Source organism: Glacieibacterium arshaanense (assembly GCF_004681125.1).
In the GTDB taxonomy this organism is placed as follows: domain Bacteria; phylum Pseudomonadota; class Alphaproteobacteria; order Sphingomonadales; family Sphingomonadaceae; genus Polymorphobacter_A; species Polymorphobacter_A arshaanense.
In genome coordinates, this window is the sequence record NZ_SIHO01000001.1 from 792,654 (window position 1) to 849,285 (window position 56,632).

A 56,632-nucleotide genomic window follows, 5' to 3' on the forward strand; every position below is an offset into this window, starting at 1 on the left:
CCGCCGCTGGTCAGCCACTTGTTCGGCGCATCGAAACCGAAATGCTGCGCCGCCCACATCTGGTGCTGGCCGACTTCGGTCGTGATGATTGGCTGCGCCTTGCGCGTCAATTCGTATAGCCGCTTGATCGCCTGCTGCGGCATGATCTCGCTGCCGGCTTGCGTGAAGCCGAAACTGTCGCGGGCGCGCCAGCCGGCGATTTTCGCCCACCATTGCGCCAGATCGGGGGTGCGCAGCCGGCGCGACTTCCACACCTTGAGCATGTCTTCGAGCACATGACCGACGTCGCCGACGATGCCGAGGTCGACGCGCACCACCTTGTTGATCGACGAACGGTCGATATCGACGTGGATCTTCTTCGAGTTCGGCGAGAACGCATCGAGGCGCCCGGTGACGCGGTCATCGAAGCGCGCGCCAAGGCAAACCATCAGGTCGCACTGGTTCATCGCCATATTGGCTTCGTACGACCCGTGCATCCCCAGCATGCCGAGGAACTGCTTGTCGTCCTGCGGGATGGTGCCGAGACCCATCAGCGTCGTGGTCACCGGCGCACCGGTCAGCTTCGCCAGCTCGCGCAGCATCTGCGCGGCGCCGGGGCCGGAATTGATGATGCCGCCGCCGGTGTAGAGGATCGGGCGCTCGGCGGCAGCGATCATTTCGCATGCGGCTTCGATCGCCTTCAGATCGCCCTTGATCTGCGGCTTGTACGTCTTGTGCTCAATCTTGCCGGGGCGGACGTAGCGGGCGCGCGCCACCTGGATATCCTTGGGCAGATCGACGACGACCGGGCCGGGGCGGCCGGCGGTCGCGATGTGGAATGCCTCATGGATGATGTCGCCGAGCCGCGTCACGTCCTTGACGAGGTAGTTGTGCTTTGAACAGTGGCGCGTGATGCCGACGGTGTCGCATTCCTGAAACGCATCGGTGCCGATCAGATGCGTCGGCACCTGGCCGGTCAGCACGACGATCGGGATAGAATCGCACATCGCATCGGTGATGCCGGTGACGGCATTGGTCGCGCCGGGGCCGCTGGTGACCAGCGCCACGCCGGGCTTGCCGGTGCTGCGGGCATAGCCTTCGGCCGCGTGGATCGCTGCCTGTTCGTGACGCACGAGGATGTGGCGGATGCGCGTCTGATGGAACAGCGCGTCATAAATCGGCAGCACCGCGCCGCCGGGATAGCCGAAGATCACCTCGACACCGAGGTCGGTCAGCGCCTGGACGATGATCTCGGCGCCGGTGAGGTCGCGCGGGGCAGATGCAGAAAGGCTGGCCATGGCCGGCTCCGGGGTTGGGTTTACACAACGAAGCGTCGCCAATACGGACGCAAAATTGCCGTGTCAACCCCGGTTGTCGTAATTATATTGCTACAGAATGGCTCATATCAGCAATAAACAGCGCCGTTCGTGCGCTTGCGCGACACGAACGGCGTGTTTCAGTCCTTCAGGCGGTTGGCGCAGTACGGCGACGTCGCGCCGCCCGCCGCTGGGCACTACCGATCAGGCCAAAGCCGGTGATCATCATCGCCCAGCTTGCCGGTTCGGGTACGGCACTGACGCCGCCGCCATTGTCCCCACCACCAGTGTCACCACCGCCATCATAACCCCCGCCATCATGACCACCGCCGTTCCAGCCGCCGCTATCGCCGCTCCCGAGTTCATAAATGGTCTGGTCGTTGGTGTTCTGGAAATAGACGGTGTCGCTGTTGGCATCGTAGCTGGTCATGCTCAGATACACCCTGGCTTGCTTTTCGCCTTCCTTGGCAAAGCCAATCAGGTCGTAACTGACCTTTTCCAATGCGCCACTGACAAAGTCGAGAACCTGGCCAATATGGTTTGAATCGTAGCTGTCGCTCATGAAGACCTGGCCCTTTTTCATGAAGGCCCAACCCATCGAACCGGCTTCGAACTTGCGCCCATCCAGAACATTCAGGTCTTCGTCGACCTTCAACACGACCCAGGTGCCGCCGCCTTCGGTGCCCATCACATAGCGGCCGGTCTGGTCCTGCATGGTGTTCAGCGCCGAAAAGCCGCCCCAGTTGAACGTATCGCTGCCGTTGCGGCCGCCCATGTTCGACATTTCGGCCTTGGCGTTCAATTGACCTGTGGCAAGGTCCCAGCGGCCAAGAATATTGGCGTCCGGCCAGCCCCATTCGCCCTGCGCATCGAAGATGCGGCCGTAAAGCTGCCCGCCGGTTGCGGTCATGTAGGTGCCGGCCATCATGGCGCCATCGAGTTTCAAAATCTCGCTGACCTCGCCGGCTTCAAACGCCGCAGCATTCTTGTACATCTGCACTTCTGGGCCTTCATAGCCATAGCCCATGCGCGTGTAATAGGCGCCGGTCTTGGAATCGATGGCCAGCGCCAGAAAGTCGGTCTTGGCCTCACGCACCTTTGACACCTTCAACTCGATGGTCTTTGGCGCATCCGACTTTTCGTCGGCCATGGCGGCGTTTAACATGAAGGGAGACAACAGTGCTGTCATGCCCGCCAGAATAATGATCTTCATTGGTCATCCCTTTAGCGCCGCCGGGGCTGATCCCCGCCGGATGTGCAGACCGCCGGCTCAGGCGACGCAATTTGGAATCTGCACAAATCGTGCCAATTCAAGCATTGGCTTTTATCAAGCCGGTCTCGCTGCAACTGCACCCGGCGAATGGCATTATGCGGCTATTTGCTTTGCAAAGAGCAATGGAACTGCAGCAATTTGCAAATGCCAATCGTTCCGTCGACGATGCGACCTATAGCCGTGCCGAAGCCGTCAGCCCTGCACCGCTGCTATCAACCCGCAATTCGAGGCCACCCCGGAGACTGGTTGTTGAACCATGTCGTCTGGCGCTTGGCGAAATTGCGCGTTTCGCGCTGCGCGTCGGCGAGGGCGGACGCGGCGTCGCTGCGCCCCGCCAGTTGCGCGGCGAACGCCCGCACGCCGAGCGCCTTCATCACCGGCAGGTCGGGCGCGAGGTGGCGCGCCAGCAGCGCCGCGACTTCATCGAGCGCGCCTTCGTTCACCATCGCCACCAGCCGCGCATCGCAGCGCTTGTAGAGCTGGTCGCGCGGCAGCGTGACGACACGCGCGTCGAGCTCGACATCGGCACCGATGCCGCCCTCCAGTTGCTGCTGCCAGTCGGCCAGCGAACGTCGTGTGGCGCGCATCACTTCAAGCGCGCGCGCCACGCGCTGGCGGTCGGCACGGTTGAGGCGTTTGGCCATTGCCGGATCTTCACGTTCGAGCGCCGCCCATGCCGCCTCCGCACCCAGCGCGCGCACTTCGCCGCGCACACCGGGGTCGATTTCGGGCACCGGCGCGATGCCGTCGAGCAGCGTGCGGATATACAGCCCGGTGCCGCCGGTGACGATCGGCAACTGCCCCGCCGCATGCGCCGCCGCGACCTCGGCCTTTGCCAGTTCGGCCCAGCCTGCCGCCGAACACGCCACCGCGCCGTCGATGACGCCGTAAAGCCGGTGCGGGGCCTGGGCTTCCTCTTCGGGGGAAGGCCTAGCGCTTAGCACGCGCAAATCGGCATAGACCTGGCTGGCATCGGCGTTGATGATGACGCCGTTCTCGGCTTTTGCCAGCGCCAGCGCATGCGCCGACTTGCCCGAAGCCGTCGGCCCCGCGATAACCACCAGCCTTGCCCGAGAGGATTCGCTCATGCTGCTTGCTACACTGGTTGGCCCCGCGCTGTCGCCGGGCGATCTGCGCGTGGCGAGCGACGCGCTGGCCGCCGCCGGTGCGACGCCGCAGCACTGGACGTGGATCGATGACGGGTTGGCCGCCGACCTGCCGCTGACCGGGCTCGAGCTGGTGGTGGCGCGCGACGTGCTCGAGGCGGCGCTGCCGGCGGTCGACGTCATCGTGCAGAGCACCTTTGCACCGCGCCGCAAGCGCCTGCTGATCGCCGACATGGACTCGACGATGATCACCGTCGAATGCATCGATGAGCTCGCCGATTACGCCGGGCTCAAGCCGCAGATCGCGGCGATCACCGAAGCGGCGATGCGCGGCGATCTCGATTTCGTCGGTGCGCTCGATGCGCGCGTGGCTTTGCTCAAGGACCTCGACGCCGCGGTCATCGACCAATGCCGTGCCGAACGCGTCCGGCTGATGCCCGGCGCCCGCGCGCTGGTGCAGACGATGCGCGGGGCGGGGGCGGCGACCATCCTCGTGTCGGGCGGTTTCACAGCGTTTGCCGAGCCGGTGGGGGCCGAGATCGGCTTTGCGCGCGTGGTCGCCAACGTCCTTGAAATCGCTGACGGCAAGTTGACCGGCACCGTGGCGCGGCCGGTGGTCGATTCCGCTACCAAGCTCGCTGAATTGCAGAGCGCCGGCGTGCCGCTGCCCGCGACGCTTGCGGTCGGCGACGGGGCCAATGACATTCCGATGATCGAGGCGGCAGGGCTGGGCATCGCCTATCACGCCAAGCCGCGCACCGCGGCCGCCGCACAAGCCGCGGTGCGCCACGGCGACCTGACTGTGCTACTCTATGCGCAAGGCTATGCCCGCAAGGACTGGGCGGTTTAGGGGGAGCGCGACATTATGCGGTGGCTGGGCTGGCTGGCGGTGATTGTGGCGGTGCTGGGTGCCGCGCTCTGGGGCGTCAACCGCGCCACCACAGAACGTCTGCCCGACATCGCCGTGCGGCCACCCGCCGGCACCGCACCCGCGCACCGCGACACCACATCCGAAATCAACCTGCAGATCGCGCTGGCATTGCCCGCGCTGCAGCAGCTGATCGAAGCCCAGGTGCCGCGCAGCTTCGCGGGCGAAATGGCCGACCCGACGGGGTTGCTGGGCGATTCGAGCGCCAAGTGGCAGCTCAACCGTGGCCCCGTAACGCTGACCCCGACGCCCGACGGCAAGCTGGCGTTCAGCGCGCCGATCGTCGACAGCCACGCCACATTGACCGGTCGCATCAACGCCGGCAGCGAAGGCCGCGGTCTGTTCGGCAAGATGCAGGCCGTGCTTGGCCAGCCATTCGATCAGACAGTGGCGTTCAGCGGCACGATCAGCGGCACGATTGCGCCGCAACTGCGCCCTGACTGGACGGTCGAACCCAACCTTGAAATCAAGGTGGCGTTCGACAAGGCCGAAGCACAGCTGTTCGCGCTGCCGCTGCGCGTCAGCTTCGCCGAACAGGCAGAAAGCATGATCGCCGCGAGTCTGCGCACCGCGACCGCCGCGCTCGACGCGCAATTGCGCCGCGACCAGCGCCTGCGCACCGCCGCTATGGCGGGGTGGGCGCAACTGGCGGGCAGTCACCAGCTCAGCGGCGCGCCGCCGGCATGGCTCAGCCTGCAACCGCGCAGCATCGCGATTTCGACGCCCGCTACCGACGCGCAGTTCGTCAGCGTGTCGCTGGTTGCCGGGGTCGATGCCGATGTCCAGCTTGGTGGTACTGCGCCAGCGGTGACGCCGGTGCCGCTGCCGGTGCTGGGTGCCGCCGTCGCTGCGCCCGGCCGCTTCCGCGTTTCAGTCCCGGTCGCGGTCAAGCTCGCCGATCTCGCGGCGGTGGCGGGCGGCGCCGACTTCAAGCTCGGCGACCGCACCGTCAGCATCCGCAATATCGTACTCAACGGCGACGGCGGCGCGGTCATCATCGCTGCCGATGTCGATGCAGCGACCGGTCGCTGGCTCGGCGGCGTCAGCGGACGGCTGTATCTGCAGGGCACGCCGGTGCTCGACATGGCGAACGCGCGGCTGTCGTTCACCAATCTGCGCTACACGGTGGCGACGCAAAGCATGCTGACGCGCTCGGCAAGCTGGCTGCTGCAACCCGTCGTGCTGCAGCAACTGCGTCGCCGCGCAGTGTTCGACATGCCCGGCGGCCGCGCCGGCGTCATCGCCGCTGCCAATGCCCGCATCGCGCCGCTGACCGCCGCGCTGCCCGCCGGCACCAGCACCAACCTCGCGCTCGATCAGCTCGACGCCGCCGACCTCGCCATCGATGACGGCTGGCTGACGCTGTTCGTCAGCGCCAGCGGGCCGGTGACTTTGCGGGTGGATTCAACGGCGGCGTTGATGGGCACAAGGCCTTAAGAGCCTCCGGCGGGCAGGGGTGACCCCTGCACCCAACAAATGGGTGCAGGCCTCAGGCCTGCCCGCCGGAGGCCTTTCCGATACTAAACTGCCCGACATGCTTGCCACGCGCATTGCGGTAATGGTGCTTCATCAATGCGAGGTCGGCCTCATAGTCGCCGCTGGGGAACAGCGCGCCGCTGACGACGCAGGTGCGCGTCGGATAGTCAGGGACGGTGAGCACGATCGGCACCTTGGCGAGCCGGGCGATCTGGTAGAAGCCCGATTTCCATTCGGGGTTGAGGCTGCGCGTGCCTTCAGGCGCAATCGCCAGGATCATCGCGTCGGTCGCCGCGAACGCTGCAACCATGGAACTGACCATGTCGTTGTGCTTGCTGCGATCGATGGGGATACAGCCGGCCCAGAGCAACAGCCCGCCGAACGGCCAGCGTACAAGGCTTTGCTTGGCCATCCAGCGCAATCGCACGCGGTAATAGAACGCCACCGCGAGCATGTTGACGGCGTCCCAGTTCGACGTGTGCGGTGCCGCCAGCATCACCGCCTTGGGATAGTTCGGCCAGTCGCCGAAACACTTCCAGCCGGTCAGTTTGAGATAAGCGAGGCAGACCCAGCGGAACATTTCAAACGCCAGCCCGCGGTAGGGGGCCGGGAGCGCCGTGTTCGTATCGAAATTGACGTGCCAACCCTGTTTTTCGGTCATAGACGGCGCTGGCTCCCCCGTGTCGCGCTTTGCGCTGACACCGAAAACTAGCGCGCCGCGAGCGCAAAGCAAGCGGCATGCTGTCGCGCCGGCTAGGCGGCGTGGCGGTCCTTGTGGTGGCTGGTCACAGGGGTGTGCTGCCATGGCAGCCGGCGCGGCGGCAGGCGCCCGGCGTTGAACCATGCCGCGAGCGTCGGCGCGGTGCGCGCCAGCACCGTCGCGCCGACGATGCCGATGCCGAGTGCCAGCACCGGCTGGGCAAAGAAATACAGGGGATACAGCGGGTTGCCGATATTTCCGACCAGCGCCCGGCCGATGGGACTGAGCAGCGCGAAGGTGATCGCATGGCTGCAGAACACCATGAAAATGAACGGTTCGATGGCGCGCAGTCGTGGGCCCAGGCGCGTGTCGGCGAGCGCCAGTGCCGCACACCAGAACAGATATGCCACAGTGAAACGCCGTACCATCATGGTCGCCACTTCGATCGTCGTGGTCGCGCTGGACGTCGTCAGCGCCGCAGGCCCCCAGACGGTCGCGGCGGCCAGCACCAGCGCCATCACAATCGCCCACGGCCGGATGATGCCGTGACCGACGTCGATGCGGTGCACGCGCAGCGCGATGCCGCAGCCGAAGAACAACAGGATCATCGGCCGGATCAGCAGCACGCCGGTCAGGTCGAGCGCGACATTTGTCGCCAGCACCGCGAGCACCAGCAGCGTCAGCACGCGGCCACGCTGCAGCAGCACCAGCAGCAACGGCGAAAGCACGATGCAGACGAACAGGTCGCGCAGGAACGCTACCGGCGCATTGACCGACGGTTGCTGCAGCGCCAGCAGCATATTGACCCAGGTCGCCGCATCGCGTGGAAGCGGCCACGGCGTCGGGTCAAGGCTGCGCCCTGCCACCAGCACCGCGACCATGGCGAGGTTCCACAGGAACAGCGGCACCAGCAGCGTGCGGACGCGGTGGCTGATCAGATGGCCCCAGCGATGGGTGCCACCACTTGCCAGCAGATAACCCGAAACGATGCTGAGCAGCGGCACCGACGAACGGCCAAGGACATCGACCATCAGCTTGAAAACGAGCTGGAACGTCGGGGTGACGACACCGGTCAGGCTGGCGCCATGGCTCGAAGGCCAGGTGTGCACGAACATCACACAGAAAATGCAGATGACGCGCGCCACCGCGATGCCGCGCGACACGGGGCCGGGCACCCTTTTTGACGCCAGCGAAGTGGCATTACGGGATTGTTGATCGGGCAATGGCTTGAATATGTTGCGCTGGCAGCCTGATGACCGTGGCCGCCTGAGCGGCTGCAGCGACGGGCTTGCGAGACGATCCCTTTGTATGGACGCATTAGTCTGCGCCCGGTGATTGACGATCCCGCCTGTCGGCTTGGCCGTGCTACCGGGCCGCGTACTTCAGGGCAGGCATTGCCTTACGCTTTCGGGGGCAAGCCCAACCCCCTAAGCGAACGAGCAACTGACATGTTCCATTGATATTGTAAATAATTGAGCGAAGTGTGCACTGTCGGGTGTGCACGCCGTCGCATCGCGTGGCCGGGTGAACCGGCCGGTTCGAACAGTCAGACCAGTGCCTTGAGCAACAGTTCGTTGACCACCGCCGGATTGGCCTTGCCACCCATCGCGCGCATCGTCTGGCCGACGAAGAAGCCGAACAGCTTGTCCTTGCCGCCCTTGAAGTCGGCAACCTTGTCGGGGTTGGCCGCGAGGATTTCGGCAATGGCGGTTTCGATGGCGCCGGTGTCGGTGACCTGTTTGAGACCGCGTTCCTCGACGATCTTGCCCGCCGGGTCGCCAGTCTCGAGCATGATTTCGAACACCTGCTTGGCGAGCGGGCCCGACAGCGTGCCGTCGGCGGTCAGCACCAGCAGTTCGGCGGCAGCCGCCGGCGAAACCGGTGAATCGCTGATGTCGCGGCCGAGCTTCTTCAACGCGCCGAACAGGTCCGAGGTGACGAAGTTCGATGCGGCGCGGCCGATTTCGGCGGCGGGCTTGCCGGTAGCTAGCACCAGCGCCTCGAAATAGTTGGCCGGTTCCTTTTCGGCGGTCAGCACGTCGGCATTGTAATCGCTTAAGCCCAGTTCGCGGACGAAGCGCGCGCGCTTGGCGTCGGGCAGTTCAGGCAGGCTTTCAAGGCACTCGGCGATGAAGTCTTCGCTGAGTTCGACGGGCAGCAGGTCGGGGTCGGGGAAGTAGCGATAGTCGTGTGCGTCTTCCTTCGAGCGCATCGACCGCGTCTCGCCCTTATCGGGGTCGAACAGCCGGGTTTCCTGGACGACTTCGCCGCCGGCTTCGATGATATCGACCTGGCGGCGCGCTTCATATTCGATCGCCGCCATGACGAAGCGCACCGAGTTGACGTTCTTGATTTCGGCGCGCGTGCCAAAGCCTTCGCCCGGCCGGCGCACCGACACGTTGACGTCGGCGCGCATCGAGCCTTCTTCCATGTTGCCGTCGCAGCTGCCGACATAGCGCAGCAGCGAGCGCAGCTTCTTGACGTACGCCCCGGCCTCGGCCGGCGAGCGCAGGTCGGGCTTCGAGACGATTTCCATCAGCGCGCAGCCCGAGCGGTTCAGATCGACGTAGCTCATCGTCGGCGACTGGTCGTGGATCGATTTGCCGGCGTCCTGCTCAAGGTGGATGCGTTCGATGCCGACGCGCTTGGGCGCTTCGCCTTCGGGTTCGATGGCGAGCGTGCCTTCACCGACGATCGGGTGGTAGAGCTGGCTGATCTGGTAGCCCTGCGGCAGATCGGCGTAGAAGTAGTTCTTGCGGTCGAAGCGCGACCAGCGATGGATTTCGGCACCAAGCGCGAGGCCCGTCCGCACCGCCTGTCGCACGCACTCGCCGTTGAGGACCGGCAGCATGCCCGGCATCGCCGCATCGACGAGGCTGACCTGCGCGTTGGGCTCGGCACCAAAGCTCGCGGCGGCGCCTGAAAACAGTTTAGAGTTGGCAGTTACCTGCGCGTGGACTTCGAGCCCGACGACGATTTCGAAATCGCCGGTCGCGCCGTGCACGCGGTAGCTGCTGTGGCTTCCATCATCGGTGTAGGTCATGGCGTTTCTTTGCTGCGACACGGCGCGTTTTGCAAGCGCTTGCGGTCAGTCGCGACGCTCTGTCTCGGTACCAGTGCCAGCGTCGCCGATGCGTTCGCGCACCAAATACAGCGGGCGCGCCTTCACCTCGGCGAAGATGCGCGCGATATATTCGCCCTGCACGCCCATGCCGATCAGGATGATGCTGTTGAAGGTCAGCATGACGACCATCAGCGACGCGTAGCCCGGCACATCGACGCCGCTGACCAGCGTCCGCCCGACGATGAACGCGGTATAGGCGAATGCCAGAAACGCCCCGGCAAAGCCGAGATAGGTCCAGATCTTCAGCGGAAAGGTCGAAAACGACACGATGCCGTCGAGCGCCAGATTGTACAGCTGCACCGGGCGGAACTTGGTCTGCCCGTGCGCGCGCCGCGGCCGCACATAATTCACCGTCGCAGTCTTGAACCCGACATGCGCGAAAATGCCCTTCATGAAGCGCTCGCGCTCGCCGTAGCTGCGCAACGCTTCGACGACGCGCGCGTCGATCAGCCGGAAATCGCCGACATTGCGCGGGATCGGCGTATCACCAAGCCGCGCCAGCATCGCGTAGAACATGTTGGCGGTGACCCGCTTCAACCGCGTGTCGCTGTCGCGGTTTTCGCGGCGTGCCAGCACGACCTCGGCGCCCTCGCGCCAGCGCGCGACCATTTCGGGGATGACTTCGGGCGGGTCCTGCAGATCGACATCCATCGGGATGACGGCGCGGCCGCGTGCATGGTCGAGCCCGGCGCTGAGCGCGCTTTCCTTGCCGAAGTTACGCGAGAAATCGATCGCGACGATGCGCGGGTCGCGGCCATGTGCGGCGCGGATCTCGGCGATGGTGGCGTCGCGGCTGCCGTCATTGACGAACAGGATTTCCCAGTCGCGCGTGATGCTGTCGAGCACCGGCGCCAGTGCCGCAACGAACGGCGCGATGCTGTCCTGTTCATTATACACCGGCACCAATATGGTCAGCTCGGGGTGCTGCGCGGTGCCGGCGGTCATCGTCAAGCCTTGCCTTTGCTGCGGAACACGAACCAGCGGTACAGAATGAAGCTCACCGGGATGACCAGCATCGTCGCGCCGACGGTAGCCAACGGTAACGGTAGCCAGTTGTCAAGCAGCACCACTGCGCGGCCGAACAGTGCCGCGCACAACAAATTGACGACGATGAAGCCCAGCACCTGCGGCGCCACCGCGCCCTGGCCGGCGTGGGTGAACGTCCAGTAGCGGCTGAGCAGGAAGCCCTGGATGGCGCCGATAACATAGGCGCTGCGGCCCGCCACCTCGACATCGATGCCGAGCTTGGCATGGAGCAGCCACATCGCCACATAGGTCGTCGCGGTGTTGGCGAGGCCGACGACGGCGAAGCGCCCGAATTGCAACGCAAAGGCCCGCCGCGCCTGCGGCATGGTCAGCGAACCTGCCGCAGCATGGTTACCACCATTTCGACGGGGCGGCACTGAACCCGGCGGCACGTTCGATGGCGTAGCCGGCGTTGAGCACGCCGACTTCGTCGAGCGCGCGGCCGATCAGCTGCAACCCGAGCGGCAACCCCGTCGGCGACAGCCCGGCGGGCACCGACATCGCCGGCAGTCCGGCGAGCGAGGACGGCACGGTGAAGACGTCGTTGAGGTACATCTCGAGCGGGTCGGCCTTGTCGCCGAACGCGAACGCCGCGCTCGGCGCCGTCGGCGTCAGTAGCACGTCGCACTTTTCGAAAGCTTCGGTGAAGTCGCGCGAAATCAGCGTCCGGACCTTCTGTGCCTGCGTGTAGTAGGCGTCGTAAAAGCCCGCCGACAGCACATAGGTGCCGATCATGATGCGGCGCTTGACCTCGGCGCCGAAGCCCGCAGCGCGCGTGGCTGAGTACATTTCCGCGAGGCTGGCGCCGTCGGGGGTGACGCGCAGCCCGTAGCGCACGCCGTCATAACGCGCGAGGTTCGACGAGGCTTCGGCAGGCGCGACGATGTAATAGGTCGGCAGCGCGTATTTCGTGTGCGGCAGCGACACATCGACGATGGTGGCGCCGGCATCTTTCAGCCACGCCAGCCCCTGCGTCCACAGCGCGTCGATGGTCGGATCGAGGCCTTCGAGGCGGTATTCCTTCGGCACACCGACGCGCACGCCGCGCAGGTCGCCGGTCAACGCCGCCTCGAAATCGGGGACGGGCAGGTTGAGCGAGGTCGAATCCTTCGGGTCATAGCCCGACATGGACTTGAGCAGGATGGCGCAGTCGCGGACGTCGCGCGCCATCGGCCCCGCCTGGTCGAGCGACGAGGCGAATGCCACCACGCCCCAACGCGAGCAGCGGCCATAGGTCGGCTTGATGCCGGCGATGCCGACGAACGCCGCCGGCTGGCGGATCGAGCCGCCGGTGTCGGTGCCCGTCGCACCCGCGACGAGCCGCGCCGAAACCGCTGCCGCCGAGCCGCCCGACGAGCCGCCGGGCACAAGCTGACGGTTCGAGCCTTCGGCGCGCCACGGCGAAATGACATTGCCGAACGCACTGGTTTCGTTCGATGATCCCATCGCGAACTGGTCAAGGTTGAGCTTGCCGAGCATCACCGCACCATCGGCAAACAGCTGCGACGTCACGGTGGATTCGTACTGCGGCACAAAGCCTTCGAGGATTTTCGACGCCGCGGTCGTCTGCACGCCCTGCGTCGCGAACAGATCCTTGATGCCGAGCGGGATGCCCGTCAGCGGCTTGGCCTCGCCCTTGGCCAGCGCCGCATCGGCAGCCGTCGCTCCGGCGCGCGCATGGTCGGGGGTTTCGACGATGAAGGCGTTGAGCGCCCGCGCGCTTTCGACCGCAGCGATGTGGCTGTCGGTGAGCTCTACGGCCGAAAATGACTTGGCGCGCAGCCCGTCGCGCATCGCGCCGATGGTCAGGTTGGTCAGTTCGGTCACTATTCGATCACCTTCGGCACGGCAAAAAAGCCGAATTCGGCCTGCGGGGCGTTGGCCAGCACCTTGTCGCGGACGCCGCCATCGGTGACGACATCGGCGCGCCACGCCAGATGGTTGGGGATGACCGCGGTCATCGGCGCCACGCCGCTGGTATCGACTTCGCCAAGTTGCTCGATCCAGCCGAGGATGCTGCTGAGCTCGCCGGCGAGCACATCGACATCGCTTTCGGCGATATCGATCCGCGCCAGCCGGGCGATCTTTCTGACGGTTGCGGAGTCTACGGACATGAAACCTCTGGCGGTTAAGATTGCGGAGCCGGTAGCATGGCAATGGACGCACCTCAAGCCGCGCGCTTGACGCGTTGCCGCACGGCGCTAGGCTCGCCCGATGAACATCCCATCACGCACGCGGCTTGCCGCCTTCGCCCTTATCGCCGCCACCTTGGCCGCACCCGCTTCGTCCGCCGAATGGCCGGTCAAACCCGGCGACTTCACCGTCCGCGATTTCAGCTTCGGCAGCGGCGAGAAACTGCCCGAACTGCGCCAACACTACATTACGCTCGGCACCCCGCACCGGGGCAAGGACGGCCAAATCGACAACGCCGTGATGGTGCTCCACGGTACCGGCGGGACGGGCGCGCAATTCCTGCGGCCGCAGTTCGCAGACGAACTCTACGGCCCCGGGCAGCCGCTTGATATCACCAAATATTTCATCATCCTTCCCGACGCCATCGGCCATGGCGGATCGTCGAAACCCAGCGACGGGCTGCGGATGAATTTCCCCAAATACGACTATGCCGACATGGTCGCCGCGCAGCACCGGCTGCTCACCGAACACTTCGGCATCAAGCGGCTGCGGCTGCTGATGGGCACGTCGATGGGCTGCATGATGGATTTCGTCTGGGGCACGACATACCCCGGCGTCGCCAGGGCGATCATGCCGACCGCCTGCCTGCCCGTCGAACTGGCGGGCCGCAATCGCATGTGGCGGATGATGAGCATCGACGCGATCAAGGCCGATCCGGTCTGGGCAAATGGCACCTATACCACGCAGCCGGTCATGGGGTTGCGCACCGCCTCGTCGCTGTCGCTGATTGCCGGTTCAGCGCCGGTGCGCCAGCAAGCCGACTACCCAACACGCGCCGCGGCCGAAAAGGCGCTCGAAGGCCAGGTCGAAGCCAGTATCGCTGCGTCGGACGCCAATGACGTGATCTACCGCCTCGATGCCTCGCGCAACTACAACCCGGCGCCGCTGCTCGGCCGTATCACCGTCCCTGTCACCTGGATCAACAGCGCCGACGACTTCATCAACCCACCCGGCCTCGACATCGCCCCGCGCGAAGCCGCCAAGATGCCCAATGCCAAGTTCATCCTGATCCCCGAAACCGCCGAAGGCCGCGGCCACAGCACGCACACTTGGGCGAAGTTCTGGAAGGCGGATCTGGTCGAGTTGCTGAAAAGGTCAGAATAAGGGCCTCCGGCGGGCAGGGGCTCGCCCCTACACTCATATAGGATGCAGGCCTCAGGCCTGCCCGCCGGAAGCTCTTAAAACGGCTTCACCACCATCGGTCCGCTCGGCGCCAGCGCCTGCGGCACAAGCCCCTGCGGCGCGCCGGTCAAATGACTGGCAATCTCGCCGTAACGCGCCGAGCCCGGCTTGATCGTCACCAGCGCGTGGCCGATGGCGCCGTCACCGGCGTCGGCACGCAGGTTGAGTTCGATGCTGCCGTCATGGTGGACTTGCGCAGTGCCGACCGGTGTAGCGCGGCGCGATTTGATGCGGCGGCGTGGCGGGGCTTCTTCGATGGTTTCGGGCGCCAGTTGCAACTGGCCGGGGTCGAGCAGCGCCCAGAACTTTGCCAGTTGCGGCCAGGCGGCGGGCAGGGTGGTGTCGCGCCCAAAGGCGCGCGCGGCGCTTTCGGCATAGGTTTCCTGCAGTCCGGCGTCGCCCGCCTGTTGTTCGTAACTGCCAAGCTTGGCGAAATCGGCAGTGCGCGCGGCGACGAATTTGCTGGCACCAAGTAAACGATGATTCTTCAGGAAATCATGACCATGCATGGTTTCGTGGAGAAGCAGGTTGAACGAACCATGACCTTCACCGCGCACCGGCAAGCGCCTGCCGCCGGGCATGGGCAGCGTCGCGACCACGACCTGCTTGCGGTTGGGCAGATAGACACCGGGCACGATGTCCCAGGTCATCCCCGCCGGCCAGCCGCGCGGCTGCACGCCCTTGAGGTCCTTGGCATGATCGGTAATCGACCCGCGACAGACGATGATGCGCGCCCCCTTCATGCGCAGGAAGCTCAGCACTTGCGGCGGCAGTTGCGCGGCTGCCGGCCGCACCGCCGCCAAATCGCTGGCATCGGCCGAGCCGCCGAGACCGAGCAACTTGTCGAGGTCCGTCGGCATGGCCTAGCTGGCGCACTTGCCGGCGCCGGGCCCCTTGACGAAGCGCCCGGCCGCCTTGCCGGTCGGCTTGCCGTCCTTGAGCACCTGCACACCGTTGACGAAGACCTGATCGACGCCGGTCGAAAGCTGCTGCGGTTTTTCATAGGTCGCATGGTCGATGATCGTTGCCGGGTCGAAAACCACGACATCGGCGTAGTTGCCGGCCTTGAGAAGCCCGCGGTCGGTGATGCCGAGGTTTGTCGCGGGGAAACTGGTCAGACGACGGATGGCATCGGGTAAAGTCGCCTTGTTTTCTTCGCGCACATATTTGCCAAGCAGTCTCGACACATTGCCGTAAGCCCTTGGATGCGTGCTCGAAAGCAGGAAGACGCCCTCGGGTGCGGGGGCTTCGGCATCCGAGCCGAATGCCACCCAGGGCAAGCCGGTCTGGCGCGCGACATTGGCCTCGTCCATCAGGAAATAGACAGTGCCGACACGGGTGCCGTCTTCGATGACGAGGTCGATTGCGGTGTCCTCCGGCGACGTGCCGCGCAGCTTGGCGACCTGCGCCAGCGTCATGCCGGTGTATTTCTTCAGCGCCGGGTTCTTGAAGCCGATCAGCAGCACCTTGTCGGGTGAGCCTGCGGCGAGCAGCAGATTTTCCTGGCCGGGGAAGGGCTTCTTCATTTCGGAGGCGACCTTGGCGCGTGTCGCCGGGTCCTTGAGCCGGGCAATCCATGCATCGGTGCCGCCCGCCTGCACCCACAGCGGCATCGATGCATCGAGCCCCGTCGCGCCGGCAGTATAGGTGTACATATCGGCGGTAATGCGCTGACCGGCAGCCCGCGCGGCCTCGACCTGCGCGATCACCGCATCGAGTTTGCCCCAATTCTCCTTGCCCGCCTGCTTGAGGTGGTAGATTTCCGCCGGCCCGCCCGAAGCCTTGGAGATTTCAATGAGTTCGGCGATGGCGGTGTCGATATGGTCGCTCTCGTTGCGGATGTGGCTGATGTACATGCCGCCGCAATCGGCACTGGCCTTGGCGAGCGCAATCAGTTCAGGCGTTTCCGCAAAGAATGCCGGCGCATAGATCAGCGAGCTGCCGACCCCCATCGCGCCCTCGTTCATCGCCTGCCGCACCAGTTTCTGCATCGCCGCGAGCTGTGCGGGCGAGGGGTCGACATCGCCTTCGCCGATTTCATGGACGCGCACCGTGGTGGCGCCGACAAAGCTCGCGACATTGGGGGCGATGCCCTTTTTCTCGAGGAAAGTCAGATACTCGCCGAGTGTTGTCCAGGTGACGGGATAGGTAATGTCGGCCTGGTCCTTGACCATCTGCGCCTTCATTGCCGAGTTGAGCGGCCCCATCGAATTGCCTTCGCCCATGACCTCGAGCGTCACGCCCTGCGTGATGTCGCTTAAGCCGCGGCCATCGGCGATCAGTGACTCGGTCGCCCAGCTCAGCATGTTGACGAAGCCCGGCGATACCGCCTTGCCGGTCGCATCGATGACCTTGGCGGCGGACGGCGGTGCGGTGCCGGCCTTTCCCAGCGCGACAATGCGGTCGCCCTCGATGGCCACCCAACCGGGGTAAGGTGCATCGCCGCTGCCGTCGTAGATCGTCCCGCCGCTGATCAGCACATCGGGTCGGGCAAAGGCCGCCGTCGATACGAGAAGCAGCGCAACCGTCGTCAGCCTGACCATCGAACTTCCCCTTGTGGTGACACAGGCTGTCAAATTTGCAGCCAAAAGGGAAGTCGCCACGTCAAATAGGAAAGCTGGCGGGGTAAAAAAGAGGGGGCGGAGGTTTGCACCTCCGCCCCGAAGTACTTTGCTGAAGCGCTTTTTATGCGCTGATGGCGAACTGGCGACGCCGTGCTGCGGCACCGACCATGCCGAAGCCGACGATCATCAACGCCCAGCTGGCCGGCTCGGGCACGGCGCTGTTGAAGCCGATTGCCGTCGAGTTCGCCCCGTGGAGCGGATATTGACCGCCGTCCATGCTCTGGCTGAGGATATTGTAGTCCGAGTCCGCCAGGAACATCTGCGCCGTCAGTGTATCCGAATCCTGGCGGGCATTGTTGATGCCGTAGAAGTAGTTGAAGCTCATCGAAGTGCCGGGCTTGAGCGTCCAGGTGCCGACCTTGATGCCGCCGCCCAGATCGCCGATCGCGTTGCAATTCGCGGCGCAACTGAGGCTGTAAGCGACCGCCGGGTTCGGATTTTCGAATCCGTAGTAGCTTGAGTCGATGACATTCGGGTGGACACCGACGTGACCGTAGCTGTTTTCGTTGAAAGGCGTCGGCGCGATGTCGACATCCCAGTTGCGCTGGAACTTGAACGTCAGCATGCCGCTGCTGGTATTGGTCACGACCTGGTGTACCCTGACGATATTCGGTGCCGCGAAGTTGTACATATGCGTGACATTGGCACCGGCAGTTGTCGTGCTGACGGCCTTGGCCCAGGCCGCGCCCTGCGTGAATGTCGTGCCCGTGATTCCCGACGTGCCATAGAAGTTCTGGTCGGCCCAGGCATTGCCGAGGCTGGTGCTGATGCCCCAGCTGTCGCGCGGGTTGCCGGGTGCCAGCGGATCAAAACCATCGGACAGGCGGCGGAAGCCGACACCCGTGGCGTTGTCATAAAGTTCCCCATTGGCCCCGATGCCAACCGAATAGGAGCCGTTGGTGATGACACCGCCGGCGCTGGCCATAGTGGCACCCGAAAGCGCGGCCGCCGCCAGGCTGGTCAGTAGTAAGGTTTTGGACAACATCGATTTTCCTCTCAAGGTTTGCGGCATAGCTGCCGCCGTTGCAATGTGAAGATTCGGCTCCCTGAGCGCCTCAGCTTCATAATTCGTTAAGCAAATTCCATGCCAAAAATTAACTAATATTAATTTCAATATCTTAACCTTTTTGTAAATTTCGGAAGTGTAAAGATTCTTGACACTTTCGAGGCCGTTATGAGATTTCCGGCCAGCGCAACGCGCATCTCAAGGCCGAAAAATCAAAGGGTGAAGCGGCCTCCGGAATCGGCGAACGCGGTGACATAGGCGCGCCCGGCAGCCTGTGTTATGCGCGGCCGATTGTTGGAGAATCGAACATGCCGGCGCGTCGTTTCCTGTGGATCATCACGATATTGGTCGTGCTCGTCATCATCGCGGCGACGATCTACCGGCTGTTCGGCTTCCAGCTGATTTCGGCCGCATTGGTGCCGGGCAAAAGCTTCGATGTTGCCGCGGCCCCACCGGCGCCCGACTATGCCAAGGTATCCAGCTGGCAGGCCGGTCCCGATATCAAGGACAATGTCGCGCTATGGGCGCCCGTCGGCTACACCGCCGCACCCAAGCCCGGTGTCGCGCTTTTCTTCGTCACCCCGACCGGCTTCATCGATCGCAGCGGCTGGAACGCGCCGCTCGATGACAAGGCGACCAACGAACGCCTCGACATGATGCTCAAGGGGCAGGCGACCGCGTTCAACGGCGTCGCTGCCATCTACGCGCCGCGCTACCGTCAGGCGACCTTCGGTGCGTTCCTGACCGACAAGCCCGACGCGGCGAAGGCGCTCGACCTCGCCTACTCGGACGTGGTGAGGGCGTTCGATGCGTTCGTCGCCAGCATCCCCGCCGGCCAGCCGATCCTCCTCGCCGGCCACAGCCAGGGTGCGTTGCACTTGTCACGGCTGCTCAAGGAGCATATCGCCGGCACGCCGCTCGCCCGCCGCATCGTCGCGGCCTATGTCGTCGGCTGGCCGATCTCGGTCGAGGCCGATCTGCCCGCAATGGCGCTACCGGCGTGCGCGGCGGATGACGCGACCGGCTGCGTGCTGAGTTGGCAGAGCTTCGCCACGCCCGCCGAAACCGCCGACTTGCGCGCGGTCTTCGATGCCGGCACCGGCCTGACCGGCAAGCCGCGTGCCGGCACCGCGATGCTGTGCACCAACCCGCTGCTCGGTCGCGCCACCAACGAAGCCGCAGCTCCCGCGCGCAACCTCGGCGCGCTCGAAATCGCCGTCGCCAAGGCCGGCAAGCCGCTGCCCGCGCACACCATCGGCGCCGTCTGCGGCAACGACGGCTACCTCAATATTGGCGAGCCGCCCGCCGGTTTCGGTACCTATGTGCTGCCCGGCAACAACTATCACGTCTATGACTACAACCTGTTCTGGGCGAACATCCGCGCAGATGCCGAGGCGCGGGTTAATGCCTTCCAGGCAGCCACGCTCGCGCCCGCAGGCGTCGATCCGCAGTGATCCACGACAGTACCACAGCGTTTCGCGAGGCGCTGGCGCAGCGCGGCCGACTGGCTGGGCTCGATGTCGGCACGCGCACCATCGGCCTGGCGACCTGCGACGCCGGCTGGAGCTTCGCGACGCCGCTGGAGACCATCGCGCGCACCAAATTCACCCCCGACCTTGCCAAACTGCGCGCCGTCATCGCCCGCGAACGCGTCGTCGGGCTGGTCGTTGGCCTACCGCTCAACATGGACGGCAGCGACAGCAAGCGCACGCAATCCGTCCGCGAATTCGCCCGCAGTATCGACCAGCACCTTAGCATGCCGCTGCTGTGGTGGGACGAACGCTGGTCAACCGTCGCGGTCGAACGCGCGATGATCGACGCCGACCTCAGCCGCGCCAAACGCCACGAACTCGTCGACAAGCTGGCGGCGGCGCATATTTTGCAGGGTGCCATCGATGCGTTGATGACGGCGACGCTTTAGAATTTAGAGCCTCCGGCGGGCAGGCCTGAGGCCTGCACCCATTTGAAGAGCGCCAAATAATCGGGTGCAGGCGTCACGCCTGCCCGCCGGAGGCCCTTGAAGCTGCTAAAATCTGCACCTTGCCGGCTTCCGTTTTGGCGGCGATGGCGTTACACGCTGCATTCATGACGTTGACACCCCGCGCAGCCGCATCGCTTTCGCCTGGGGAACAGCTATTTCCGCATCGCCATCTGCTCGGGGTTGCCGACTTGACCGGGGCTCAAGCGAGCTGGCTGCTTGATGAGGCCGAGCGCTGGATCGACATCAACCGCGACCCGGCCAAGCGCGTGCTGCTGCACGGCGACGGCGCGTTGCGCGGGCTAACGCAGATCAACGCGTTTTTCGAAAACAGCACGCGGACGCTGCTGAGCTTTGAAATTGCCGGCAAGCGGCTCGGCGCCGATGTCGTCAATATGGGCGTCAGCACGTCGTCGGTGAAGAAGGGCGAGACACTGCTCGATACTGCGCTGACGTTGAACGCGATGCACCCTGATGTCATCGTCATCCGCCACGGGCTTTCGGGCGCGGTGCAGCTGATTTCGGAAAAGGTCGATTGTCCGGTGTTGAACGCCGGCGACGGTCGCCATGAACACCCGACGCAGGCACTGCTCGATGCGCTGACGATCCGCCGGCGGCTCGGCAGCATTGCCGGCAAGACCGTGGCGATCTGCGGCGATATTTTGCACAGCCGCGTGGCGCGCTCGAACTTCGCGTTGCTCGGCACGCTGGGCGCCAAAGTGCGTGCGGTGGCGCCGCGGACGCTGCTGCCCGCCGATGTCGAACGGTTGGGAGTCGAAGTCTTTACCAACATGGATGCGGGGCTCGAGGGCGCCGATGTCGTGATGATGCTGCGGCTGCAGCGCGAGCGCATGTCGAGCGCGTTCGTGCCGTCGAGCCGTGAATATTTCCACTTTTTCGGACTGACCCCGGCGCGACTGGCGGCGGCGAAGTCCGACGTGCTGGTTATGCACCCCGGGCCGATGAACCGCGGCGTCGAAATCGACAGCGCGGTCGCCGATGACATCACGCGCTCGGGCGTCACCGAACAAGTTGAAATGGGCGTTGCGGTGCGCATGGCGTGCCTCGACGTGCTGACGCGCCGCACGCGTAAGGTCGAGGGCTGGGCATGAGTAACGGCCACCCCGTCACCGCGTTCATCAACACGCAACTCGGCAGCGTGCTGGTCGCCGACCGCGAGATTGTCGCGGTGGGTGCCGTCGAACTGCCGTCGGACTGCCAGATCATCGATGCCGAGGGGCTGACAATCGCGCCCGGGCTGATCGATGCCGGGGTGTTCAAGGCCGACTGGCGCGCCTGCCACGCCGGCGGCATCACCCGCGTCATGTTGATGCCTGACCAGAATCCGCCGCTCGACAATCCGGCGATGATCGGCTTTGCCTGGGGCGCCACCAAGCCACACATCTGGGTGCATCCGCTGGCGGCCGCGACGCGCGGGCTGCTGGGCGCCGAGCTTGCCGAAATCGGATTGTGCCAAGCTGCCGGCGCCGTTGGCGTCGCCACCGGCCGCGCCGGGATCGCCGACAGCGGCGTCATGTACCGGCTGATGCAATATGCGGCGGGGTTCGATCTTGTCGTGGTGAGCCATGCCGAGGATGCGACGCTGACCGGCGACGCGGTCGCCACCGACGGCGAAGTCGCGACGCGGCTCGGGCTGCCCGCGGCACCGGCGTTTGCCGAGGCGCTGGCAGTGGCGCGCGACCTGCGCATTGCCGAAGCGACGGGGGCGCGGCTGCATTTCCGGCAAGTCACCACCGCCGAAAGCATTGCGCTGGTGCGTGCCGCGAAGGCGCGCGGCGTGGCCGTCACTTGCGGCGTTACGCCGGGGCATTTCCTGATGAGCGAGCAGTCGGTTTCGGGCTACCGCAGCTTTGCGCGACTGTCGCCGCCGCTGCGCAGCGAGGACGACCGGCAGGCGGTTCTGGCGGGGCTGGCCGACGGCACCATCGATTGCATCGCATCGGGGCACGACCCGCGCAGCCAGGAAGACAAGCGCCTGCCGTTCGCGGATGCCGAGCCGGGGATGATCGGCGCCGAGACGCTACTGGCTCTGGCGCTGACGTTGGTGCGCGACGGCCGGATGACGCAAGACGCGCTGCTGGCAACAATGACCGCCAATCCGGCGCGCATCTTCGGGCTGCCGGCGGGGCATATCGCGCCGGGCCAGCCCGCCGATTTGATGCTGTTCGATGCGGGCGCGCCGTGGCGCATCGATGCCGATGCGACGCTGGCATCGGCCGGCAACACGCCGTTCGACGGCATGCCGACGCAGGGGCGCGTGGCGCTGACGATGAAGGGTGGCGAAACCGTCTGGCGGCGCGCGTGAGCAGTCGCCGCCTGCTCTGGTTGATGGTGCCGCTGCTGCTGGCGGCCAAAAAGCCACCACCGCCGCCGCCCGAGCCGCCGCCGTCGATCAAGCTCGGCGTCGAGAAGTGGCGCGTCGGCGACTATGATGCCGCCGTGGCGATCTGGACGCCGTTCGCGCAGGCCGGTGATACCGATGCGTTGTTCAACCTGGGGCAGGCGTACAAGCTTGGACGCGGTGTGCCGCAGGATCTGGCGCGGGCGCGCGACTATTATGCAGCGGCGGCGGCCAAGGGCAGCGTGCCGGGGCAGGCAAATCTCGGCATCATGATGTTTCAGGCGGGTGAAAAGGCCGAGGCGTTGCGCTGGCTCAAGATGGCCGCCGACCGCGGCGAACCGCGCGCGCAATATGTGCTCGGCGTCGCGACCTTCAACGGCGACGGCATCCGGCGCAGCAAGCCCTTGGGCTATGCCTATCTGCTGCGCGCTTCGGCGAGCGGACTGGCGCAGGCCAAGACGACACTGGCCGCCATCGAGCCGACGCTGAACTACACCGACCGCAGTAGCGGCGAGGCGATTGCCGCGTCGCTGGCGGCGGGCACCGGCGTGCCGGCAGCGTTCGCCAGCAGCGCGCCGCAGACGATCATCAACCCGATTCCGGCGCGCGTGCCGCCGCCACCGGTTTCGGCCACGACTGCAGCCAATCAGCCGGTAGCGCCGCTGCCGCAGGTCGCACCGCCGCCGGTGCAGCCCAAGCCGCAGGTCGTGGTGCAGCCGCCGGTGACGCAGCCCGTCGTTGCGCCTGCGCCCGTCGTCAAACCGCAGCCCGCGCCCGTCGCGCCACCCGTTGTGGTGCCGCAAGCCAAACCGGTGCCGCAGGCCACTCCGGTCGTGCCGCAGCCCAAGCCGCAAGCATCTGTCGTGGCGCCCGCGCCGGTCGTTGTGCCGCCGCCCGCTGCCGTCATCCCGCCGAAACCGCGCCCGCTGCCGCCGCCCGTCGCAAAGGTCGACATTCCGGCGTCCACGCCCGTTGTCGAGCCGGTTCCCACGCCTGCCGCCAAGCCGGTTGCCCCGCCGCCGGTGCCGGAGAAGCTTGCGCCGCCAAAACCTGATAAGCCCGTCGTTAAGGCCGAAACCCCGAAGGCAGCACCTGCCAAGGCCGATGCACCCAAGCCCGAAACACCCAAGCCCGCCGCCAAGCCGGTGCCCAAGGGCTGGCGCGTCCAGCTCGGCGCGTTCAGCACCAGCGCCAAGGCCGAGGCGGCATGGGCGGCAACGCGCAAGGCGGTCAGCGACCTGCCGGCCGGCGGCAAGCCGATCTACGACGCCGGCGACAATATCGTGAAGCTCCAGCTTGGGCCGTTCGCCAGCAAGGCGGAAGCGCAAAAGGCCTGCAAGCAATTGTCCGACGCCGGGCGCGCCTGCTTTACCGTCGCACCCTAGCGCGGCTTGCCGGGGCAGGGCGCTGTGCTACAGTCGCCGTCTTCAACCCTGGGGAGGCAATTACATGATTATTTCGGCTGCAATGCTCAATCCGCTGACGACGCTGGCAACGGTCTTCGCGATCCTCGTCTATTTCGCGCTCGGCATGGTCGCCGGGAGGGCGCGCAGCACCTACGGCGTCACGGCGCCGGCGATGACCGGCCATATCGAATTCGAAAAGCGCAGCCGCGTGCAGATCAACACGCTCGAACAGATCGTCATCTTTCTGCCGCTGCTGTGGCTTTCGCTCGGCGCGCTCGGCGACCTGTGGGCGGCGCTTGTCGGGCTGGTCTGGTCGGCCGGCCGCATCATCTACGCGCGCGCCTATTATGCCGATCCCGCCAAGCGCAGCCTGGGCTTCACGCTCACGATGCTGCCGACGATCGTGCTGCTGGTCGCGACGATCTGGGGCGCCGTGCGCGGGCTGATGATTTAACGCTGAAGCGACATTCGGGCGGCATCGCGCCGCCCGGCCATCCATTCCTTACGCGGCCGCGCGCTTTGCGACGCCGGGCCAGCGCGCCCAGAGTTCGGCCGCCTTGGCCTTGGCTTCTTCGGCGGCCTTGGCCTTGACCGGCCCGAAGCCGCGCACGCCGAGCGGCAATGCGGCGATTTCATTGGCCAGCGCGGCGTTGTCGGCGTTGAGCCCGGTCAGAAGCTTTTCGATATCGGCTTCGTAGTCGCTAATCGCGGCGCGTTCCCCGCGGCGCTCGTCGCTGTAGCCGAAGATGTCGAACGCCGTACCGCGCAGGCCCTTCAGCTTGGCGAGCAGCCCGAATGCGGTGAAGATCCACGGCCCGAAGCTGTATTTCTTCGGGCGACCGGTGGCGGGGTCGAGCTTGGCGAAGATCGGTGGCGACAGCTGCACCTTGGCCGCGCCGCCGCTGAACTGCGCGTCGAACGCGGCGCGGAAGCGGCCGTCGCTGTACAGGCGGCCGACTTCATATTCGTCCTTGTACGCCATCAGCTTGTACATCGACCGCGCCACGGTTTCGGCGAGCACGTCATTGCCGCTCGCCCGCACGCGCGCCACCAATGTGTTGAAGCGCGCGGCGTAGTTGGCGTCCTGATACGCGGTCAGGTCGGCGATGCGACGCGCGATGATGTCGTCGAGGCTGGTCGCCGGCGGCGGCAGCGCCGGCCCACGCGCGGCGTCAACCATTTCAAGCACCTTCGACGGGCTGTGCGCGAGCAGGCGACCCAGCGCAAAGGCGCGCTTGTTGAACGGAATCGCCACGCCGTTGAGGTCGATCGCCGCTTCGATGCTTTCGCGCTTCAATGGGATCAACCCCTGCTGCCAGGCAAAGCCCATCAGCAGGATATTGGCGCCAATGGCATCACCCAGCAGCATTGTCGCGATGGTATCGGCGGCGATGAAGCTGGTGGCATTGGGGTTCGACGCGTTGCGGATGGCCTTTTCGACGGCCTTCGAGCGGAAATCCAAGTCGCGGTTGCGCGCGAAATCGGCAGTCGGCGCAATCTCGCCGTTCGCCACCACCGCTGTGCGGTTGGGTAACATCAGCGTTTGGCAGGCACGGTCGGCGGCAACCACGGCGTCGCACGCCAGCACCAGGTCGGCGCCGCCGGCGATGATGCGCGGGGACAGCAAGTCTTCGTCATGCTCGGCCAGGCGCACATGGCTGTAAACCGCGCCGCCCTTCTGCGCGAGGCCGGCCATGTCGGCGGTCGTCGCGGCCTTGCCTTCGAGGTAGCCTGCGGTGCCGAGCAGCGCCGACACGGTCAGCACGCCGGTGCCGCCGATGCCGGTGACCATGATGTTGTAGCCGTCGCTGGGCGAGGCGATCACCGGGTCGGGCACGGCGCTGAGGTCGACGGTGTCGACCGCCTTGGCCTTGCGGACCTCGGCACCCGAAACCGTGACAAAGCTCGGGCAGAAGCCCTTGAGACAGCTGTAATCCTTGTTGCAGCTCGACTGGTTGATCTTGCGCTTGCGACCGAATTCGGTCTCGACCGGCTCGATGCTGACGCAGTTCGATTGCACCGAGCAATCGCCGCAGCCTTCGCAGACGGCGCTGTTGATGAAGATGCGCTGGTCGGGGTCGGCCATCAGCTTGCGCTTCCGGCGGCGGCGCTTTTCGGCGGCGCAGGTCTGATCGAAAATGATGACCGTGCAGCCCGGCGTGTTGCGCATTTCGTCCTGCACCGCGGGCAGCGCCGAACGGTCGTACAGCGGCACGCCGTCGGGCAGCTTGACGCCGTCATAGCGCGACAGGTCTTCGGTCAGCACGACGACCTTCTTGGCGTGTTCGGCGACCATCTGCGCGGCGATCATCGGCACGGTCAGTTCGCCGTCATGCGTCTGGCCGCCGGTCATGGCGACCGCGTCATTGTAGAGGATTTTATAGGTGATGTTGGTCTTCGCGGCGATCGACTGGCGCACCGCGAGCAGGCCCGAGTGGAAATAGGTGCCGTCGCCAAGGTTGGCGAAGACATGGTTTTCGGTGGTGAACGGCGCTTCGCCAACCCAGGTCACGCCTTCGCCACCCATCTGCGTGAAGGTTTCGGCGCGGTCCATCCACAGCGCCATGATGTGGCAGCCGATGCCCGCCAACGCGCGCGAGCCTTCGGGCGGCTTGGTCGAGGTGTTGTGCGGGCAGCCCGAGCAGAAATACGGCGGGCGCTTGATCGGCACATCATACGCGGCGGCCTTGCCGTCCTGGTCGGTAAAGAACGCCAGCTTCGCGCGGATCGCGTCGGTGTCGTAATATTTCTGGATACGCGCCGCGACGATGTGCGCGATGACGCCGGGCGACAGTTCGTTGTCGGGCGACAGCAGCCACTCGCCATTCTCGTCATGCTTGCCGACGACGCGCGGGCGCACGGCCTCGCGCCAGTTGTAGAGCTGCCAGCGCAACTGGTGCTCGATGAACTCGCGCTTTTCCTCGATGACGAGGACTTCTTCGAGGCCTTCGGCAAACGCCCGGATGCCATCGGGCTCGAGCGGCCAGGGCATCCCGACCTTGTAGACGCGCAGGCCGATCTGCGCCGCGACGCTGGCGTCGATGCCGAGCTCGTCGAGCGCTTCCATCGTGTCGGCATAGGCCTTGCCGGTGGTGACGATGCCGAAACGCGGCTTGGGCGTGTCCCAGATGACGCGGTCGATCTTGTTGGCCTTGGCGAAGGCGAGCGCGGCAAAGCCCTTGTAGCGTTGCAGGCGGGTGTCTTCCTCGCGCCAGATGTCGCCGCCGCGGATGTGGATGCCGCCTTCGGGGAAGTCGAACGGCGGCAGGATGATCGGCTTCCACTCGTTCGCCAGATCGACGGTGGCCGATGTTTCGACGGTGTCGGCGGTGGCCTTGAAGCCGACCCAGGTGCCGGCAAAGCGGCTCATCGCGAGGCCGAGCAGGCCGTATTCGACGAATTCATGCACCGAGGCCGGCGCGAGGAACGGTACGAACGCCGCCTGGAAATTATGGTCGGACTGGTGGGGCAGGGTGGAGGACTTGGCGCCATGGTCGTCGCCGACAATCGCCAGCACGCCGCCGTGCGGGGAGGTGCCGGCGGCGTTGGCGTGCTTGAGCACGTCCATTGCGCGGTCGAGCCCCGGGCCCTTGCCATACCAGATGCCGAACACGCCATCGACGGTGGCGCCGGGGCGCATGCCGACATGCTGCGTGCCCCAGACAGCGGTGGCGCCGAGTTCTTCATTGACGCCGGGCTGGAAGATGATGTTTTCGGCCGCCAGCAGCTTCTTGGCGCGCCACAGTTCCTGGTCATAGGTGCCGAGCGGCGAGCCGCGATAGCCCGAGATAAAGCCGCCGGTATTGAGCCCCGCCGCCTTGTCGCGCGCCCGCTGCACCAGCGGCAACCGCACCAGCGCCTGCACGCCCGACAGGAAAATGCGCCCCTCGGTGTGGGTGTACTTGTCGTCGAGCGATACGGGTTTGACCGAAGCAGGCAGGCCGGTGACCATTCGAAATTCCCCTAAATATAGGACAGCTATACTGACCTTTAAGCGAACTTGCAATGGTCACCTTACGCCGCTTCGTACCTTGCCGCTACAGGCGGAACTGGATGCCCGCCGACAGCGTGTAGTTCGGCACCAGCTGCCAGCCGTTGACTTGCTGGGCGAGCGGCAGCTGCATGAACAGATAGCCGATGGCGCGTGACCCCAGCTTCACCGCAGCACCTGGCGCGAAATACAGCGACGTGCCGCCGCTGTTGTCGCGGTCGGCCTCGGCGCCGCTGTCCTTGGCGGCGGTGCGCAGGTTGAACTGGATCTGCGGGGTGATGCCCTGCCAGCCGGTAAAGTGCAGCCCGGCCGAAACCGTTGCGGCATTGCCTGGGCGGTAGTCGCGGGTGCTGGTCAGCGCCACCTGGCCGCTGGCCTGCGCGAACCAGTCCCAGCGTCCCGACAGATTGCCGAAGTGATAGAAGCCGAACAGTGCGTCGGTGGTGCCGCTGCCCGCCTGCAGCCCGCGGTCGAGCGGGGCGCCTGCCTCGCTGCCGCTGTCGAAGGTGTCGCCTGTCGCCCCGGTCGGCAGCTTGAGCCCGGCGATAACCCCGGTGATGCCGGTGCCGCCGAAGCCCTGCCAGCGCGCCGACAGCCGGACATCGCCCAGCCCCTGTGTCATCGACGACGAGCTGCCGACTTCGCCCTCGGCAATCGTGGTGTGCGGCCGGCGCAACAGCGGGATCTGTGCGTTGAAGCCCCAGTCAGTGTTCGGCGCATAGTCGAGCCCGAGCGTTGCGTAATTGTTGTAGGTCGAAATTTCGACTTCGCGGTCGGTCGGCAGCGCAATCGCGCCGCGATCGATATCGGTGCTTCCAGTGCGCAGCACCGTCTGCGGCACATAGTCGTAGCGCAGATCGACACGAAAGCCGGGCTGGCCGACGAGACCCTGGTCGATCCAGTCGGAAGTCAGCGTGCAGCCGCAACTTGAACACGCCAGCGCCGGGCCTGCGCCAAGCGCAAGCAGGGCAGCCGCAACGCGGCCGCCGGTTGAGAACGTCATGGTATATCTCCTGAAAATCTGTTGGCCGGCGCGCGTGCACGCGCCACGAGCGTCAGATTTTCAGCGGTGGCCCGGTCGAGGGTCGTGGCGGCTGCCCGAGCCCGACGCCGAGACGCAGGCCGGTCGCCAGCAACAGTACCGCAATCGCGGTGAGCAGCGGCAATGGCAGCGCTGGCAGTTCAGGCAGCGGCCCGGCGACACCGAGTCCGGCAAACGCGCAACTGCTGCCGCTATCGGTTGCCAGCGGCGCCTTGACCGGATGGCCGGTGGCGTCGGCGGCGACCGTGACCACGCCGTTGCCGGTGCACAGCACCAGCGTGCCGCCGGCACCGGGCATGAAGCCTGCCGGCACCAGCAGCCGCAACAACAGCGCTGCGGCGGCAAGCCACAACAGCAGCGGGCGGGAGGCAGGACGCGATGTCACGCTGCGGCAACTAGCGCGACATCGCGCGCATGGCCAGTGCCGTTGTGCAGGCCTATTGAGACGCATCGCGACTCGAGGAAAACTCGTATGTTCGACCAGTTCGCCGCCGTGGATCTTGCGCGGGCGCAGTTCGCCTTCACCGTGACCTTTCACTTCATCTTTCCGTCGTTCAGCATCGGGCTGGCGAGCTACCTTGCGGTGCTCGAAGCGCGCTGGCTGTGGACGGGGCGCAGCGTCTATCTCGACGTGTTCAAATACTGGCTGAAAATCTTCGCGCTGGTGTTCGGCATGGGCGTCGTGTCGGGCATCGTCATGGCGTATCAGTTCGGCACCAACTGGTCGGTGTTTTCGGACAAGGCCGGGCCGGTGATCGGGCCACTGATGGCGTATGAAGTGCTGACCGCCTTTTTTCTGGAGGCCGGCTTTCTCGGTGTCATGCTGTTCGGCATGGAGCGCGTCGGCAAGCGGTTACATTTCCTGGCGACGCTTATGGTCGCCGTCGGCACGGCGATTTCGGCATTCTGGATCATTTCGGTCAACAGCTGGATGCAGACGCCGCAGGGCTTCGGCATCAATGCCGTGGGGCAGTTCACCCCCGATGACTGGCTGGCGATCATCTTCAACCCAAGCATGCCGTACCGGCTCGTCCACACCGTGCTTGCCGCCTATCTGACGACGGCGCTGGTCGTCGGTGGGGTGGGGGCGTGGCATCTGCTCCACGAAAAAGCCAATGCTAACGGGGCCAACGCCGGTGCCCGCGTCATGTTTTCGATGGCGATGTGGATGATGGTGGTAGTGGCGCCGTTGCAGATTATCGCCGGCGACGCGCACGGCCTCAACACGCTGCAGCACCAGCCCGCCAAGATCGCGGCGATGGAGGGGCATTTTCGTAGCTGGCCGCAGGGCGCGCCGCTGCTACTGTTCGGCGTGCCCGACCAGGCCAAGGGCGAAATGCACGACGTCGTCGAGATTCCCAAGCTCGGCTCGATTATCCTGAAGCATGATCCGAATGCGCCACTCGCCGGGCTGGACGCATTTCCGCGCGATCAATGGCCGCGGGTCGCCATCCTGTTCTGGAGCTTCCGCATCATGGTGGCGATCGGCTTCGGCATGGTTTTGCTCGGCGCCTGGAGCCTTTGGGCGCGGTTCAAGGGCCGATTTTACGACGCGCCGTGGCTGCACCGCTTTGCGCTGCTGATGTCGCCGATGGGCTTTGTCGCGGTCACCGCAGGCTGGATCACCACCGAGGTCGGGCGCCAGCCGTGGACGGTCTATGGCTTGCTGCGCACCGGTGCCAGCCATTCACCGCTTGATGCGCCGGCGGTGGCGGCGTCGCTGCTGGCGTTCGTCATGGTCTATTTCGCGATGTTCGGTGCCGGGATCTTCTACATCCTCAAGCTGATGGCGCGGCCGCCGCACCCGTCAGAATCGGGGCTGAGCCACGACGTGCCGCTGCGCGCCGCCGGCATCACGCCGATCGAAGTCTAGGAGGGCAGCGATGGACATCACCGTCATCTGGGCGTTCCTGATCGCCACTGCGGTCTTCCTCTATGTCGTGCTCGACGGCTTCGACCTTGGCGTCGGCATCCTGTTTCCGGCACTACAGCACGGGCCGCAACGTGACACCGCGATGAACAGCGTCGCGCCGGTGTGGGACGGCAACGAGACCTGGCTGGTACTCGGCGGCGGCGGGCTGTTTGCAGCGTTCCCGCTCGCCTACGCCATCATCATGCCGGCGCTTTATGCCCCGATCATCGCGATGCTGCTCGGGCTGGTGCTGCGCGGCGTGTCGTTCGAATTCCGCTGGCGCGATCCACGCCATGAACGCTTCTGGGACTTCGCCTTTGCCGGTGGCTCGCTGGTTGCGGCGCTGGCACAAGGCATAGCGCTCGGCGCGTTGCTGCAGGGTATCCCCGTCGCGGGCCGCGCCTATGCCGGCGGCTGGTGGGACTGGCTCAGCCCGTTCAGCCTGCTCACCGGCGTGTCGGTCGCGGCGGGCTATGCCCTGCTCGGCGCCTGCTGGCTGGTCACCAAGACCGAAGGCGACCTGCGCGACCGCGCACTCGCGCTGGCACGACCACTGGCGCTGGTGACGGTCGGCGCCATCGTCGCCGTCAGCGCCGCGACGCCGTTCCTGCAATATGCCTATTTCGAACGCTGGCTGCAGGCGCCGGGCATCTTCTACGTCGCGCCGGTGCCGGTGCTGGTGGCGGTGCTGACAGTGCTGCTGTGGCGCGCGCTCGGGCGGGCGCGCAAATGGGGCGGACACGACACTGCGCCGTTCGTGCTGGCGCTCGGGCTGTTCGCGCTGACCTTCGTCGGGCTCGGCATCAGCATGTGGCCGTACATTATCCCCGATTCGGTGACGATCTGGCAGGCCGCCACCGAACGCCGCAGCCAGGTCTTCATGCTCGTCGGCATCGGTATCATGCTGCCGATCATCCTCGCCTATACCGGCTATGCGTATTGGGTGTTCCGCGGCAAGGTGCGGGGAGGCGGTTATCACAACTGAAACCGGTCCGCTTTGGCGCCGGATGGCGTGGTTTATCGCGCTGTGGCTCGGCGGTGTGCTGAGCGTCGGCGCAGTCGCCTGGGTTATTCGCGCGGTGCTGCTCTGACGGCTGCGCCGGGACACGTATTTCTACTTATTGAAGCCTAATGTGCCCGTTCACATTCTTGTTGGTGCCGGCATGAAACTCTCAGAAAAGCCGGCGCAATAGAGGGAGTGAACACCATGAAAGCCAGCAACATTCTCGCGGTCTCGGCCGTGCTGGCGATGGGCCTTGTCGCCGCCGCCGCCGATGCCAAGGAAGGCAAGGTTCAATACAGCAAGCATGTCTTCTCGCCGGCGCGCGGCGTGATCTGCGATACCTATGGCACCGCCTATTGCGCCGATGGCACCGGCATTTCGATGTCATGGACCGAAAAATACCTCGGCCCCAAGGCGGTTTCGGCGTTCACCAAGATGACCGAAGGCGGTGATTTCGATGGCAGCACCTTCGTGCTGTCGAACGGCGTCCAGTGCCGCACCGCGGTCAACGCGTGCTTCACGCAAAAGAACGGCAACACCATCAGCGAAGCCATCACGCAGCGCATCTGGGGCTAATGCCCCGACACATCTGCGGCGCACGCCGCAGCGCGGCGCGGCGTCAACTGTTCCGGATCGGGGATGGCTGACGCTGCGCCGTGTCAGCGGTCGCGGGCTTGCGTGCCGAGCCCGGCGGTGATGAACAGCGCGGTCGCGGCGGCAGGCACATCGGCTGTGTGCCATACGCCGGGGTCGTTGATCGCATACTCACCCGGGCCCAGCGTCACTTGCCGCGTGCTGCCGTCGGGGAATTCCTGATGCAGCGTCATCGTACCGGTCATGCAGATGACGACCTCGCTGCCCGCCGGGTGCATCTCCCAGCTCGTCCAGTCTTCGGTGAAGCTGAACATCGTCACCAGCCGGCCCTCGGCGCCGTCTGCGGCATCGTGGCGCGCGCCATAGGCCGCATACCAGTCCATGCCGCCGGTAAACACCGGCTCGGCGACGGCGGTGGCGCCGAGTCCGAGGTGCAACGGCTGTTCGAAAATGCTGGGCATGGGCATCAACTCCCGACACTAAGCGGTGCGATGAACGACCATATCGCGGCGCGACGCCAGCGCCAAATGGCACATCGTCGCGCCTGCCTTGCGCGCAGGCCCCGCTTTGCTATACAGCGCCTCCTTTCCCTGCGGGCGTGGCGGAACTGGTAGACGCGGCAGGTTTAGGTCCTGAGGGAACCGATGAGAATCCATAAGGCTACCGGCTGGGGGCGCTCGGTGTCTGGGGTAATACCTTCAAGATCACCATCCACGCTTCCCTGAGGCACCTTTAAGCGAACGATAGGCCTAGTAGGCCTGATACGCCGTCCAGTCTAAATGTTGAACGATAGGAAGCCCTGGGCCGCAACGCCTGGGGTTTCCCTTATGGTGCTTATTGGCTTGAGGACACTCAACCTCGAGGTGCCTGAAGGTTAACTCAAGTTTACCATCAATTTCGAATTTGAATGTTGCCAAACGGACCCTTTGGCCATATTATTATGACATTGGGGAACGTCCCCATGTTTCTAAACTGCCCATATGGGGAGGAACCTTAAAGTTTCCCTCTAGAACCAAAAGGAACTTGCAGATGCTTCATGATACCCAAAACACACTAGAAGGAAACTTCAAGGACCTTAAGGCCTTGCCGGTTTCTGCAGACGTTGAGGCATCCATCCAGGCGCAGCTGGCGCTTGAGGAATACAACCTGGTCGCAGGGGCCGAACGGTACCTGGATCGTCAAGATCGCAAGGGCCGTTCGGAAGGCGTTGATGCCCGTGATGATGCCCAGAAGGTCATTAAGGCCGCCATTCCGTTGGTGTCCTCCCAGATCACCAAATGGTGCGAAGAGGCTGGCAAATCGGCCGGTCGTACGCACCGCGCCCTGAAGTTCCTGAACGCTCTCGACCCGGACCTCCTGGCACTGATCGGTCTCCGCTCGGTTTTCCTGGGGGTTGGTCGTGGTGGTCATATGGTCGACGTTACGATCACCACCGGCACTGACGTCCAGATGGAGCTCGAGGCGTTGGCCTTGAAGGAGCATGACCCCAAGGCCGCAAAGCTTTTCGCCTCACTGGCAGCCAAAGGCACCGAGAGCGCAAACACCAAGCGCCACAATGCACTGACCGAAAAGGCCGGTGTGGCTCTCAACTGGGGCGGAGAGGAAAAGCTTCGTGCCGGCGAGCCTATCGTCAATGCGGTTCTGATTGCCTGTGAGGCACTGTTCGAACGTTCGGTCGGATACACGCCGTCGACGCATGCCTCAGCGAAGATCGAAAAGGAATCGACCATCGTTCTCACAGACGCTGGCGCCGCGGCCCTTGTCGAACTGGCAGAAGCTGAGGCCTGGATGCACCCGCTGTTGACCCCGATGATCGCCATCCCGCGCCCCTGGGAGTCTAACAACACTGGCGCCTATTACGATGAACGCCTCGCAAAGCGTGTCAAACTGGTGCGTGGTCGCTCCTCACAGCAGAAGAAACTCATCGCCCAGGCAGTCAAGGATGGCACATTCAATGACCTCTTGGCCGCGGTGAACGCCGCACAAGAAACCGCCTGGTCTATCGATACCCGTGTCCTCGAGATCGTCGAATGGACCAAGGAAGCCGGTTTGCGCCCTTCGTCATCCTTCCCGCTCACAAACCTGCCCGTGATGCCCGCTAAGGTGTCTGCAGACGTTTGGGACGCCGCGGACAAGACGGCCCGTTCGGTCTGGAGTTCATCACGCCGCGCGGTCCGTCTGGAAATCAAGGATGCCGCAAGCGCCTCGAGCGTGTTCAACAGCGACATTCAGATCGCCAAAATGCTCGCAGAGGCAGGCACGTTCTATCAGCCGCACAGTCTCGATTGGCGTGGTCGTATCTACCCAGTGGCGCATTTCAATCACCAGCGTGGGGACCACATCAAGGGTATGTTCCGTTTCGCAGACGGTGTGGCCCTGGGGGAAACCGGCGGTGACTGGCTGGCAATTCATATCGCGAACTGCGGGGATTTCGGGAAGGTTTCGAAAGCGACCTTGGATAAGCGGATTGCCTGGACGTACGAGAACGGCGAAATGCTCCTGGAGATCGCTGCAGACCCCCGCGGTACTTATGACAAATGGTCCGCCGCGGATGCGCCTTTTTGTTTCCTGCAGGCTTGCTTTGAGTATGCCGCTTGGGCTGAAACGGGCTTCTCTGAGGACTTCCAATCGTCAATCCCGATCGCACTCGACGGTTCCTGCTCGGGCCTGCAGCACTATTCGGCAATCACACGGAGCCCGGAAGAAGCCCGCCACGTCAACCTGGTGCCACGTGATGACGTTGGGGACATCCACACGTTCGTCGTTGGGATCGCCCAGGACCTGTTTGAAAAGTCGATTGCTGATGGCGACCAAATGGCCAAAATCTGCATCGATGCGGGATTCGGGCGTCCAACCGTGAAACGTAACGTCATGACCTACTTCTATGGCTCGAACCAGTTCGGTATGTCTGGTCAGCATATGGAAGACCTGATGCGCCCTCTGACCAAGCGCCTCGTCCTTGGGGAAATCGATAAACACCCATACAGTGTCATCAACGAGAAGACCGGCCTGGACGATGGGGGCTTTGCGGCCGCTGCATGTCTCGCCAAACACATCTACAAAGCTGTCACCACTGCAGCACCGCGGGCTGAGTATGCTGCCAGATGGTTCCAGTCAGTTGCTGCCATCCTGGCCCATGAAGCACTTCCGGTTGTCTGGACGTCACCGATGGGCCTTCCCGTTGTCCAGCTGTACCAGCAGTACGAATCGAAGCGTGTGGCCATGTGGCTCTATGACCGCGCGGTGCCAGTCGTGACCCATGCGGACGATAAGGCTGACCAGGACGGTAACGTTCTGACCAAGGTGCGCACGGTCCTCCAGACCACAGCGACCAAGTTGATTGATAAGTCCAAGGCGCGTTCGGCCATTGCGCCCAACGTTATCCATTCGCTCGACGCGGCCCATATGCTCCGTACGGTCTTGATGGCCATGGCGAAGGGCATCAAGTCCTTCTGTCTCATCCATGACTCCTTCGCGACACATGCAGGTAATACCGGCAAGTTCGCCTGGACCATCAAGGAAGCCTTCGTGGCGCAATACGAGACATACTGTCCCATGAAGGCCATTGACGCCTACGCCCGCTCGGTACTTTCGGAAGAGGGCATTGCGAAACTTCCGGCCATCGAGCCTTTGGGCACCTTGGATTTAAATGAAGTCATGGGAGCCATGTACGCATTTGCCTAAAACCTCCCCATCTGTGGATATTCCGCCGATGAGAATAAGACCCTAAGACACCTTCAAACCGCTCGGCTTCCCTAGGGACCGGGCGGTTTCTTTTTTGTCGATTCCGCAAGTGAAGAACATCCCCAAAATCCTAAACTGCCCATATGTGAATAGACAACCGAGTTCCTGAATTACCATCAGCATCATCGGTTATTTTTTCAACTCAATCTCAGAACTTCCACACCTGAAAGGCACTCGCATGGCTTCTGCTAAAATCAAATTCACTACTCCGGTCCTCACCGTGAGCTATCCAAACTATAACAGCCCCGACACCGACGGCCAGTATGCCGACGGCAAATTCAAGGGCAAGTGCAGCGGCCCGCTGACCGATCCCAAGGTCGCCGCATTCAAGGCCCAGGTCCTCGAAGCTGCCAAAGAACTCGGCGTCGCCAAGAAGGGGAACACCATGCCCCTGACCGCCTTGAAGGACGACAACGACGAACTCACCGGCTACGTCCAGATCAACGCCAAGTCGAAGTTTGCGCCGGCGATTGTCGACGCTCGTGGCAAGCCGGTTAACCCTGCTAAGGTCAAGATCGGCACCGGCAGCACCATCCGCGTCCAGGGCTTCTTCGAGGCCTACCAGGACGGCAAGGGCATGAGCGCTCGCCTCACTGGCGTTCAGATCGTCAACCTCGTCGAACCCAACGACCAATCGTCTGCAGATTTCGATGCGGTTGAAGGCGGCTATTCGGCTGACGACGATGACATCGGCTTCGACATCGGTACGAGCGACGATGACGCTTGGTTTGATGTCAACTCAGTCAGCGGCTCTGTCGACACCTCAGAAGACGATGGCGATGGCGGCGAGCTCGATATCTAAATCGGGCATCAGGAACCGGGCGGTGGCTGCTGGCTACCGCTCGGGCCTCGAGGATAAAGTCCAAAGCGACCTGACGTCACGTGGAGTGCCACACGACTATGAGGCCGTGAAGGTCCGCTACTCGAAGCCTGCATCGCACCACAAATACACACCCGATTTTCGTCTGTTGGCCAACGGTATCCTTGTGGAGACCAAAGGCCGCTTCATGACTGCCGACCGGACCAAACACGAACTCATCAAGAAGCAACATCCAGACCTGGATATTCGCTTCGTTTTCGATCGGTCCAAATCGCCAATCTCGAAAGGTTCCAAGACGACGTACGCCTCATGGTGCGCGTCTCGAGGTTTCCTTTTCGCTGACAAATCGGTCCCCCAGGAATGGGTGGACGAACCATATTTACAGTCCCGCATCGATGCCCTCGAGGCTGCCCGGGCTTAAGGAACCATCATGACATTTGGAATTGAAAGCGGCCTTCTGGACCTCCTGAAGGTCGAAGGTGGCTATTCGAACAATCCGGCCGATAAGGGCGGTGAAACGAACCATGGCATCACCATCGCGGTCGCTAGGGCCAATGGCTACACCGGCGCCATGAAGGACCTGCCGGTGTCCGTCGCCAAGGAGATTTACCGCAAGGTTTATTTCACGGCCCCAGGGTTCGATAAGGTTGCCTCAGTGAACCCAGAGGTTGCCGGCGAGCTGTTCGATACCGGCGTGAACATGGGTCCCGCAACGGCCGCAGGGTTCCTGCAGACGGCCCTCAACGCACTCAACCGAGGCGGTCAGGACTATCCGGACATCTCGCCGAAAGGCCCTGTCTGTGGTCCTCAGACCATTGCGGCCCTTACGAAGTACATCAAGGTGCGCGGCGCCGACGGTATCACCGTGTTGCTGACTGCACTGAATGTGCTGCAGGGCGCCAGGTACCTGGAGATCGCGACCAACAGTCCCAAACAGGAAACGTTCGTCTACGGCTGGCTTAAGAACCGCGTGGCTACGAGCTGACAATAACAATCATCCTGCAGGTCGCTGGGATGTAAATAGGCGCTGCGCGGTTGAGTCTCGCGGCGGGTTAACTTGGTCAGATATGGTACGCATCCTGCAGGTCGCTGGGATGTTACGCACGCTGAGGCCAACCTATCAACTTCTTACCACTGATATTCAACACATCACGTATCGAAAGGAACACACATGAACATCAAGCTTTCACCGCGGGCCGCAGAGGTCCTTGATTATCTCCAGTCGAAAGGCCGCACGACACCGCGCGAAGCCCTTCTGGATATCGACATCAACAGCGGATCGTTCACCCGTCGCATCTCGGAAATCCGTGAGGCCGGTTACAACATCCTCGTGAAGTCTCACCGTCACCCGACGACCAATCGGCTCTACCGCTCCTATGAGTACAGCCTGGTCTAAACCTCTCCTCCAAGACGTTCTGCCATGAACGCAACTCAATGCCCTGCACGTTACCGAAGTACCACCCGTACCAACAGTTACCTGCAGGGCATTTTTTCGATTTTCTGACACGTGTCCAAATTGAATCTTTCAGACGGTAATTCTTCAAGCCCATCAGGGCTTTAAGTACCTCTGGGACACGGTGTCCAGACAGACCCTTTTCATCACATTCAGTCCGAAAAACCGGCTGACAACCGGAGGCACGCCCATGCCCTTTTTGATCCTATTTGCCTCATCGTTCGGATGGGTTTTCGTTCAGGCATTCCAGTCTCGAAACGTCAACTCCGGACAATATGTGGCTGCAGCTGCCGGCTCGTTCGCGATCGGTACCCTGCAAGTCTTCGTCCTGTCCCAAGTGGTCGGGCAGGGCGCCTCAATGCTCCACACGTTCACATACTGCACTGGAGGCGCCTTTGGCGTCATCGCGGCCATGTGGACCCACAAGAAATTCATGAAACCCAGAGGATAACCCCATGACCTATGAGCGCGATGAAAGTGCCTTCGTCGGCCACGAGGCCTGCCCGTCATGCGGCTCCAGGAACAACCTGGCCCGATACGCATCCGGCAGAGCCCACTGTTTCAGCTGTGACCACTGGGAACCAGCAGACGACGATAATTCAACCCCCAGAACCTCAAAGCCGAAAGGGACCCACATGTTCAATTTGATCCAAGGGGAAACCCGCGGCCTAACGAAAGAATACGGCCTCAACGAAGACACCTGTCGGAAGATTGGCCTTCAGATCGTCCAGTATTCCGCAAAGGACGATGACGGTAACCCGATGCCCCGCAAGGGCTGCCTGGCCTTCACGTACCGCAATGCCGATGGCTCCACTTGGGGCCAGAAGATTCGCTACAAGGTGTCCGAAGACGAGAAGACCTATGGGTTTCCGCACGCACCTGGAAAGCCCCCGCTGTTCCTGCAGCACCTCTGGACGAACGGTTCCGACAAGCGCTCATTGATGATCTTTGAGGGCGAGGGGGATGCCGGCGCGTACTTCCAGGTGACTGGCGGGAAATACCCGGTCGTATCGATTCCGACGGGCGCCAAAGGCTGCCTGGACGTCATCAAGAACCATTACGAATGGATCGCGAAGTACGAAAAGATCATCGTGTGTTTTGACGGTGACGCTACGGGCCGCGAGTGGGCCAAAAAGGCTGCCGAAATCCTGCCGCCTGGCAAGACGTTCATCGGTGAGGTCCCTGGGTTTAAGGATGCCCGCACGGCCTTGATGGCTGGAGACGCTAAGGCAATCCAACAGGCATTCTTCAACCCTGAGCCTTATCGTCCGGATGGCATCTTCACGCTCTCGGATATCCGTGAGGCCGTGTTGGCGCCGCCGGAAACTGGACGGCCCTGGTGGGATCCAAAAGTCACCTCCTGGACGTTCGGTCGACGGACTGGCGAAATGTATCTGTTCGGCGCCGGTACGGGCATCGGGAAAACCGATTGGTTCACACAGTCCATAGCGTTTGACGTTCTGGAACTGCAGGTCATGACGGCAGTCATCTACCTCGAACAGCCACCTGCGGAAACCGGCAAGCGTATCGCCGGAAAGGTCGCCGGCAAGGCGTTCCACGTGCCAGATGGCTCATGGGACCAGGCGGAACTTATCGACACCATTGATCGCCTGGAAGCGACTGGCAAGCTGTTGCTTGGCGGTAACTTTTCGTCGGCCGATTGGGATGTCGTCAAGGAACGCATTCGGTACATGGTGCACGCGCACGGTGTTCAGCATGTCTACCTGGACCACTTCACGGCCCTTGTTGATAGCTCAGATGAAACCGCCAGTGTCACGAAGATCGTTAAGGAAGCGGCACTTCTGGCGCAGGAGCTCAGCATCATCATCCATGGGATCAGTCACCTTTCGACACCGGAAGGTAAGAGCCACGAAGAGGGCGGACGTGTCATGGTCAAGCATTTCAGAGGCTCACGGGCCCTGGGATACTGGGCGCATTATATGTTCGGCCTCGAACGCAACACCCAGGCGGAAGACCCTCAGGAGCGCAACGTCACGACGTTTCGTTGCCTGAAGGACCGCTACACCGGCCGTGCCAACGGGAACACCATGTTCCTACGGTATGACCAGTCGACCTGCCAGCTGACCGAATGCGACGCACCGGCGCCTGGCGGCCATAAGTTCGAACCGGACTTCCCGCTCGATCTGTAACTAAACGCTCTCCATTCGGGGAGTGTCCACAATCCGCAAGTAACCTCAATCAACCGGCCCGGAGCCGGAAGGAGCCCTCATGTTTAGTGAAGATGAAATCACCCGCAACCGCATCGAAGTGCGCCGGAACGCCATCAAGGCCATTCGGGCGTCCATCGTCGACGGGACCTCAGGCGACATCAAAACCGCCGTGGCCCAAATCGACTTCCTGAATAAGGCCATCTCGGAACTCCAGGCCACTCTCCCCAAGCTCCGCCCGGTCTACGCATCATGATGGTGCACGGCCTCCCAATCTCCAGAGGCCGTTACGTTTTCGACGTGGAATCGAACGGCCTGCTGGATACCGCAACGGTTATCCACTGCGCGGTGATGAAGGATGTCGACACCCTCCAGGTGCACGGCTTTCGTCCCGATCAGATACCGGCGTTCCTCAAGCTCTATCGGGCCGCAAAGCTCTTGATCGGTTTCAACTGCATCAAGTTCGACTGCGCTCTCATCGAGAAACTTCACGGCGTTACGGTCCCCCAGGACCGCGTGTTGGACTTGATGAACCTGGGTCGTTTGGTCTTCTCGGACATCAAGTCTTTGGATTTCCCCAAGGCCAAGGCGTCCAAGGAATACCAATCGAAACTGGCGGCACATGAGGCCGATAGGGCTCACCGTATCGAAATGGGACTTCCGGACATCGGGCCTAGCAGGCTCAAGCCGGTCCCGTTGTTCCCTGGCCAGTTCGTTGGGCGCCATAGCCTCGAGGCGTGGGGTTACCGGATGGGTGGTGGTCTGAAGGGCGACTACTCGAAGGACATGAAGGCACTTGGGCTAGACCCCTGGGCCTCATGGAACCCTGAGATGCATGCCTACATGCTCCAGGACGCCGAGGTAACTCACGACCTCTTCAGACACCTCGAGACCTTCCAGGCATCCCAACAGTCAATCGACCTTGAGATGCGTGTGGCCTGGCTGTGCGCGAAGATCGAGCGGAACGGATGGCCCCTCGACGTGAGGGCTGCCGAGCAGCTCTACATGACCCTGGTGGCCGAACGGGAATCCCTTCGGACCCAGCTGGTCACGCTGTTCCCGCCCTGGCGTACGCGCCTTCCGGACTTCATTCCGAAACGACCTAACAGGACCCTCGGGTATCTGGCCGGCGTTCCGGTTGAGCGTTGGAAAACTCACGAGTTCAATCCGGCATCTAGAGATCACATCGCGGACCGATTGATCGAAAAGTACGGATGGAAACCGACAGAGTTCAACGAAGCCAAAAAGGACGCGGACGGCAACACGGTTACTGTCGGAAAGCCAGTAATCGACGACAAGGTCCTCAAGAAACTGCCGTACCCGGAAGCCCAACAGCTTGCCCGGTTCTTCATGTTGCAAAAACGTATTGGCCAGTTGGGCGAAGGTGCTCAGGCTTGGCTGAAAGTTGTTAGAGAGGGAAAGATACATGCAAGTTACACAACAAATGGCGCTGTCACGGGCCGCGCGACTCATTCCTACCCAAACATCGCCCAAGTACCGAGTTTATCAGCGGAATTCGGACGGGACTGTCGAGCTCTTTTCAACGTCCCACGTGGCTGGAAACAGCTAGGAGTTGACCAGGCCGGACTAGAACTCCGCTGCCTGGCCAGCTTTATGGTCGCCTTCGACGGCGGCGCATACATCGATATCGTCCTCAATGGAGACATCCACTGGGAAAACGCCAAGGCACTGTTCGGCCTTCCGGAGGATACGGTCAGAGATGACAACAATCCGGATCACGTTCGGTACCGCGGCGTCGCGAAGACCTTCATTTACGCGTTTCTCTACGGTGCCGGCGATGCCAAACTTGGCTCAATCGTCAAGAAAGGCGCTGCAGAGGGTAAGAAGCTCCGTGCACGGTTCCTCAAGAAGTTCCCTGCGCTCGAGCGTCTCATCAACTACGTCAAGAATGCCGCGAAGAAGGGCTGGCTGAAAGGCCTCGACGGCCGGAAGCTCCCCATTCGGTCACCACATGCCGCCTTGAACACGCTCCTGCAGTCCGCAGGCGCATTGATTTGCAAGCAGTGGATTGTCGACTCTGAGGATGCCCTCAAGGCCGCCGGGCTACGTCATGGCTGGGATGGTGATTTTGTGATCCTTGGATGGATTCACGATGAGCTCCAGATCGCAGTCCGTGATGTCGACGGTTTAGTCGCGAAGGTGGCCGAAATCGTCATTGGCGTTGCTCGAGACGTGGGCCGGCACTTTCCAAGCTGGAAGTGTCCTACCGACGGTTCGGCCTCTCCGATGCCCAAAAAGCAAAACAAAGACGACCCTGACGAAGTCCTAGGACCCATCGTCGGCGGCGCCAACTGGGCCGCGTGTCACTGATGCGCCTCTCAGAACCCCCTGAACCGCATGCCTACCGGACTGAAGTGCTTCCAGTGCTCGAAAGGGCCTGGAAGTCACCCTTCACCACCCGTTCGGAATTTGCGCGAACTGAAGCTGACCTGGTGGCCCTTGCGGCGAACCAGCGGCTCATCACGACCCAACTGAACCCCACGACCTGGGGGCAAACCTGGCGAATTACCGCCCGGGGCCTCCGGTTACTCGAGAAAGCCCTCAAAACCTAAGGAACACCTCATGGAAAACCTCCTCGATAACATCATCGCCATGTCTGCCAACATGGAAACCCTCAAGGCCCGAAACGCAGACCTAACGCAGACAGTCGCCTCATTGACCGCTGAGAAACGCCGATACGAGACGATTGTCGTCAGCCAGGCGGACTACATCGCGGCCCTGACGCAGGCCGTTGAGGCCTTTATGGACGAACGTGAAGACCACCTGGGCCTCATCGAAGCCATGGTGAACTCGAACGGCGACCGCGACGAACTCGAGGCGGTGGAAATGGAAGCCGCTGGTCTCCTCCAGGCCTGCGAGACCTTCATGGACGAACGTTATGCCGCCAAGTGCACCATCGATACCCTGCAGGTGAACGTGCAGCTCATGACGGACGCCCTGGACTATTCCAAGAAGTCCCGCACGATTCTCCTCACGGACTATTCGGCCCTCGAGGCTCGCCTGTTGTTCCATGAGGAACTGCGGGAAGCCGCAGCGGCTGCCGGTGTGGTCATGCAGTGCGTTGGTGATGGCCTTTGGGACATCTACACGCCGGACTACAGCACCTCAGAGGTCGACAAGGAGATCAACGCCGAACTCCGCAGGGTCATCGAGAGCCTGAACGAAGACGTCAAGGTCATGTTGGACCGTGAGGCAGCTGCGGTTGCCAAATGCTCCGAGCATTACAAGGCTCGTATGGACCTGCAGGAACAGCTGGATGTCGCAAACGGCACCATCTTCGACCTGAAGGCCGTTTCGTCACGTCCGGCGTTCAGCCTTGCCGGCTATCGGTTCGGTGGCGGCTTCTGATGTTCGCCAATCTCCGTACCCTCATCAAGGACGTCCTCACAGCCCGTGACGGCGTCACTTATGCACCTGCCCGTGTCTACTGGATGCTCGCAGCCCTGCAGTTCCTGATGCTCTCCGCCTGGTCCGTATTGATCCAAAAGTCGACCTTCGATCCCGTTGCGTACGGGACGGGGGCCGGTCTGATCATTGCGGCCGGCGGGGTTGGCGTCTGGATCACCCGCAAATCTGACGAAGGCTAACGGCGTCCCGCCTGAAAGGCCTCATCGCCCAACGGTCCGTCTGGACCTCAAAGGAAACCCAAATGCTCTCAATACTCAACCTGCTGACCCCTAAGGTCGGCGGGGCCCTTCTGGCTGCCTTGGTGGTCATGATGGCCTTTGCAGGCATCCAGACGGCCCGCCTGCACAATACGGCCGATAAGCTCGAACTGAGCCGCACGGCAACCGACACGCTCGAAATGCGCGTGAAGGCCGATGGGATAACCATCAAGGGCTTCAAGGACGCAATCGCCACCCAGAACCTCGCGATCGACAAGATGTCTGCGCAGCGTACCGCGGAGCGCATCGAGTACCAGGCGGGCCTGAAAGCTGCCGAAAAGGTTGCCGCCAGGGCTGAGGTCAAAGCCTCAAATCTGATGGCCCTTCAGGCGCCGGCGGACACCGATGAAATCGTTCAGTGCCGTGCAGCACGGGACCTACTGATCCAGGAGCTCACCCATGAGTAACGTGGTGAACCTCTGGGACAAGAAGGCCCGCCGACCGGAGCCGTCCAGTCTTCCGCCAAGCCCCATCTGGTACCTCACGATGGACCACCAGGTGCTCGAGGACTTCCTCAGGGACCAGCTGATCCTCCTGACCGAACTCGACCACTTCCTGCCTGATTGCCCGCCCGTACTTGAGGCGGCCATCTCGAACCTAAGGAAAGCCCTATCATGATCAAATATCCCAAGGTCGCCATTCGGCGCATCACAGCCCTGTTTGCCTTCTGGTTTCTGCTCATCCTGACCGCATGCACCACTACGGGCATTCCGGCCCAGGAGGCGCCTCCAGTCATCGTGAAGGTTCCGGTCCCGGTTCCCTGCGAGATCGAACAGGTCGCAAAGCCTGTCCGTCCGACGGTTCCGAAAGGCACCACCGGCATCTTCGATCTGACCAAGACGGCACTCGCTGACCGCAGGGTCCTCGAGGCTGACACAACGCGCCTTAGGGCCGCCAACACAACGCCCTGCAAGGAACTGAAGTGATGAAGATCGAACAGTTTCTGGAAGAAAACCCCTGGGCATCTATTCGTGCCGACGGTGTCACCGTGGACCATATGGCACTCGGCGAAATTGACGGCATCATTGTGAACGACGGTGAGGTCACTCTCCGCCATGGGAGCGGGTCGTTTGCACACGAGATCGTATATGAACGTTTCAGAGCAATCCGCGACATCTTGGCCTTTGTTGGAAAGCCCAACACGGGCCGAGCGGGCGCCGCTACGCTCGCAGAGGTGCTGAACGCCAATATCGACTTTGAACCAATGGACCGTTTGTCTTTCGTCCAGGCGGTGATCAACGCCGTTTCGCCCCCGCAGGCTGCCTAATGGCCCCCGTGACCAGTCCGGCCGCGGTGGTCCTCTGGTCCATCGTCCTAGGCGTCGCCTTCTACAACCTAGCGAAGTTCATCAAGTACCGCTGGTAGCTCAAGGAAACCATCAAATGACATCAACTAACACGCCGAACTTCGGGTTCGGTCAGGCACTCCTGTGGCTCCAATCGGGCCGTCCTGTCACTCGGACCGGATGGAACGGGAAGGGCATGTGGCTCGAGCTGCAGACACCTGACCTCTACTCGAAGATGACGAAACCGTACGTCTACCTCTGCACACCAAACGGCTCCCTGGAACATCGTGTCCCCTGGGCCCCGAGCCAGACGGACCTCCTGGAACGCGACTGGATGCTTGCTGACCTCATGTGGTCGGACAGTGTCGAGTGCGTCGAGGTCTACAGCCTCCCATCCCCTACAGCCGTCGGCGCCCAGCTCGACTGTCAATTCTAAGGAACCAACAACATGGCTACTCAACTACTGATCGATGCCGATTTCAGCTTGTACCGCGATTGCTCGGTGGTTGAGCGTGAGGCAGTTTTTACCAACGAAGCCGGGCATAGCATTCACGTGCTGAACTCATCCGAAGAGGAGGCCCTGGAAGTCTTCATTCGCACCATTAAGAAGCTCGAAAAAACACTCGGCACTGATGACACCGTTTTGGTTTTCAGCGGTGCCGAGAACTTCCGGAAAGATGTTTGGTCTGGCTACAAAGCGAACCGCAAGGCAACCCGCAAGCCGCTCTGCTACTGGTCAATCATCGATCGCCTCAAGGCCGAAGGCACCTACAAGGTCGTCGAGGAAACCTGCCTGGAAGGCGACGACTACATCGGTATCCTGGCCACCCGCACGTCACCTGTCGACCGTATCATCGTGTCGGACGACAAGGACATGCAGACCCTTCCGAACGTCAAAATCTGGCGCATGGATGGTATGGTCCATACGACTGAGGAATCTGCTGATGCCTTCTGGCTCTTGCAGACCCTCATGGGCGATACGACGGACGGTTATAAGGGCTGCCCGGGCCTTGGGCCGGTGTTGGCCCAGCGGGTTCTCGATAAGGCCGGCGATCCCTGGGGTAACGTCTTGCAGGCTTATCACGATGGCTGCCGGAAGAACCCCAAGGCACTCGAGGACGGTCAGACATCTGACGACCTGGCGCTCCTCAACGCTCGCCTGGCACGCATCCTCAGGCACACCGACTGGGACAGCAAGAACCGCAAGCCAATCCTCTGGACCCCTCCGGAACTGGCGGTGACCAATGTCCCTGGCTGACAAGCTCCGTGAGGAAGCTCGAGGCCTTCGCCACATGGCCGTAGGGGCACTCGAAGATGGCCGCCTGGTCTATCAGCTCAACGGTCAATCGGTGGTCGCAACGGCCATCGAGCCAATGGACCTAATCGACGACGCAATGGCCCTAGAGGCGTACGCAATCAAACTGGAGACGCATTATGACCCACGTGCTTAACAACAAGTCCTTCAAAGCCCTTGTCGACGCCCTGTGTGAACCAAAGGACGCTCTGGAACCGCACGTTCCCATGACGTTCGACATTGAGGCCTGTGAGGGCTTCGACGACACCACAGTCAGCCAGATGGACCCTGACGTCTTTTCGATCATCCAGGAAGACGAAGACGGTCAGCTGCACGACATCGAGCTATCCCGCGCCATGGCCGAAACGGTCATCAAGCGCCTCACAACCCTTCTGGCAGCCTAAAGGAGCCTCCATGGATACACCCTCAGAATACTCCAGAGACGCAAGCCCTTTCGGCTTCAAGTTCAATCCCGACACCGCTCCAGGTGGTAAGGACCATCGGGAAACCTATGCGGTCGAAGCGTCCGACACGAACCCCAAGGACCTGGCCGGCCGAATGAAGCCTGCAACGTTCTCTGTGGTGCCTGTCGCCCCGATGTTTCAGATCGGCAAGGTGATGTCCCTGGGCGCCGCAAAGTACGGTGCGTTCAACTATCGGGACAAACCGATCTCCGAAAGTGTCTACCTGGACGCCTTCATGCGCCACATGGCCGCGGTGATCGATGGGCAAGATGTCGACCCCGAGTCCGGTCAGTCACATGTCGCCCATATGGCTGCCGGCTGCATCATCCTGTTGGACGCTATGAACGTCGGGACCCTCATTCGCGACCTGCCACGCAACGGCATGAGCGAGAAGGTCCTGTTGGGCATGGCGGTACCAGGGACGCAGGTTGGCGTGATCAATACGTAATGAAATCGATGAAATACCCCCAAGGCCTTCGTGGTCCTGGGGGTATTTTTTCGGTTTCGGAATGACTGGCAGGATTATCGGCTCTAGAAGGGTCCTTAGGGGCATTATTCTTCCAGGGGGCCTATATGAGCACTGAGGTGCGTGGCGGGATCAAATCGGTCGCCTGGATGGCTGGCCGGATACTTCTGGTCACTATTGGCTGGTTGACGCTCATGGCGGCTTATTTCTCGGTAAGTGGCCTTTTGCAGCAAGCTGCGACGCCTCCCTATATGTCTGCCAAGATATTTGGGGCTAACATGTGGGACCGCGGCTATTTTTATACTGAAGGGTCTTTTAATAATGACAGTGCGATAAGCGACGGTGATCAGCTGCCTCCCCAAACAATCCGCATCGTCTGTGTGCAGTTAGAAATGGTCTGCACCCTCGCTACAGCTGAGGTCTCTGACAACTTCTTGAGTCTAGATATGACGCGGTATGATATAACGACCTGGGACGATAAGCAGATTACCGTTGTCGACACCACACCGTTATGCGTCACTCAGACAATGATTATCGATAGGGCCGCAGAGACCTTCACGATGATCGTCAGGAGGAAGTCGAACTTACCGGACGTGAGTGCAAGCGGGGCCCCTAACCGGTGCTCAAACATCATAGATAAGAATATCTCCATAGTGGACGGGATGGACGTCTACGAGCGCCTTAGGGCCCGCTTCGACCAAAAGTACGGCCTGTACCTTCACGCCGCGCTGTTCCTGATGAACGCACTGTACTTTGGCGCCATATGGCTCTGGTGGCGCCGGCGGAGAGCCGCTCAGGGCGCCTTTAAATCCAATATTTAACTCGAGGGACCAGATGGCTACCAATCCGACAACTCAAGGACCTGTGGCCCCGCAGCCGGTGGTCATAAAGGTCGAAGGGTCTGGGGGCGGCCCGTGGCCCATCCTGTTACTCTCCGTCGTTGTGGCGATCGTTGTGCCTATATCGGTCGGAAAGATGAACCAGGATGCAAGTCATGAAGGTATCGATAAGGACTACGTTGGCCTTGCAGTAAACATCTTGAACGCAAAAGGCTCTCCGCCTGAAAGTAGACAATGGGCGCTGAATGTCCTGAACAAACTGTCTCCGGTACCATTCACGCGTGAAGGCGTGCAGGACCTGAAGGCTGGAAATCCATTGTATAGCACTGTCTCAGGCGCCGTAGCCGAACCGCTATATGGCCCAACACACCCATTCATTAAAAAGGGCGCCGAACCGGTTCAGCCATGTAAATCCGTCCCATTACCTCCTGGAAAGACAATCAATGACGATCAAATTCTAGATTTTGCCGTGCGCCTATCGGAGGCGTATGAAGAGTGCGCCTTAAAACAAAGCTACGCTGTACAGATGATCGACATCCTTCAGCATACGAATAAAACACCACAAGCCATTCATGAGAAAACGCCCAAGATGCACGTCCTAGAGGTTAAGCCCTGACCTTCAAAGCCAAAGAGCCGGCGCCGTCAAGACTCCAGGCGCCTAGCGAACCGAACGGCCTTGTCGATTCCAGCCTGGTCCTTTTGGATTAGGTCGACCGGCCGAATGGTCCCGATGCCTTCCTCGAGGCTGTAGAGGTAATCCAACACGTCCCACCCGTCGGTATCCGGTATGGCCTTCAAGACCGCGACGACACCGGGATGGACCTGTCCGGCAACAAACTGGAACGCAGGGTAACGCCTCATAGGACCATCCTGGACAGCTAGAACCTTTCGATCGGAAACGGCCTGATAGATTTCCTGATGTGTCTTTATGCCCAAAATGCGCATGACCTCACCGACCTCTAGAAGGCCGCCGGCTTGCCTAGCGAGCTCTGTGTTGACAATTAGTCCTAGAGCCAACTCTTCGGACGTGTAGGCATCATCTGGCTCATTATCGTTCGTCATAAAGGCCTTCAGTCCGCGGAGGCTGTAGTGATAACGCTCAACAAGTCACCTTGTGCCGATGAGGACTTCGCGGCCTTTTTGTAAATCACCGATGGGTCGACATACGGCAGTCGCGGCCGCTCACCATTCAGTATCTGTTGGATCGTGAGAATTTGAAGGGCGTCATATTTGTTGCCGTGGAGTTCTATCGTTCCTGCCTCCCTGGCGAATTTACGCATAGGGCCAGTTGGTTCCCGTAGGCAGACAAACACGCCAAAGCCCATAGTCGCGGCATCGGACCTCGTGACACCATGCAAGTCCCTAATCTCGGACAGTTTGGGCTCACCAGACTTCACGGACACAGCGGCCCATTTAGCTGCCTTGTCGAACCCGTTTGGCTTGAACGGAATGCGGCCGTCAACACCACCATCGGCACCCTTCTTCTCATTTGGTTTGGCATCAATGTTCGTAACTGCCCAAATCTCGAAGGCCTTCCGGTCACGCAGGGCGAGCATTTCGGCGCCAGTCATATCCTTAGGCAATCCATCGATCTCGTAGTCCCTGCCGATACCTTCCTCTAGGCCCGGGAAGGAGCCACCAAGCCGTGTGCGCTTGATGAGCTGGATGGCAAATGATGAGATATCGATCCCGATCCATTGGCGCTGCAGGCGCTCTGAAGCCTCAATGGTCGTACCGCACCCGCAAAACGGATCGAACACCACATCGCCCTTATTGGAGCTTGCTTCGATAATCCTGCCAAGCAACGAAAGGGGCTTCTGGGTAGGGTACCCGAGGCGCTCAGCGGCCTTTGGGGATAGCCACCTCACATCCTCGTCAATGCCTTCATTTGTGCCAAAGACTGTTCCGCCAGTGTAAGGCTGAAATGTCCATAAATCCGATGCTGAGACGCCGCGGCTGGGGTCAACTTCCATATATGGCAGCGGCCAGGCTTCGTTCGGAGCAATCGTAATGAAACCGGCCTCGTAGAGCATCTCTAGTTTTTCAGGGGTCGATTTACCCCTGATATCAGGCTTCACCTCAAACCCATTCCAAATATCGCCGGGGATAGCCCAGTGGCGTCCTTTAGATGTGGGGTCGAAACCCCGCCAAACTGCTGCTGAGGTTCCGTTCCGGACGCCGCTGCCTGTCATCACGTTGCCGTAGTAATCCGTCCGGTATTTACCGTCTGTGCCTTTGATGAAATGCTCATCAACATGACCACGCATGTAAGGCCGCTTAGGGTTGTTCCAGGTGAAAACATCGGACTTCGTATAGTACAGGATGGTGTCGTGGATAGGCGCCCAACGCTTCGACTTGCCGTGGCTACCCGTGCGTCGCCAAATGATTTCGCTCCGGAACCTTGTGGGCCCAAAGATCGCATCAAGGATCAGTTTAAGATAATGGGAGGCGTTAGGGTCGCAATGTAAATATAAGGACCCAGTGTCCTTCATGATCCTATGAATTTCTGTAAGCCTGATACCCATATTGACCAAATAGGCCATCATCGGACACTTGCCCAAACTCACCTTCAAGGCGTCAATTAGCGTCGCTAGGCGTGTGGTTCCATGTAGGGAGATAAGCTCTAAGGCCTCATCGGCTGATTTGTCCCATACCCAGGTGTCCTTGAAGGCCGTCCATTGGGCTTCGTCGACATCAAGTCCTTCGGCCTGAAAGAAGACGTTATAGTCCTCATCAGAATTGAATGGCGGATCAAGATACACAAGGTCCACCAGGCCATCTGGCAGGTTGCCCATTACGCTCAAATTGTCACCAAAGTAGAGTCTGCGAATGGGCTTTTCGGAATCTTTTGGCATGACCAGAAACGCACCCCGTTTGGAACCTTTAGGCACTCATTAGCCCGTCAGCAGGAACGATAGCGGAGACGTTAGGTATCGGCAAAGGGCTTTCCGTTCCTACCGGCAACCATCCCGAAAAAATAACCCCAGGGCCAATCGGGGCCGAGGGGTTATTTTAGGTCAGTAGAAGGTTTCTGGACGGAAACTTGCAGAGGCCGGAAGGCCGTTGGCTTAGTGGATGCCCAGGGCGCTCAGGAGCCTGTCGCCAAGCATCCCGATGATCCCTGCGATCGCGGTGGCCGCAAAGCCTACCAGTTTCACGAAGGTCCGTTGGGCGATCTGGGCTTCCTCGAGTTCATCAAGGCGCAGATCGTGCTTCTCAACGGCTGCCTCGAGCTTAGTGGCCCGTTCGGCCGCAAAGTCGATTTTGACTTCGATACGTGCCAGGCGGTCCCTCACGTCCATAAGGACTGAATCGGTGGTGAGGGGTTCCATTAGCCGACCTTACGGATCTGGAAGTACGAGGCGTTTCCGAAGACGCTCTTGGCGCGAACCTGGAAGTTTGTCTCAGTGGTCTCGAGGCCGGCGGTGTAGCCGCAAACGACTTTATCCGTGGGCGAGCTGATGCCGAATGCGAAAACATAGCCGGCAGGCATCCATACGGTAGTAGAACCGCGGCACATTCCAGCCGCAGGGCTGTGGGTTGCGATGGTGTAGTGTTCGCCCGCTCCCCCCGCAACATTTATGAGGTCGACCCCGTTATGGTCGAGAGGTGTCGCAAATCCAAAATTCGGATAGTACGAAGCTGTTATCTCATAGAAACCTTCATCAGTGATTTGAAGGCACCGGGGATCAGGGGTCGAGCCGGTGAACGGGCCCACAGCAGGCCATGTGAGCCATGAAGGGAGACTTGGCTCCAGATGGTACCCAATTTCCATGTAGTAGGAAGATGTATACTGGCCATTGGTGGGCATGAAGGTAGCAACCTTCGAGTAATCCAGCAGTCCACCACCGCTAGTACCATCGGCCCCTGCAGGGCCTACCGGACCAACCGGACCAACGGCACCATCGGCGCCATCCGCACCTGCCGGACCAGCCGGTCCCGGGATGCCATCGGCACCAGTCGGGCCAATCGGGCCTTGGTCGCCCGTATCGCCCTTGTCGCCCTTAGGGCCAAGAGCACCGCGCGGGTCGATCGCGGATTTTGCGTAGAAACTTGCCGTCACTTAGGGGGTCCTATTCGTCCCCAGTGGGGAGGTTCCATGCGCCCCCAGCCCGGTACATTCCGGGTTCTGAGGGAGCTTCAAGGGTGCTCATCGAGGGAGCGGGAGCGTCTTCAGGAAGGTCGATTGAACCGACATGAAGAAACTGTTCGTTGTAGAGGTAGTAAGTCACCAGAGGCATTAGGTTTTAATCCAGGCACTGAGAGAGAGGCTCCCGGTACTGAATGCCGGAAGGACGAACTGGGTCGCAGGGTTGATGTCCGGCATCGAAGCGTACGCAATGCCACCAGAAGTCGAAAAGCCTGACGTGTAACAGGCAATGAACTGCTGGTTATTGAAGGACACACCGTACCCCTGGACCATCGGACCAATCGTCCCCAGAAGGGGATAACGGTCTTCCCAGGTCACGAGGTCATAGGAGACCTTGAGGCGCGATCTGGCATCCGCTGAGGTGCCTGAGGACATCACGACGTACGTGCCATTGCCATAAGCAACGCTTGCGCAGTTCAGGACGTTTGAGTCTCCGATAAGCGACGGGAGCCAGGTGACACCATCTGATGACGTCACGATACGACCTGCGGCGCCGACGGCAACGAACTGCGTTCCTGTCCAGATGACACTGAAGAGGTTGCTCGTGGTATTGCTGGTTGCTGTGATCCAGTTGATGCCGTCCGTGCTCGTGAAGATCGCCCCGGAAGTACCAGTGACAACCAACAGACCAGCGCCCTGGGCAATACTATAAAGCGGCCGTGTGGCGAGAGGTCCGGTACGACGATACCAGTTCAAACCATCGGGTGACGTCATGATCAAAGTGGTCGGAGAGACGTTTGCCTGGCCGACCGCAATGAACTGTGTGCCATCCCAGGCAACATCGCGGATCGCAAGGATATCGAGTGCCGGCGAGCCAGAGGCTAGAATAGGCGTTCGGACAGTCCAGGTGGCCGCGTTAGGTGCCGTGATGAACTGCGTGCTTGCAGTCCCAACAGCCAAATTCAACGAAGACGAATAGGCAAACCCACTTGGGGCACCAGTCATCGTCAGGGCGATAGTGGTCCAGGTGATGCCATTTGGAGACGTCTGGAGCCCTGCGTTCGTCCCGACAATATGGACACCAAAGATATAACCAGGCTTGTTGCAAAGCGGGTTCGCAATGGCCTTACCGTCTACCCAGATGTCCGCAGAGTTGTATGTGGTTCCGAACAGGGTCCCAAGCGCCGGATAGGCAGACTTGAGGTACGTTCCGCCCAGGAGGGGAAGCCATCCGACCTTCGAGGCCGCACGTGTCAGGAGCCGAACGTCACCTGTTGCAATTGTCATATCGGCGCCAGCAGGGCCGGTTGGACCAGTCGGACCAATGAGCCCTTGAATACCCTGGATACCTTGAGGACCAGTGGCACCTGTTGCGCCGGTGGCCCCCGTGGCGCCTGCTGCACCATTGGTTCCGTTCGTACCAGCTGCACCTGTAGCGCCAGTGGCACCTGTAGCACCGTCTGCACCATTCGTGCCGGCCGGTCCCTGGATACCCTGAGGACCAGTGGCGCCAGCTGCACCTGTGGCGCCTGTCAGGCCGATAGGACCTTGAGGACCGGTCGGACCATCTGCACCAGTCGGGCCGGTCAGACCAATCGGCCCCTGAGGACCGGTAGCGCCTGTGGCACCAGTGGCACCTGTAGCGCCGGTCAGTCCAGTCAGGCCTCGAGGACCTGTGGCACCTGCGGGACCTGTAGCACCGGCCGGGCCAACGGCGCCTGTAGCACCAGTCGGACCAGCTGCACCTGTGGCGCCTGAACCTGCAGGGCCTGTGGCGCCGGCGGGACCAATGTCGCCCTGGGGACCGGCAGCACCGGTCGGGCCGGCGGGACCCTGAGGACCAGCGGGCCCAGTGTCGCCTTTGTCGCCCTTAGGGCCAACCGGATTTACCGGTTCCGTACCGTAGAATGTTGTCGACACGTGATGTCCTAATAGTCTCCGCAGATCGCGGGTTGAATGGCCATGGGGCCTGAAAATACTTCGTCGATTGCCTGTTCAGCGAGTTCGTCACGGTACTGTTGGTTCTTCGCCTGGAAGCGAGCGGCCCGTTCGTCCTCGAAGAAATCGGCAGCCAACTCAGCGGCGCCGTAGAGGACCGCATTGGTGCACGCGAGGGTCCAGGGGTTATTGTCCGTATCGGCCACCAGGGCATCCGTCTGGCTGAAGTAGTTCAGGTAGACCGTCGAGTCCGCCTGGGGCTTCGGTTTGATCATCCAGCGGTCGCCGACCTTGATGAACAGACGGGGCGTACCGCAGTCTTCGGTCTTGAGGAAACGGCTGATGTCACACTGCTCGAGCTCATTGTCGTCAGTGAAGAAGTTCATCAGTTCCAGATAGTCCCGCGGGATACGGATGGCGTTCGTGATGCCGTCCATAGTCACCGGAAGGAGCTTCTCCATGAACCCCAGGCGCAAGATACGCTCGAGGTCGCTGATGACCTGATTGACGAACTGGCCGGCGAGGGCATCCGTAATGTCTTTGCGGTTGATAAGGGCCTTGAGGGCCAATTTGATCTCGCCGTAGTTCATGGTGTTAAAATCTCTTGTTGGTCGTGATGAACCCATCGAGTGCCTCAAGCCGCAGGCGGGCGAGGATCATGGGAACCGTGATGTTCTTGTCGGACAGGATGTTGAAACCCTGGCGGCACCATTTGTTGAAGACGGCCTCAGGGATTCTGCAGGCCAGGATGGCGTCTGTGTTCTTGCGGAACTTCTGGCCGTCCAGTGTCCGGAGCTCTTCGTTTTCCTTCATGAACTCATCGGTGATGACCTGGTGGCCAACGATGTGTCCTGAGAACATTCCGTCGCTTGAGGGTTCGTCCAGGACCAGGCGATCAGTCGCCCGGGTGATGTCAAATGTCATTCGGTACTCTTGGGGAGGTGCCCAGAGGCTACCTGTTGGATTATTCTTGATTGGACATACGGAAACCCCCCAGGCTCCAATTAAGGAACCCAGGGGGCTAACGGACGTCAGGGTCGTCTAGTCCTTGCGGACCAGGCGGTTGCCTTTAGGCGTCGAGGTTCGTGATCGCGAAGCCCGAACGGTAGTTCTTGGACTTCAGGCCACGCTCGGTGACGATCATGGTCGTTTCAGCGTCGCCCGTCTTCGCCAGGGCTTCACGCTTGTAGCCGCGGAGGACCACGTCAGCCCACATCTCGGCATCGAGGCCCAGAGCGTGTTCGAACGCGTTCATCTCGAGGTTCTTGACGACCTTGAGTTCAGCGTACGGCGTCACGTAGACGTCGATGCTGTTCACGATCTTGTTCGGGGTTTCCGAAACGTCGCGGGTGCGGGTTGCGTTGCCCGAGAAAGCCGCAACGAGCTTGGCGTCCTTCATGCGGATCATCAGGATATCCGGAGTACCGCCGGCGTTTGCCGAGGCTTCCGTTGCGTCCATGATCGCATCTTCGGTCAGACCAGCGCCCAGGGCGTCGACCGTCACGTCTGCATGAATCTGAGCCAGAGCGCCGGCGGTCACGCGAGCGGTGTCTTCGTCGACAGCGTCAACCATCGTCTGAGGCGAAACGTATGCACGCTCCAAGTCGAGCTTCAGTTCCTTGCCGACCTTGACGGTCTGGTAGGCTGTTTCACGGGCGCGGCCGTACTGCTTGACAGTGTCCTGGGTGTCCGAGATTTTGAACGTGTCGCTCAGAATCTGCGTGACGTTCTTGCGCATCAGGGTCGCAGCGCGGGCTGACACAGTTGCGTCGGCGCCTTCCTTCTTGGCGTTCGCAGCTGAGGCACGCAGGCGATCTTCCTGCCACTTGAACTCAACGTTCTTCGTGGTGTCGCTGCCGATTGCCGTGAGGAACGGCGTCTTCGAGGGCGTGATGTTGGTGATGATGTCCGAGACATCTTCGACGCGGCCAACGGCGTCAAAAGTCGTGTAGGTTGCAGAAGTCATAATATTCTCTTTTGGTAGTTAGATGGCGCCACTCTGGACGCACGTCGGGTTGGTTTGGGTAGGTTGGTAGTTAGCCCTTGGCGCCCCAACGCCCCATAAGGAGCGCGACAGCGTCATCAGTCGATCCGGTCTTCCGGAGGCGTTCTGTAAGGACCTTAGTCTTCTTCACCGAAGTCAGTTCGGCAGTCGGGCGTTCGC

Annotated in this window: 57 protein-coding genes and 2 pseudogenes (2 of these 59 only partly in view); 33 read left to right on the plus strand and 26 right to left on the minus strand. The window is 62.0% G+C overall.

What is annotated here, in order from left to right:
• From EUV02_RS03620 to miaA, 3 genes and pseudogenes are all read right to left on the minus strand, one after another.
• A protein-coding gene (locus EUV02_RS03620) for an acetolactate synthase 3 large subunit (protein WP_135244837.1) crosses the window boundary here: on the minus strand, nt 1-1,277 show its 5' portion. 493 nt of this gene lie to the left of the window's left edge; only the first 1,277 of its 1,770 coding nucleotides appear in the window; it begins with the start codon at nt 1,275-1,277; its stop codon lies beyond the left edge, outside the window.
• Nucleotides 1,278-1,443: 166 nt separating this feature from the next.
• Nucleotides 1,444-1,560 (minus strand): annotated as a pseudogene (locus tag EUV02_RS16080) (PEPxxWA-CTERM sorting domain-containing protein); the annotation flags it as partial.
• A gap of 1,220 nt (nt 1,561-2,780) precedes the next feature.
• Nucleotides 2,781-3,656 carry a tRNA (adenosine(37)-N6)-dimethylallyltransferase MiaA gene (gene miaA / locus EUV02_RS03630; protein WP_135244839.1) on the minus strand — a complete coding sequence of 292 codons (876 nt, stop codon included), beginning with the start codon at nt 3,654-3,656 and terminating at the stop codon, nt 2,781-2,783.
• Between miaA and serB the strand changes: the two genes are divergently transcribed.
• Nucleotides 3,655-4,524 carry a phosphoserine phosphatase SerB gene (gene serB, locus EUV02_RS03635; protein WP_135244840.1) on the plus strand — a complete coding sequence of 290 codons (870 nt, stop codon included), beginning with the start codon at nt 3,655-3,657 and terminating at the stop codon, nt 4,522-4,524. The two genes, miaA and serB, sit on opposite strands and share 2 nt — an antisense overlap.
• A gap of 15 nt (nt 4,525-4,539) precedes the next feature.
• Nucleotides 4,540-6,039: a DUF4403 family protein gene (locus EUV02_RS03640; protein ID WP_135244841.1), complete on the plus strand. Its 1,500-nt coding sequence runs from the start codon at nt 4,540-4,542 to the stop codon at nt 6,037-6,039.
• A gap of 52 nt (nt 6,040-6,091) precedes the next feature.
• On the opposite strand, the gene EUV02_RS03645 is transcribed toward EUV02_RS03640, so the two are convergent.
• From EUV02_RS03645 to gatC, 7 genes are all read right to left on the minus strand, one after another.
• Complete coding sequence (locus EUV02_RS03645) at nt 6,092-6,739, minus strand: 1-acyl-sn-glycerol-3-phosphate acyltransferase (RefSeq protein ID WP_166430484.1); 648 nt, start codon at nt 6,737-6,739, stop codon at nt 6,092-6,094.
• A 92-nt stretch (nt 6,740-6,831) separates the two neighbouring features.
• A complete protein-coding gene (locus EUV02_RS03650) occupies nt 6,832-7,941 on the minus strand; it encodes an acyltransferase family protein (protein WP_135244843.1) in 1,110 nt (369 codons plus the stop codon).
• 383 nt (nt 7,942-8,324) lie between these two features.
• Nucleotides 8,325-9,821, minus strand: coding sequence for an Asp-tRNA(Asn)/Glu-tRNA(Gln) amidotransferase subunit GatB (gene gatB / locus EUV02_RS03655; protein WP_135244844.1), 1,497 nt, complete (start codon nt 9,819-9,821; stop codon nt 8,325-8,327).
• Between the two features lie 45 nt (nt 9,822-9,866).
• On the minus strand, nt 9,867-10,847 hold the full coding sequence (locus tag EUV02_RS03660) for a glycosyltransferase family 2 protein (RefSeq protein ID WP_135244845.1): 981 nt from the start codon (nt 10,845-10,847) through the stop codon (nt 9,867-9,869).
• A 2-nt stretch (nt 10,848-10,849) separates the two neighbouring features.
• Complete coding sequence (locus EUV02_RS03665; RefSeq protein ID WP_135244846.1) at nt 10,850-11,254, minus strand: GtrA family protein; 405 nt, start codon at nt 11,252-11,254, stop codon at nt 10,850-10,852.
• A gap of 25 nt (nt 11,255-11,279) precedes the next feature.
• Nucleotides 11,280-12,755: an Asp-tRNA(Asn)/Glu-tRNA(Gln) amidotransferase subunit GatA gene (gatA, locus tag EUV02_RS03670; RefSeq protein ID WP_135244847.1), complete on the minus strand. Its 1,476-nt coding sequence runs from the start codon at nt 12,753-12,755 to the stop codon at nt 11,280-11,282.
• Nucleotides 12,755-13,042, minus strand: a complete 288-nt coding sequence (gene gatC / locus EUV02_RS03675; protein WP_135244848.1) for an Asp-tRNA(Asn)/Glu-tRNA(Gln) amidotransferase subunit GatC — start codon at nt 13,040-13,042, stop codon at nt 12,755-12,757. The genes gatA and gatC overlap by 1 nt, the downstream gene beginning before the upstream one ends.
• 100 nt (nt 13,043-13,142) lie before the next feature.
• On the opposite strand from gatC, the gene EUV02_RS03680 reads away from it, so the two are divergent.
• Entirely contained in the window at nt 13,143-14,225 is a 1,083-nt protein-coding gene (locus EUV02_RS03680; protein WP_135244849.1) for an alpha/beta fold hydrolase, read from the plus strand.
• 74 nt (nt 14,226-14,299) lie between these two features.
• Here the strand turns inward: EUV02_RS03680 and EUV02_RS03685 are convergent, their stop codons facing one another.
• The 3 genes and pseudogenes from EUV02_RS03685 to EUV02_RS16085 form a co-directional block, all read right to left on the minus strand.
• Nucleotides 14,300-15,163, minus strand: coding sequence for an anthrax toxin lethal factor-related metalloendopeptidase (locus EUV02_RS03685; RefSeq protein ID WP_135244850.1), 864 nt, complete (start codon nt 15,161-15,163; stop codon nt 14,300-14,302).
• 3 nt (nt 15,164-15,166) lie between these two features.
• A complete protein-coding gene (locus EUV02_RS03690) occupies nt 15,167-16,846 on the minus strand; it encodes an N-acyl-D-amino-acid deacylase family protein (protein ID WP_135244851.1) in 1,680 nt (559 codons plus the stop codon).
• Nucleotides 16,847-16,988: 142 nt separating this feature from the next.
• Nucleotides 16,989-17,087 (minus strand): annotated as a pseudogene (locus EUV02_RS16085) (PEPxxWA-CTERM sorting domain-containing protein); the annotation flags it as partial.
• A gap of 1,154 nt (nt 17,088-18,241) precedes the next feature.
• Between EUV02_RS16085 and EUV02_RS03700 the strand changes: the two are divergent.
• The 6 genes from EUV02_RS03700 to EUV02_RS03725 all read left to right on the plus strand — a co-directional run bounded on the left by EUV02_RS03700 (nt 18,242) and on the right by EUV02_RS03725 (nt 24,133).
• Complete coding sequence (locus EUV02_RS03700) at nt 18,242-19,387, plus strand: DUF3089 domain-containing protein (RefSeq protein ID WP_135244852.1); 1,146 nt, start codon at nt 18,242-18,244, stop codon at nt 19,385-19,387.
• The gene (gene ruvX / locus EUV02_RS03705) at nt 19,384-19,854 is read left to right on the plus strand and encodes a Holliday junction resolvase RuvX (protein WP_135244853.1); all 471 of its coding nucleotides are present in this window, start codon (nt 19,384-19,386) and stop codon (nt 19,852-19,854) included. Before EUV02_RS03700 ends, ruvX begins: the two co-directional genes overlap by 4 nt.
• 164 nt (nt 19,855-20,018) lie before the next feature.
• A complete protein-coding gene (locus tag EUV02_RS03710; protein ID WP_135244854.1) occupies nt 20,019-21,023 on the plus strand; it encodes an aspartate carbamoyltransferase catalytic subunit in 1,005 nt (334 codons plus the stop codon).
• The gene (locus tag EUV02_RS03715; RefSeq protein ID WP_135244855.1) at nt 21,020-22,237 is read left to right on the plus strand and encodes a dihydroorotase; all 1,218 of its coding nucleotides are present in this window, start codon (nt 21,020-21,022) and stop codon (nt 22,235-22,237) included. Before EUV02_RS03710 ends, EUV02_RS03715 begins: the two co-directional genes overlap by 4 nt.
• On the plus strand, nt 22,234-23,658 hold the full coding sequence (locus EUV02_RS03720) for an SPOR domain-containing protein (RefSeq protein WP_135244856.1): 1,425 nt from the start codon (nt 22,234-22,236) through the stop codon (nt 23,656-23,658). The genes EUV02_RS03715 and EUV02_RS03720 overlap by 4 nt, the downstream gene beginning before the upstream one ends.
• 64 nt (nt 23,659-23,722) lie before the next feature.
• Nucleotides 23,723-24,133: an MAPEG family protein gene (locus EUV02_RS03725; RefSeq protein ID WP_207790100.1), complete on the plus strand. Its 411-nt coding sequence runs from the start codon at nt 23,723-23,725 to the stop codon at nt 24,131-24,133.
• A 48-nt stretch (nt 24,134-24,181) separates the two neighbouring features.
• Here the strand turns inward: EUV02_RS03725 and EUV02_RS03730 are convergent, their stop codons facing one another.
• The 3 genes from EUV02_RS03730 to EUV02_RS03740 all read right to left on the minus strand — a co-directional run bounded on the left by EUV02_RS03730 (nt 24,182) and on the right by EUV02_RS03740 (nt 29,097).
• Nucleotides 24,182-27,631 (minus strand): indolepyruvate ferredoxin oxidoreductase family protein, encoded by a 3,450-nt coding sequence (locus EUV02_RS03730; RefSeq protein WP_135244857.1) that lies wholly within the window; start codon nt 27,629-27,631, stop codon nt 24,182-24,184.
• An 85-nt stretch (nt 27,632-27,716) separates the two neighbouring features.
• Nucleotides 27,717-28,673 carry a hypothetical protein gene (locus EUV02_RS03735; RefSeq protein WP_135244858.1) on the minus strand — a complete coding sequence of 319 codons (957 nt, stop codon included), beginning with the start codon at nt 28,671-28,673 and terminating at the stop codon, nt 27,717-27,719.
• 52 nt (nt 28,674-28,725) lie between these two features.
• Complete coding sequence (locus tag EUV02_RS03740) at nt 28,726-29,097, minus strand: hypothetical protein (RefSeq protein WP_135244859.1); 372 nt, start codon at nt 29,095-29,097, stop codon at nt 28,726-28,728.
• Nucleotides 29,098-29,184: 87 nt separating this feature from the next.
• Here EUV02_RS03740 and EUV02_RS03745 point away from each other — a divergent pair, with 87 nt between their 5' ends.
• From EUV02_RS03745 to EUV02_RS03760, 4 genes are all read left to right on the plus strand, one after another.
• Nucleotides 29,185-30,585, plus strand: coding sequence for a cytochrome ubiquinol oxidase subunit I (locus EUV02_RS03745; protein WP_135244860.1), 1,401 nt, complete (start codon nt 29,185-29,187; stop codon nt 30,583-30,585).
• Nucleotides 30,586-30,595: 10 nt separating this feature from the next.
• Nucleotides 30,596-31,609 (plus strand): cytochrome d ubiquinol oxidase subunit II, encoded by a 1,014-nt coding sequence (gene cydB / locus EUV02_RS03750; RefSeq protein ID WP_135244861.1) that lies wholly within the window; start codon nt 30,596-30,598, stop codon nt 31,607-31,609.
• On the plus strand, nt 31,557-31,715 hold the full coding sequence (locus EUV02_RS16090; RefSeq protein ID WP_135244862.1) for a DUF2474 family protein: 159 nt from the start codon (nt 31,557-31,559) through the stop codon (nt 31,713-31,715). The genes cydB and EUV02_RS16090 overlap by 53 nt, the downstream gene beginning before the upstream one ends.
• Nucleotides 31,716-31,831: 116 nt before the next feature.
• The gene (locus EUV02_RS03760) at nt 31,832-32,203 is read left to right on the plus strand and encodes a YcgJ family protein (RefSeq protein ID WP_207790101.1); all 372 of its coding nucleotides are present in this window, start codon (nt 31,832-31,834) and stop codon (nt 32,201-32,203) included.
• Between the two features lie 83 nt (nt 32,204-32,286).
• Here the strand turns inward: EUV02_RS03760 and EUV02_RS03765 are convergent, their stop codons facing one another.
• Entirely contained in the window at nt 32,287-32,682 is a 396-nt protein-coding gene (locus tag EUV02_RS03765) for a cupin (protein ID WP_424022169.1), read from the minus strand.
• Between the two features lie 568 nt (nt 32,683-33,250).
• Between EUV02_RS03765 and EUV02_RS03770 the strand changes: the two genes are divergently transcribed.
• The 20 genes from EUV02_RS03770 to EUV02_RS03865 all read left to right on the plus strand — a co-directional run bounded on the left by EUV02_RS03770 (nt 33,251) and on the right by EUV02_RS03865 (nt 49,056).
• Complete coding sequence (locus tag EUV02_RS03770) at nt 33,251-35,905, plus strand: DNA-directed RNA polymerase (protein WP_135244864.1); 2,655 nt, start codon at nt 33,251-33,253, stop codon at nt 35,903-35,905.
• A 280-nt stretch (nt 35,906-36,185) separates the two neighbouring features.
• Nucleotides 36,186-36,767: an ssDNA-binding protein gene (locus EUV02_RS03775; protein ID WP_166430485.1), complete on the plus strand. Its 582-nt coding sequence runs from the start codon at nt 36,186-36,188 to the stop codon at nt 36,765-36,767.
• 22 nt (nt 36,768-36,789) lie between these two features.
• Entirely contained in the window at nt 36,790-37,206 is a 417-nt protein-coding gene (locus tag EUV02_RS03780; RefSeq protein ID WP_207790102.1) for a hypothetical protein, read from the plus strand.
• A gap of 9 nt (nt 37,207-37,215) precedes the next feature.
• Entirely contained in the window at nt 37,216-37,770 is a 555-nt protein-coding gene (locus EUV02_RS03785) for a glycoside hydrolase family 108 protein (protein WP_135244866.1), read from the plus strand.
• Between the two features lie 186 nt (nt 37,771-37,956).
• Entirely contained in the window at nt 37,957-38,181 is a 225-nt protein-coding gene (locus tag EUV02_RS03790) for a helix-turn-helix domain-containing protein (RefSeq protein ID WP_135244867.1), read from the plus strand.
• A 692-nt stretch (nt 38,182-38,873) separates the two neighbouring features.
• A complete protein-coding gene (locus tag EUV02_RS03795; protein WP_166430486.1) occupies nt 38,874-40,388 on the plus strand; it encodes a DnaB-like helicase C-terminal domain-containing protein in 1,515 nt (504 codons plus the stop codon).
• Between the two features lie 79 nt (nt 40,389-40,467).
• Nucleotides 40,468-40,662 (plus strand): hypothetical protein, encoded by a 195-nt coding sequence (locus EUV02_RS03800; protein WP_135244869.1) that lies wholly within the window; start codon nt 40,468-40,470, stop codon nt 40,660-40,662.
• On the plus strand, nt 40,659-42,737 hold the full coding sequence (locus tag EUV02_RS03805) for a DNA polymerase (RefSeq protein WP_135244870.1): 2,079 nt from the start codon (nt 40,659-40,661) through the stop codon (nt 42,735-42,737). Before EUV02_RS03800 ends, EUV02_RS03805 begins: the two co-directional genes overlap by 4 nt.
• 252 nt (nt 42,738-42,989) lie before the next feature.
• The gene (locus tag EUV02_RS03810; protein WP_135244871.1) at nt 42,990-43,775 is read left to right on the plus strand and encodes a hypothetical protein; all 786 of its coding nucleotides are present in this window, start codon (nt 42,990-42,992) and stop codon (nt 43,773-43,775) included.
• Entirely contained in the window at nt 43,775-44,014 is a 240-nt protein-coding gene (locus EUV02_RS03815; protein WP_135244872.1) for an amino acid ABC transporter substrate-binding protein, read from the plus strand. The genes EUV02_RS03810 and EUV02_RS03815 overlap by 1 nt, the downstream gene beginning before the upstream one ends.
• A 62-nt stretch (nt 44,015-44,076) precedes the next feature.
• The gene (locus EUV02_RS03820; RefSeq protein WP_135244873.1) at nt 44,077-44,499 is read left to right on the plus strand and encodes a hypothetical protein; all 423 of its coding nucleotides are present in this window, start codon (nt 44,077-44,079) and stop codon (nt 44,497-44,499) included.
• On the plus strand, nt 44,492-44,710 hold the full coding sequence (locus EUV02_RS03825) for a hypothetical protein (RefSeq protein WP_135244874.1): 219 nt from the start codon (nt 44,492-44,494) through the stop codon (nt 44,708-44,710). Before EUV02_RS03820 ends, EUV02_RS03825 begins: the two co-directional genes overlap by 8 nt.
• Nucleotides 44,707-45,018, plus strand: a complete 312-nt coding sequence (locus EUV02_RS03830; protein WP_135244875.1) for a hypothetical protein — start codon at nt 44,707-44,709, stop codon at nt 45,016-45,018. The genes EUV02_RS03825 and EUV02_RS03830 overlap by 4 nt, the downstream gene beginning before the upstream one ends.
• Complete coding sequence (locus tag EUV02_RS03835) at nt 45,018-45,359, plus strand: hypothetical protein (protein WP_135244876.1); 342 nt, start codon at nt 45,018-45,020, stop codon at nt 45,357-45,359. The genes EUV02_RS03830 and EUV02_RS03835 overlap by 1 nt, the downstream gene beginning before the upstream one ends.
• Nucleotides 45,360-45,474: 115 nt before the next feature.
• The gene (locus EUV02_RS16095; protein WP_135244877.1) at nt 45,475-45,813 is read left to right on the plus strand and encodes a DUF2829 domain-containing protein; all 339 of its coding nucleotides are present in this window, start codon (nt 45,475-45,477) and stop codon (nt 45,811-45,813) included.
• 12 nt (nt 45,814-45,825) lie between these two features.
• The gene (locus EUV02_RS03845; RefSeq protein WP_135244878.1) at nt 45,826-46,635 is read left to right on the plus strand and encodes a T7 exonuclease; all 810 of its coding nucleotides are present in this window, start codon (nt 45,826-45,828) and stop codon (nt 46,633-46,635) included.
• A gap of 176 nt (nt 46,636-46,811) precedes the next feature.
• Nucleotides 46,812-47,075: a hypothetical protein gene (locus tag EUV02_RS03850; RefSeq protein WP_135244879.1), complete on the plus strand. Its 264-nt coding sequence runs from the start codon at nt 46,812-46,814 to the stop codon at nt 47,073-47,075.
• Nucleotides 47,076-47,085: 10 nt separating this feature from the next.
• A complete protein-coding gene (locus tag EUV02_RS03855; protein ID WP_135244880.1) occupies nt 47,086-47,583 on the plus strand; it encodes a dATP/dGTP diphosphohydrolase domain-containing protein in 498 nt (165 codons plus the stop codon).
• Between the two features lie 125 nt (nt 47,584-47,708).
• A complete protein-coding gene (locus EUV02_RS03860) occupies nt 47,709-48,422 on the plus strand; it encodes a hypothetical protein (protein ID WP_135244881.1) in 714 nt (237 codons plus the stop codon).
• A 13-nt stretch (nt 48,423-48,435) separates the two neighbouring features.
• The gene (locus EUV02_RS03865) at nt 48,436-49,056 is read left to right on the plus strand and encodes a hypothetical protein (protein ID WP_135244882.1); all 621 of its coding nucleotides are present in this window, start codon (nt 48,436-48,438) and stop codon (nt 49,054-49,056) included.
• A gap of 26 nt (nt 49,057-49,082) precedes the next feature.
• Here EUV02_RS03865 and EUV02_RS03870 read toward each other — a convergent pair whose 3' ends face one another.
• The 9 genes from EUV02_RS03870 to EUV02_RS03910 all read right to left on the minus strand — a co-directional run.
• Complete coding sequence (locus EUV02_RS03870) at nt 49,083-49,502, minus strand: hypothetical protein (RefSeq protein WP_135244883.1); 420 nt, start codon at nt 49,500-49,502, stop codon at nt 49,083-49,085.
• 8 nt (nt 49,503-49,510) lie between these two features.
• Nucleotides 49,511-51,295 (minus strand): DNA methyltransferase, encoded by a 1,785-nt coding sequence (locus EUV02_RS03875; RefSeq protein WP_135244884.1) that lies wholly within the window; start codon nt 51,293-51,295, stop codon nt 49,511-49,513.
• A 213-nt stretch (nt 51,296-51,508) separates the two neighbouring features.
• Nucleotides 51,509-51,772 carry a hypothetical protein gene (locus EUV02_RS03880; RefSeq protein WP_135244885.1) on the minus strand — a complete coding sequence of 88 codons (264 nt, stop codon included), beginning with the start codon at nt 51,770-51,772 and terminating at the stop codon, nt 51,509-51,511.
• Entirely contained in the window at nt 51,772-52,503 is a 732-nt protein-coding gene (locus tag EUV02_RS15595) for a collagen-like protein (RefSeq protein WP_166430487.1), read from the minus strand. The genes EUV02_RS03880 and EUV02_RS15595 overlap by 1 nt, the downstream gene beginning before the upstream one ends.
• A gap of 177 nt (nt 52,504-52,680) precedes the next feature.
• On the minus strand, nt 52,681-53,817 hold the full coding sequence (locus EUV02_RS15870; RefSeq protein ID WP_243445797.1) for a WD40/YVTN/BNR-like repeat-containing protein: 1,137 nt from the start codon (nt 53,815-53,817) through the stop codon (nt 52,681-52,683).
• Between the two features lie 641 nt (nt 53,818-54,458).
• A complete protein-coding gene (locus tag EUV02_RS03895; protein WP_135244886.1) occupies nt 54,459-55,058 on the minus strand; it encodes a phage adaptor protein in 600 nt (199 codons plus the stop codon).
• A 4-nt stretch (nt 55,059-55,062) separates the two neighbouring features.
• On the minus strand, nt 55,063-55,392 hold the full coding sequence (locus EUV02_RS03900; protein ID WP_135244887.1) for a hypothetical protein: 330 nt from the start codon (nt 55,390-55,392) through the stop codon (nt 55,063-55,065).
• A 145-nt stretch (nt 55,393-55,537) separates the two neighbouring features.
• Nucleotides 55,538-56,434: an SU10 major capsid protein gene (locus EUV02_RS03905; protein WP_135244888.1), complete on the minus strand. Its 897-nt coding sequence runs from the start codon at nt 56,432-56,434 to the stop codon at nt 55,538-55,540.
• Nucleotides 56,435-56,504: 70 nt separating this feature from the next.
• Nucleotides 56,505-56,632: the 3' portion of a hypothetical protein gene (locus EUV02_RS03910; RefSeq protein WP_135244889.1), read on the minus strand. It continues 913 nt past the right edge of the window; 128 of the gene's 1,041 nt are visible here — the last part of the coding sequence; its start codon lies off the right edge, out of view; its stop codon occupies nt 56,505-56,507.

Coding starts and splice junctions, on each gene's coding strand:
- serB (WP_135244840.1), top strand. CDS start 3,655: ATGCTGCTTGCTACACTGGTTGGCCCCGCGCTGTCGCCGGGCGATCTG.
- miaA (WP_135244839.1), bottom strand. CDS start 3,656: ATGAGCGAATCCTCTCGGGCAAGGCTGGTGGTTATCGCGGGGCCGACG.
- EUV02_RS03640 (WP_135244841.1), top strand. CDS start 4,540: ATGCGGTGGCTGGGCTGGCTGGCGGTGATTGTGGCGGTGCTGGGTGCC.
- EUV02_RS03645 (WP_166430484.1), bottom strand. CDS start 6,739: ATGACCGAAAAACAGGGTTGGCACGTCAATTTCGATACGAACACGGCG.
- gatB (WP_135244844.1), bottom strand. CDS start 9,821: ATGACCTACACCGATGATGGAAGCCACAGCAGCTACCGCGTGCACGGC.
- EUV02_RS03660 (WP_135244845.1), bottom strand. CDS start 10,847: ATGACCGCCGGCACCGCGCAGCACCCCGAGCTGACCATATTGGTGCCG.
- EUV02_RS03665 (WP_135244846.1), bottom strand. CDS start 11,254: ATGCCGCAGGCGCGGCGGGCCTTTGCGTTGCAATTCGGGCGCTTCGCC.
- gatC (WP_135244848.1), bottom strand. CDS start 13,042: ATGTCCGTAGACTCCGCAACCGTCAGAAAGATCGCCCGGCTGGCGCGG.
- EUV02_RS03680 (WP_135244849.1), top strand. CDS start 13,143: ATGAACATCCCATCACGCACGCGGCTTGCCGCCTTCGCCCTTATCGCC.
- EUV02_RS03685 (WP_135244850.1), bottom strand. CDS start 15,163: ATGCCGACGGACCTCGACAAGTTGCTCGGTCTCGGCGGCTCGGCCGAT.
- EUV02_RS03690 (WP_135244851.1), bottom strand. CDS start 16,846: ATGGTCAGGCTGACGACGGTTGCGCTGCTTCTCGTATCGACGGCGGCC.
- EUV02_RS03700 (WP_135244852.1), top strand. CDS start 18,242: ATGCCGGCGCGTCGTTTCCTGTGGATCATCACGATATTGGTCGTGCTC.
- EUV02_RS03710 (WP_135244854.1), top strand. CDS start 20,019: ATGACGTTGACACCCCGCGCAGCCGCATCGCTTTCGCCTGGGGAACAG.
- EUV02_RS03715 (WP_135244855.1), top strand. CDS start 21,020: ATGAGTAACGGCCACCCCGTCACCGCGTTCATCAACACGCAACTCGGC.
- EUV02_RS03725 (WP_207790100.1), top strand. CDS start 23,723: ATGATTATTTCGGCTGCAATGCTCAATCCGCTGACGACGCTGGCAACG.
- EUV02_RS03730 (WP_135244857.1), bottom strand. CDS start 27,631: ATGGTCACCGGCCTGCCTGCTTCGGTCAAACCCGTATCGCTCGACGAC.
- EUV02_RS03735 (WP_135244858.1), bottom strand. CDS start 28,673: ATGACGTTCTCAACCGGCGGCCGCGTTGCGGCTGCCCTGCTTGCGCTT.
- EUV02_RS03745 (WP_135244860.1), top strand. CDS start 29,185: ATGTTCGACCAGTTCGCCGCCGTGGATCTTGCGCGGGCGCAGTTCGCC.
- cydB (WP_135244861.1), top strand. CDS start 30,596: ATGGACATCACCGTCATCTGGGCGTTCCTGATCGCCACTGCGGTCTTC.
- EUV02_RS16090 (WP_135244862.1), top strand. CDS start 31,557: ATGCGTATTGGGTGTTCCGCGGCAAGGTGCGGGGAGGCGGTTATCACA.
- EUV02_RS03760 (WP_207790101.1), top strand. CDS start 31,832: ATGAAAGCCAGCAACATTCTCGCGGTCTCGGCCGTGCTGGCGATGGGC.
- EUV02_RS03765 (WP_424022169.1), bottom strand. CDS start 32,682: ATGCCCAGCATTTTCGAACAGCCGTTGCACCTCGGACTCGGCGCCACC.
- EUV02_RS03770 (WP_135244864.1), top strand. CDS start 33,251: ATGCTTCATGATACCCAAAACACACTAGAAGGAAACTTCAAGGACCTT.
- EUV02_RS03785 (WP_135244866.1), top strand. CDS start 37,216: ATGACATTTGGAATTGAAAGCGGCCTTCTGGACCTCCTGAAGGTCGAA.
- EUV02_RS03790 (WP_135244867.1), top strand. CDS start 37,957: ATGAACATCAAGCTTTCACCGCGGGCCGCAGAGGTCCTTGATTATCTC.
- EUV02_RS03795 (WP_166430486.1), top strand. CDS start 38,874: ATGTTCAATTTGATCCAAGGGGAAACCCGCGGCCTAACGAAAGAATAC.
- EUV02_RS03800 (WP_135244869.1), top strand. CDS start 40,468: ATGTTTAGTGAAGATGAAATCACCCGCAACCGCATCGAAGTGCGCCGG.
- EUV02_RS03805 (WP_135244870.1), top strand. CDS start 40,659: ATGATGGTGCACGGCCTCCCAATCTCCAGAGGCCGTTACGTTTTCGAC.
- EUV02_RS03810 (WP_135244871.1), top strand. CDS start 42,990: ATGGAAAACCTCCTCGATAACATCATCGCCATGTCTGCCAACATGGAA.
- EUV02_RS03815 (WP_135244872.1), top strand. CDS start 43,775: ATGTTCGCCAATCTCCGTACCCTCATCAAGGACGTCCTCACAGCCCGT.
- EUV02_RS03820 (WP_135244873.1), top strand. CDS start 44,077: ATGCTCTCAATACTCAACCTGCTGACCCCTAAGGTCGGCGGGGCCCTT.
- EUV02_RS03825 (WP_135244874.1), top strand. CDS start 44,492: ATGAGTAACGTGGTGAACCTCTGGGACAAGAAGGCCCGCCGACCGGAG.
- EUV02_RS03830 (WP_135244875.1), top strand. CDS start 44,707: ATGATCAAATATCCCAAGGTCGCCATTCGGCGCATCACAGCCCTGTTT.
- EUV02_RS03835 (WP_135244876.1), top strand. CDS start 45,018: ATGAAGATCGAACAGTTTCTGGAAGAAAACCCCTGGGCATCTATTCGT.
- EUV02_RS16095 (WP_135244877.1), top strand. CDS start 45,475: ATGACATCAACTAACACGCCGAACTTCGGGTTCGGTCAGGCACTCCTG.
- EUV02_RS03845 (WP_135244878.1), top strand. CDS start 45,826: ATGGCTACTCAACTACTGATCGATGCCGATTTCAGCTTGTACCGCGAT.
- EUV02_RS03850 (WP_135244879.1), top strand. CDS start 46,812: ATGACCCACGTGCTTAACAACAAGTCCTTCAAAGCCCTTGTCGACGCC.
- EUV02_RS03855 (WP_135244880.1), top strand. CDS start 47,086: ATGGATACACCCTCAGAATACTCCAGAGACGCAAGCCCTTTCGGCTTC.
- EUV02_RS03860 (WP_135244881.1), top strand. CDS start 47,709: ATGAGCACTGAGGTGCGTGGCGGGATCAAATCGGTCGCCTGGATGGCT.
- EUV02_RS03865 (WP_135244882.1), top strand. CDS start 48,436: ATGGCTACCAATCCGACAACTCAAGGACCTGTGGCCCCGCAGCCGGTG.
- EUV02_RS03870 (WP_135244883.1), bottom strand. CDS start 49,502: ATGACGAACGATAATGAGCCAGATGATGCCTACACGTCCGAAGAGTTG.
- EUV02_RS03875 (WP_135244884.1), bottom strand. CDS start 51,295: ATGCCAAAAGATTCCGAAAAGCCCATTCGCAGACTCTACTTTGGTGAC.
- EUV02_RS03880 (WP_135244885.1), bottom strand. CDS start 51,772: ATGGAACCCCTCACCACCGATTCAGTCCTTATGGACGTGAGGGACCGC.
- EUV02_RS15870 (WP_243445797.1), bottom strand. CDS start 53,817: ATGACAATTGCAACAGGTGACGTTCGGCTCCTGACACGTGCGGCCTCG.
- EUV02_RS03895 (WP_135244886.1), bottom strand. CDS start 55,058: ATGAACTACGGCGAGATCAAATTGGCCCTCAAGGCCCTTATCAACCGC.
- EUV02_RS03900 (WP_135244887.1), bottom strand. CDS start 55,392: ATGACATTTGACATCACCCGGGCGACTGATCGCCTGGTCCTGGACGAA.
- EUV02_RS03905 (WP_135244888.1), bottom strand. CDS start 56,434: ATGACTTCTGCAACCTACACGACTTTTGACGCCGTTGGCCGCGTCGAA.